This is a genomic window from Polaromonas vacuolata (genome assembly GCF_012584515.1).
Taxonomy (GTDB): domain Bacteria; phylum Pseudomonadota; class Gammaproteobacteria; order Burkholderiales; family Burkholderiaceae_C; genus Polaromonas; species Polaromonas vacuolata.
Genome location: NZ_CP051461.1, coordinates 113,904 through 170,463 on the forward strand (window position 1 = coordinate 113,904; position 56,560 = coordinate 170,463).

A 56,560-nucleotide genomic window follows, 5' to 3' on the forward strand; every position below is an offset into this window, starting at 1 on the left:
CAGCAGGCGAATGCTTGCGATTCTTGATACGAATCGCCATCTGCTTGACGGAGGCGAGAAGCAGACGCTTGAGCAATTCCGTCAACACATTGACGATCTGGAAGCTACCCATATTGAAGGAACGTGTGAAGACGCCTCTCGCTTCCCCGCAGGCTTAACCGAAATTCTGGAGGACTAACCAATGAGCGGTGACATGATCCAGTGGGTAGCGTCGAAGCTAAAGGAGAACGTCCGTCTTGATGTCGTTAGTCGAACCCCAGAGGGCTTCTTGGTTGTCAGGTCTAAAACTGGATATACGTTTTTGCTCGCCGTCATTAACATGTCCAATCTGATTGCACCGACAGATGTAAAGCACCTATTTTCTGGCGCAGTTAAGCCGCAGCTCGTAGTGAACGTGCCTTCAAAAACTCTGTGGAGCGGTGCAGCGATTCATCTCGTCCATATGACGTCCGCCGCGTTCGGAACTCTAGGCGACGTCGCGCGCGCTGCCGCTATTGAGAACGCCGGTTCTTTTAGAGACGAGGGCACGGAGTTCTTCATTAAGGCGATGAAACAGCACACGAATGTGTCGAACGTTTCATATGTGTATGACTCTGTCTTCAAGGTTGAACGCAAGTGCGGCCCAAACCTCATAGTTGCGGTTGTCGACGCTTACAACATGAGTGCCGAGGATGTTCGAAACGCCAGAGATCGCGTTGGCCACTTCGATGTTGTCGTGAAATCCTCCAACTACGGCTCGATTACTGCACCTGCGACAGCCGCGGCCATTGACATGGGAACACAGGCACTGGCATTCCGAGAGTTGATGCAGCGGTTAGGCAAGTGATTCGCCAGCGCGTAGTTTCAAGCCTCTGCGAACTCGCTATCTCCCTTGGATGCAAGGCCTATGGTACCGAGTGGCATCTATTCGGTAGTGTTGAGCGAGATGAGCCAGATGCGTCAGACATAGATTTGATGATCCTCTGCAAGAACGACGACCAAGCCGACGAACTTCGCCGAGTCATTGACCCGGATGCGTTAGCACTACCTTTGCACTTAGCTCTTCTAACCTTTCATGAAGCGACGGAGATTGACGCAGTCCAAGTACAACGTAGTCATGCCATTTTCCCGTAAGACGCTCGGTCTGAGTTGCGCAAGGCCTGACCAGCTCTGACAAGTGGATTAGCTTTGAGTCAACCGCTCCGCTGTGCAGCTCATCCTCAGTTCACGCCACTCGTTGGAAACTGTTTGCCGGCTATTGCATTTCCGTCGGCATCTGCTTGAATGGAATCAGGGAGTGAGACAAGCCCTCAACCCGGCGTTGCAGAGGGCGCTCAGCTTATCAGTGGCGCGTTCCTGAACTTTGAGGTTATTTGGCAGTTTGTGGATGTTCTAAGACACTCGAGTCATATTCATTAAATCGGGAGCCCCAACATGCCGCGTTGCCACATAGATCACATCACTGTTACCTCACCAACCCTAGAGGCGGGCGCAGAGTTCATATGGCAAACACTTGGGGTCAGGCCGCAGGCTGGCGGCGAACATCCGCGCATGGGCACTCACAATCTTCTTTTGCGCTTGGGCGACTCGCTGTTCCTTGAGGTCATTTCGCCCAACCCAAAAGCCCCCGCGCCCGAGCGGCCCCGCTGGTTCGGTCTCGACAGTTTGCGCCCGGACGCATTGCCGTCTCTTTCTACCTGGGTTGCTCGCACCAGCAACATTCATGCAACGGCTGACGCTTGCTCTGAGCCGCTGGGGATTATCGAACCCATGAGCCGTGGCGCACTCAACTGGCTAATCACTATTCCTGCCGATGGGTCTGTTCCTCTTGATGGCATCGCTCCTGCATTGATTGAGTGGCAGACTGATTTTCATCCTGCCGCAAAGCTGCAAGACCTTGGGCTTTGTCTCGTCAAACTTGAACTCTTTCACGCCGAGCCTGCACGCGTTTCTCGTATGCTGTCTTGCCTCGACCTTAATGACGTGCTGTCTGTGTCGCCACTTCCGAGCGGAGCGGCGCCGCGTCTAGTCGCCCACATCAACACGCCGCAGGGGCTTCGCAAACTATCGGCTGCCTCCAACCCGGCAGTCCACCCAACCTGAGCTAAAAGCTGCGCAGGTCGATGATTTTTATTTTGGGCTCTTAGCGATGCCTCTGAATCGCTGAAACTTTTGAAAGGAAAACAGTATGGCCAGTTACATTGAAGGCGCACTTATCAAGGACGAGAAACTGATTTACACCGGCAACACCAGCCTGTGGTCGCTAGCGCCTTTAATCGCTTTGGGGCTGGCTACGATCTGGATTTTTGGGCTGGGTTTAATTTTCTGGGCCATGGCCTTCATTCGATACAAGACAACTGAACTTGCCTTTACAAATAAGCGCGTCATTGCCAAGTTCGGTTTCATCAGCCGGCAAACCGTAGAACTCAACATCAACAAGGTGGAGAGCATTCAGGTAAATCAAAGCATCTTTGGCCGCATTTTCAACTTTGGAACTTTGGTTATTTCCGGTGCTGGCAACCCCCAAGCACCGATTCCAGGCATCTCCAATCCAATGTCATTCCGCCGGGCGTTTATGGAGTCTCAAGACAGTGCTGGTCAAGCAAACGCCTAACTTGGTGGTGCAGGGGCGCTGCGCGATGAGGTCGCGCAGCATCCGGTGAATTCAAAAACTAAAGGGAAATCACTTGAGTGTTCTGACAGCGCACTAACGCGGATATCTCGTGTATTTTTTGTATTTGCTTCTATTAGAAAAAATGCAGAGATGGCGACCAGTCAAGCATCGAACACCGTCGGGACATCGCCCCGCAGCATCGAGTCCGCCCATTAGGTTGATTGACCGTATCTCAAAAGAGATACATAATTGCAAAAATGGAGGATCTAACTATGGCACATTCCACAATGTTGCACGTCCGAGTGGACGACGAAATCAAAACGCAAGCCAGCGAGGCGCTGGCAACCATGGGACTGTCTTTGTCAGATGCGGTGCGCATTCTGCTCAAGCGAGTAGTAAACGATCAGGCCTTCCCGCTGGAACTGAAGGTGCCTAACGCTCAGACTCGCGCAGCTATGGAAGAAGCCCGTGCAATGGCAAAGTCTGGTGTCGCCCGTTTTGACTCAGCTGACGCCTTGATCGATGACCTCGAAAAAGTCCGCCAGCAGTAAGCGCGCTGCGCCGCCCAAGGCGTGCGACTACAGCAAGATTTTCCTCAAAGACTGGGAACGCTTATCGCGTTCAGGCCGATACGATCTGAAGCGGTTGAAGGAGGCGATGCTGCTGCTCATCGGCAACGATGCGCCGCTGGGCCCAGAGTGGTTGGACCACCCGCTCAAAGGCGATTGGGCCGACCACCGCGAGTGTCACATCGGTGGCGATTTTCTGTTGATTTACAGACAAGATGGCATCGCCATTATTTTTGTGCGGACAGGCACGCACTCTGAATTGTTCGAGGATTAGGCTACAGGCCAAGGAAAGTAGTCCGCCCTGCCAATGCGCGGTACAGCAGAGCTTGGCAAGGGACTTGAGGCCGTTATTAAACGCCAGCTTGGTTTGAAGCAAGGAGAAAACCGTACGTCCATCAGCGTTGGAATGCGCCAAGTTGGGTGCGTGTCAGGCCATGACGGATCAGGTAATCAAGTAGGCGGAAATCGCCCGTCGCCTATGGCGGAACATGCCGCAAGTTGATCGCCTGTTTGATTTGTGTCACGCATTCAAGCTGGATCAGATCGAGGTCGCCGCTAATGTGCTGGGCAAGCAGGTCTACGTTTAAGTGGCTTAATCTGAAAAAATCACTACGCTTAATGTGGATGTCCTTTTCTCTTTTTCTTTCCACTTGTACTGACGTCGCTAACAGGCTTGTCGGTTCGGTCAATTAGTACTCAGCTCAGCGTCCTATATTTGTCATCAGCGCTGGCTCAACAATCTCAATCCAGTAGCCATCCGGGTCTTTGATAAACGCCACATCTTTCATTTTTCCCTGCTCTGGGCGCTTGACGAAAACGACTTTGTTTTCATCGAACCAAGCCACCGCGGCCGCTAGATTTGGCACGGCAAAGCAGATGTGACCAAAGCCTTGTGGCTGGGCATTACCGTCATGGTATTTAAAGTCAGCGTCCTCTTCTGAGCCCCAGTTATGGGTAAGTTCTAGCACGCCGCGTTGCTTAAAAGTCCAGCTGGTTCGCTCGGCGACATCTTCGGGCGCAGGGTCATCGGCTTGCGGCTTGGCCAAAAAATAGAGTGAGAATTTCATCTCGGGGAAGTCGAGCTTGCGCAGCACCTGCATGCCCATGATGCGGCTGTAAAAGTCTAGCGATACCTTGGGGTCCTTCATGCGCAGCATGGTGTGGTTGAAGACAAAACCGTTTGACGCGGATGACGGCTGGGCGCAAACGCCGGGATAAGACTCGCTGGTAAAACGCATAAATGTGAAGTGTTTTGTGATGGGGTGAGAATATAAAATGACGGAGTGATTTGCTGATGAACGCCTTAAAGCGGTAGCTGTAGTGATTAGCGGCGCACAGCGCTCAGGATGGTGGCGTTGTGCTTTGGGGTAATCGCGGGGGTAGTGCGGGTAGCGCGGGTAGCGTTGATAGCGCTGGTCTTCGGGAGCAAAAAAGCCGTGCTACTTTCACCTTGTTCTTGTGGCTCATGTGGCTCATGAGCCTCTACCTTCTTTTCAAGCGCCAACATGCAGCGGCGCAAGTAGCGCATGCCGGTGACTCTTAAAAAGGAGGCAAAGTTAGGCACTTCGCCGCGGTGAATCAAGATTTCATCGTGAAACTTTGAGATCAAAGCGTTGGTGGTGCATTTTTCCTCCTCAGCCATTTCGGCCAAGATATCCCACACCATGTTCTCTAGCCGAATGCTGGTGAGCACCCCGCGTATGCGAACAGTGCGAGAGCGCTGCTCGTATTGAATCGGATCGGCTTTGACGAAATATTCGCACATGCTGTAGCTCCTGGTAAAAATCAGATGGCGCGCATGGTCATCTGCTGGGCAATGTAGTCGGCTTGGCGAATCGCCAAAGTAACGATGGTCAAAGTCGGATTTTCTGCGCCGCCGGTAGTGAACTGGCTGCCGTCGCTGACAAACAAATTATCAATGTCATGCGTCTGTCCCCACTTGTTGACTACGCCGTCGCTGGCTCTGGCGCTCATACGGCTGGTGCCCATATTGTGCGTTGACGGGTAGGGGGGCGTGCGGAAAGTGCGTATCGCGCCTGCTGCCTGATAGATGAGCTCGCCTTGGGTGAAGGCATGGTTGCGCATGGCGATATCGTTTTCATGGTCGTCAAAGTGCACATTCGGCACCGGGCTACCCCATTGGTCTTTGACATCGGTGTTGAGTGTCACGCGGTTGGTCTCACGCGGCATGTCTTCGCCGACTAGCCACATGCCGGCCAGATTGGTGTAGCGGTCCATCCACCAAGAAAAGTCTTCACCCCAGCCGCCTGGGTTTAGGAAGGCGGCCATGAAGGGAATCCCCAGAGACAGCGTTTCCAGCTCGTAGCCACCGACAAATCCACGTCGGGTGTCGTGCCGCGCTTCGTCGCGCACAATGCCGGCCATGGTGGTGCCGCGGTACATGTGAACCGGGTCCTTGAACGCGGCATAGACCGAACCTGTCATGTGGCGCATATAGTTGCGCCCAACTTGGCCGGATGAATTGGCCAGCCCGTCCTTATACATAGTCGAGGCGGATAGTAGCAGCAGGCGCGGCGTTTCTATCGAATTGCCCGCGACACACACAATCCGGGCTTTTTGCCGCTGCTCTTTGCCGGCCTTGTCAAAGTAAACCACGCCGTTGACCTTGCCCGCAGCGTTGTGCTCGATGCGCGTCACGTGCGATTCAGGGCGTAGATCTAAATTACCAGTGGCTTCCGCCTTGGGAATTTCTGTGTACAAGGTCGACCACTTGGCACCGCTCTTGCAGCCTTGGAAACAAAACCCCAGTTGCAGGCAGCGGCTACGGCCATCGCGCGGTTGGCTGTTAATGGCCATGTTGCCGGTATGCACTTCTTTGTAGCCAAGTTTGTGGGCGCCGGCATACATGACTTTAAAGTTGTTATTACCGGGCAGGCCGGGAATGCCGTTGGTACGGGTCACGCCCATTTTGTATTCGGCTTTGTCGTAATAGGGCTCAAGTTCGGCCAGTGTGATCGGCCAGTCGAGCAAGTTAGCGCCCTTTACTTCACCATAAACCGTGCGGGCGCGAAACTCATGCGACTGAAGGCGAAGTGAAGCACCCGCCCAGTGGGTGGTGGTGCCGCCCACGGTTTTACAAATCCAAGCGGGAAGACCAGCAAAGTCTTTGGCCACCCGCCAGGTGCCGGACGTGGTGCGCTTATCCAGCCAAGCCAGTTGGCTAAACGACTTCCATTCGTCGTTGATAAAAGTGGCGCTGGACTGCATGGCACCGGCTTCTAGCACCACTACCTTGATGCCTTTTTGGCACAGCTCGTTAGCCAATGTGCCGCCACCTGCACCGGAACCTATGATGACGACAACCGAGTCGTCGCTGTAATAAAACTTAGCCATTTATGTCTCCAGAACGTGTGTGTTTTACGGTTTTAGTTTTGCGCGTATCGGTCTCTGCATCAGTCCAAAACTAGCGTCGGGCTAGCCTCTTCTGACGGGGCTGGCAGCCATTTCAAATCCTGAAAACCACGCACCAAGTAGCCACCTTTTTCCCACGAAGCGCCGGGGTAGCCAAACACCGCATAAGCCATGTCGTTGTCGTAGATTGACGTCACGCACTGGCCACGAACAGTGGCAAAGAAAGCCTGGCCTTCTATGGACTTGACGATTTCCAGCTGACGCGCAGCACTTGCTTTGGAGAAATTGCCATTGGCCGCGGTGTTGAGCGCAGCGATTCCCGCTGCCAGCATGTCAGCCGCTGCGCCATCGCCGGCAGCTTTTTCGTCTAAGTCTTTGGCCAGCAGCGCATAGACTGCGTCGGGCAACTTTTCATGCGGAAACAGGATTCGTCCCATGGCCATAATGGTCTCGCCTTGCGCTTTACTCAGACGTTTGAGCTCTAAGGCCCAGACCGGCGAGGGTGCAAGACTGGCCAGCAGCGTGCCCGTGACTAGCGTGCCCATCAAGATACCTGAGCCTTTGAGAAAGCTGCGCCGCGCCAGCGGTAGGTTTTGTTTGGTGACTTCGCCTGTGCCTTCATCACAGGCGCTCTCGTTGGCCAACTCGGTAATTGCAATGGGAATGACTCGCACGGTTGTCTCCTTTTGTAGGTCTGGTTCGCCACATTTTTTGTGGATGCTTCAGTATGGCCGTGGTGTACACCTGCTGGGTGGTATTGCGCTACTTACAAGGTAAACACCTAGGCCGGCAGTGAGTGCCTGTTGCATACATCACGCTATGCCACTCAGCCCTAAACCGTTGATTGCGCCGTATTGGAACAATCTGTCTCACCTGGGTTTTCTTCAGGCGCAGAAGCAGTTGCAAAACGGAACAACGCCGGCGCAAAAAATAGCCGTATTGGTTTTAAACCCATGGTTTACCCTGACGGCCTAAGCCTTATTCAAGCTGGCACGCAGTCTGCAAGAGTAGTAAGGCGAGACACCGGCACTGCGCTAAGCAGTCTACGTCTTTGCCCTCACTATCAACCCTCAGGAGACAAGACATGTTGTATGCCAATCCCGGTTCTGCCGACGCCACGGTCAAGTTCAAAGACCACTATGACAACTTCATAGGCGGCAAGTTTGTAGCACCTGTTAAAGGTCAGTATTTCGACGTCATCACTCCGGTCAGCGGACAGCCCTACACCAAGGCGCCACGCTCTACCGCTGAAGACATCGAGTTGGCACTCGACGCCGCCCACGCTGCCGCTGACGCTTGGGGCCGCACACCGGCAGCTGAGCGGGCCAATATTCTGAACAAAATCGCCGACCGTATCGAAGCTAACTTAGAGATGCTGGCGTACGCTGAAACGGTGGATAACGGCAAGCCGATTCGGGAAACCCTGAATGCAGACCTGCCGTTGGCGGTCGACCACTTTCGCTATTTTGCTGGCTGCGTGCGGGCGCAAGAAGGCGGCTTGAGCGAGATAGACGGCGACACGGTGGCCTACCATTTCCAAGAGCCGCTAGGCGTAGTCGGCCAGATTATTCCGTGGAACTTCCCTATTTTGATGGCGGCTTGGAAACTCGCCCCAGCGCTGGGTGCGGGTAATTGCGTGGTGCTCAAACCGGCTGAATCCACGCCGATTGGCATCTTGTTGGTCGCAGAATTAATCGCCGATTTGTTGCCGCCCGGTGTGCTCAACATCGTCAATGGTTATGGCCGTGAAGCCGGTATGCCGCTGGCGACCAGCAAACGAATTGCCAAAATTGCCTTCACCGGCTCTACCTCAACTGGCCGTGTGATTGCCCAAGCCGCAGCGAATAACTTAATCCCTGCGACGCTAGAGTTAGGCGGCAAGTCACCCAATATTTTCTTTGCTGACATCATGGACAAAGACGATAGCTTTCTAGACAAAGCCATCGAAGGTTTGGTGTTGTTTGCGTTTAACCAAGGCGAGGTTTGCACCAGCCCATCGCGGGCATTGATACAAGAAAGCATTTACGACAAGTTCATGGAGCGCGTACTCAAACGCGTGGCCGCCATCGTCATGGGCAACCCGCTTGACACCGACACCATGATGGGCGCGCAAGCCTCTAAAGAGCAGCTGACCAAAATCATGTCCTACCTTGACCTAGGTCGGCAAGAAGGCGCTGAAGTGCTAATTGGCGGCGCGCAGGCCGAGCTAAAGGGTGACTTGGCAGGCGGTTACTACGTGCAGCCGACGCTGTTTAAAGGGCACAACAAAATGCGCATCTTCCAAGAAGAAATTTTTGGTCCGGTGCTGGCGGTGACGACTTTCAAAGACGAAGCCGAAGCGCTTGAAATCGCCAACGACACGCTCTACGGTTTGGGCGCTGGCGTGTGGAGCCGTAACGGCAATGTGGCCTACCGCATGGGCCGCGCGATTAAGGCTGGCCGGGTTTGGACTAACTGCTACCACGCCTACCCTGCACATGCTGCATTTGGCGGCTACAAAGAGTCTGGCTTAGGCCGTGAAAATCACAAGATGATGCTTGGCTACTACCAGCAGACTAAAAACCTTTTGGTCAGTTATAGCGAAAATAAACTCGGCTTTTTCTGATCGGTTTACGCTTGCGCCAACTCAAGCTGAGTGCGCATTAAAAAAATCATAGGAAAGGGCGCTCAGGCGCTCTTTTCTTTCAGGAGAATAGTTAATGGTCGACAAAGTAATAGCCACTCAGGCAGCACTCGATTTAGTCGCTTTCCTCAAGCAAAAGCACGGCATGTTGATGTTTCATCAGTCCGGTGGTTGCTGCGACAACAGCGCGGCTAACTGCTATTTACCCGGCGAGATCACCATGGGTGCAGGCGACGTGTTGCTCGGCGAGATTAGCGGTTGCAGTTTTTATATCGGCAAAGCGCAGTACCAGTATTGGCGTCATACCCAGCTCATCATTGACGTGATTGAGGGTCAAGGCGGAACCTTCTCACTAGAAGGCCCGGAAGGTAAGGCCTTTCACACCCGGTCCCGCGTTTTTAATGCCGCAGAAATGGCAGAACTAGAAGCTGAGGAAGCGGCTGCATTGGGCAAATAAATTGCACTAAAGCGCGCTTAAAAAAATGCCGTGATGCGCGCTTTAAGCCACTAAAAAAACGCCTTTAAGCGCAAGTTCAAATTCTGCGCAAAAACGGGTTTTGATTCTTGCGTCTGGTCAAGCTCAGGCCCAGATAACCGGACCTGGCAGCTTGTACCAGCCGTCGACTTTTTCCGCCACCACTGTTTCAGCCTTGGTGCGCTTGATTTTCATAGTCGGCGTCAAGCAGCCGTTGTCTATGGTCCAAGGCTCTGGCATGAGCACAATCATGCGAATTTTTTCATACTCGCTCAAACCTCGGTTCACCGTTCTGAGCAGTTCGGTAAATTCAGATTCCACCTGTGCTTTGACTTCGGGATCTTTAATCTTTGGCCGTAGCGTCTCGCTCAAAACTATCATGACGTAAGCCGCTTGCTGGCCCACGCCAGACACCAAAGACATCTCCACCATAGGGTGCTCGTTAAAGCGGTTTTCAATTGGCGCTGGCGCCACGTATTTGCCTTTGGCAGTTTTAAATAATTCCTTTTTTCGACCCGTCAGTTTGAGTTGGCCATCGGCACGTAATTGGCCCAAGTCACCGGTGCGGAAATAGCCGTCTTCGGTAAAACTCTCGGCATTGAGTTCTGGGTTTTTGTAGTAACCAATCATTTGCCCTGGCGACTTGATCAAGACTTCGCCGTCAGCATCAATTCGCACCTTCACGCCCGGTAGCGCCACGCCCACGTGGCCGGCCATGCTGAACTTTTTCGTGGAGGTGTTGGAGACCGCAAAGTCTTCCGTCATGCCGTAGCCTTCCATTAAATTCAGGCCCAACCGGCGGTACCAGTCGATTAGCGCTGCAGGTATCGGTGCAGAACCACTACCGGCTTGCACCACCTGATCTAAACCCAGACCCTTGAGGACTTTGCGCCCGACAATTTTGCTGAGTATCGGAATACTCAGCAGACGGTCTAGCTTTTTCGCAGGCATCTTGCCAAACACACCTTGCTGAAATTTCAGCCACAAGCGCGGCACAGAGATGAAAACCGTTGGCCGTGCGCGCTGCAAGTCAGCGACAAAGGTGTCTAGCGACTCGGCAAAATAGATGTGGCTTCGGCCTAAGACAAAGCCTGTGCATTCAATCCAAGCGCGCTCAAATACGTGGGCCAGCGGCAGATAAGACAGGGCGCGGTAATCAAAATCCAGACCCAGTTCTTCGGTTTGGTAGTTAACTATGCATTCGCTGGCGCGTGTGACGCGCTCAAAACTGTGCATCACGCCCTTAGGCTGACCGGTTGAGCCAGAGGTATACATCAGCATGGCTAATTCGTCGGGACCGCGGGATGGGCGTGCGCTCACTGGCTCGACGCGCGCCACGATGGCGTCCCAAGTTTGGACGTCGGTATTTGGCGCTAAGTTGGCTGCCAAGTTAGGGGCTAAGGGCAGCGAGATGCAGGGCAGACCGGCCGGCACGGCGCTGGCTTGTTGATCCCATGTGTCGAGCTTGCCGACAAACAGCAGGCTCGCACCGCTGTGTTTTAGTACATAGCCTATGGTGGCCGCAGATTCGGTGGGGAATATCGCCACTGTGGTGCCGCCAGCCATCCAAATCGCTAACTCTGCCATCATGAAGTGGGCGCTGTTTTTCGCCAGTATGGCAATCCGTGCACCCGCCTCAAAATTCAGGCTGATGAGGTGGGCGGCCATGCGGCGCGACTGATTCATGGTGTCGGCCCAGGTGTAGTCGATGGTCTTACCAGCACCCGTTGGCTGGGTCAGAAAGACTTGGGTCGCGTGCTCTACCTCGTGGTCGTACACATAGTCAAGAATCAATCGGGCCTGGGTCATTTTGTGTCCTTTATTGTGATTATTGAAACTGATTCGGAAATGCAGACTGACCGTGCAAAACGGCGCTTTTCACCATTGTGGTCAAAACGAAGCGATAGTCGGCAATTTATAAAAATTCATTCGATACATAGTGTAAAAAAAGTCAGCCTAGAGGCCTGCGCTAAGGGTTGACCCGTAGCAAATGAGTGTCTCCTTCAGGCGTTGCAGTGTCTTTCGCTTTGTCATGTGTCAGTCGCTCTGGTTTGTTATGCTGATTGGTTAACTTCTACACGTTTATTGCCGCCAAAGATTCCCCATGAAACTTACCGAACTTACGGACGATTCTGAAGACACTCAGCACACGCTCGCCGAGCGTGCTGCGGCCGCATCGCGCAGCACTTGGGTCAGTGTGTTGGTCAATCTGGTGCTCAGCGTGATTCAGATTGCGATCGGTGTTTTTGCCAAATCGTCGGCACTGATTGCTGACGGTGTGCATTCACTGTCAGATCTGGTTGCTGATTTTGTGGTGCTTTTTGCCAGTCATCACGGCAAAAAAGATGCGGACAAAGAGCACCCTTATGGCCATCAACGGTTTGAGACTGCTGCCTCTTTGGTGTTGGGTTTGATTTTGCTAGCTGTCGGCGCGGGCATGTTGTGGTCGGCCTTTCGCAAGCTCGAAGCACCCGAGACGGTGCAGCAAGTGCATGTGATTGCCTTGTGGGTAGCCGGCTTGGCGCTGGTCTCTAAAGAGCTGCTCTTTCGCTACATGTTGGGCGTAGCCAAACGGGTCAAATCCAGCATGTTGGTGGCCAATGCTTGGCATGCGCGCTCCGATGCGGCCTCCTCATTAGTGGTGGGTTTGGGCATACTCGGTAACCTCGGCGGTTATCCGATTTTTGATCCCATCGCCGCGCTTATCGTCGGCTTTATGGTCGCCCGCATGGGTTGGAGCTTTGGCTGGGATGCCCTGCATGACTTGATGGACCGCTCCGCCGATGAACAAGAAGTTCAAGCCATACGTCAGACCTTGAACGATACTCCCGGCATTTGCAACGTGCATGATTTGCGCACCCGCAAGATGGGCGACATGATTGTGGTCGATGCGCATATTGAGGTTGATGCAGACATCACTGTCGAACAAGGTCACGACATTGCAGTCAACGCCAGCCAACGCGTGCTGGCACGCCACCGAGTCATCAACCTCATGACCCATGTAGACCCTTGGCGCAGACCCGATAGAGATCATGTGACAGCGGCGCCGCTGGCTCAGCCTGGCGACGTCGTTAATTCCAAGGCCGTCAGCTAGGTTTAATTCAGCCTTTCATTACTGCCTAGGATTAGCGCATAGCGCGAGAAAACCAGTCAAGCGCTTTTTGTATACGATGAGTTGGTTATCAATTCCCCATCGGAGACAAAAAATGAACCGCTTTAAACCTTTAAATCGCTGGTGTTTGGTTTTACTTCTGGGCCTAACTAGCCTTGCGACTCAAGCCCAAGCAGCGCCTTATCCGGCACCTGTAGAGGGTGATTTTGTTCTAGAGAATTTTAAATTCCACACCGGCGAGGTGATGCCAGCGCTCAAGCTTCACTACACCACAGTGGGTAATCCTGCGGGTATGCCGGTGTTAATCTTGCATGGAACGGCCGGGTCTGGCACCGGCATGCTGGGTGCGGGTTTTGCGGGTGAACTTTTCGGTAAAGGGCAAGCGCTGGATGCTAGCCAATACTTCATCATCTTGCCCGACGCCTTGGGCGCCGGCGCTTCGAGTAAACCGTCAGATGGTCTGAAAGCGAAATTTCCCAACTACAACTATGCCGATATGGTCAGCGCCCAGTACCGGCTAGTGACAGAAAAATTCAAACTTAAACATTTGCGTTTGGTGTTGGGTAACTCTATGGGCGGCATGCAAACTTGGAATTGGGGCACTACCTATCCAGATTTTATGGACGCCTTAGTGCCCATGGCTGCAACGCCAATGCCGATGTCTGGCCGTAATTGGATGATGCGGCGTTTGATCATTGACTCGATTCGCACAGACCCGACTTGGCAGGGCGGCAACTACATTCAGCAGCCGGCTAGCTTGCAGTTTGCCTCGGTATTTTTTGGTATTGGAACCAGTGGGGGCAGTCAAGCTTTGCAGCGCCTGGCGCCGACCGCAGAGCGCGCCGACGCCTTGCTCGATGGGCGTTTAAGTGCTGCTTCTAAGGCCGATGCCAATGACAATCTGTACCAGTGGGAATCGTCTCGCGATTTTGACCCGGTCAGCGTTTTGAATCGCATCAAAGCGCCGCTGTTGGCGATTAATTCTGCCGATGATGAGCGCAATCCACCCGAGCTAGGTGTGATGGAAACCACGCTGGCACGCATTCCCGGTGCCAAGCTTTTCTTAATTCCAGCAAGTAGCCAAACCGCCGGTCACGGCACCACCATGCAGGCTAAATGGTGGCAGGGTGAGCTGAAAAAGCTACTGACCAGTGCACCAGTTTTAGCGCCAAGCCATTAAATTTAGATTTTTTGAAATAACGCTACGCACTTCAAGCTCAAGCTCAAAGCAATCAGCCCCTGCGGAAATCGAGAAATCTCGACACCCGCAGGGGCTGATTCTTTTGAGTGTCACAAGGCCTTGCCGAGCAAGATTACCTCATGACTTCAAGCCTTGGATTAAGAACCAAAGCGGCCCAAGTTCATGACCTTTGTCCACGCCGTGACGAAGTCATTGGTAAATACTTCTTGAGCATCGCTAGACGCGTAGTACTCGGCAATAGCGCGCAACTGAGCGTTTGAGCCGAACACCAAGTCAGCAACGGTGCCCGTCCACTTTGGCTTGCCTGTGACGACATCGTGGCCTTCAAGCACACCGACTGCCTCGGCCTTTTGCCACTTGGTGCCCATGTCCAGCAGGTTCACAAAGAAGTGGTTGTTCAACGTACCTGGATGCTGGGTGAGCACGCCGTGCTGGCTGTGTCCGTTATTCGTATCCATGGCACGCAGTCCACCGACCAAGACCGTCATTTCTGGTGCGGTCAGGGTCAACAGTTGTGCTTTGTCAATCAGCATCTCAGCGGTATAGCTCTCCAAGCCTTTACCGATGTAATTGCGGAAACCGTCGGCTTTTGGCTCAAGCGGCTCGAAAGAATGCGCATCTGTATTTTCTTGCGAAGCGTCCGTGCGTCCTGGTGTGAACGGCACTGTCACTACTTGACCGGCTTTTTTCGCTGCAGCTTCCACTGCGGCATTGCCAGCTAAAACGATCAAGTCGGCCAGAGAGATTTTCTTGCCACCCGATTGCGCCGCGTTAAACGTAGCTTGGATTTTCTCCAGCGCTGCCAACACTTTGGCCAACTGGGCTGGCTGATTCGCTTCCCAGTCTTTTTGTGGAGCCAAACGAATACGCGCACCGTTTGCGCCACCGCGCTTATCACCACCGCGGTAGGTCGAGGCAGAAGCCCAGGCCGTGCTGATCAGCTCTGCGTTGCTCAGACCGCTGGCCAAAACTGTGGCTTTGAGTGCTGTGACATCTTTGCCGTCGACCAAAACGTGGTCAACCGCAGGCACTGGATCTTGCCAGATCAGAATTTCTGCTGGCACCAGCGAGCCGAGGTAGCGTGAACGTGGACCCATGTCACGGTGCGTCAACTTGAACCAAGCACGGGCGAAAGCATCAGCCAGTTCTTCTGGATGGGCCAAGAAGCGGCGCGAGATTTTCTCGTAAGCCGGATCGACACGCATCGCCATGTCGGCGGTAGACATCATCGGTGCATGGCGCTTGCTTGGGTCATGTGCATCAGGCACGGTGCCGGCACCGGTGTCGCCGACTGGCTTCCACTGCTTAGCGCCGGCTGGGCTGGTTGTCAGTTCCCACTCGTAGCCAAACAGGGTTTCAAAGTAGCTGTTGTCCCAAGTCGTTGGTGTTGGGGTCCAAGCGCCTTCTAAGCCGCTGCTGATGGTGTCAACGCCTTTGCCGGTACGGAAACTGCTTTTCCAGCCAAAGCCTTGTTGCTCGATAGGAGCGGCTTCTGGTTCTGGTCCGACATGGGACACGTCACCTGCACCATGGCATTTGCCAAAGGTGTGGCCGCCGGCTGTCAGTGCGACGGTTTCAATGTCGTTCATGGCCATGCGGGCAAAAGTCTCGCGAATGTCGCGGGCTGAGCCGAGCGGGTCTGGCACGCCATCCGGGCCTTCTGGATTGACGTAAATCAGACCCATCTGCACGGCAGCCAATGGATTGGCCAATACACGGTCGCCGGAATAGCGTTCGTTACCCAAGAATTCTGTTTCTGGGCCCCAATTGATTTCTTCACCTGGTTCCCAGATGTCTTCGCGGCCGCCGGCAAAACCAAAGGTTTTGAAACCCATGGAGTTCATCGCGACGTCACCAGTCAGGGTAAACAAATCGGCCCATGACAGTTTGCGGCCATATTTTTGCTTGATAGGCCAGAGCAGGCGGCGTGCCTTGTCCAGATTGACGTTGTCTGGCCAGCTGTTGAGTGGTGCAAAGCGCTGCGCGCCATTGCCGTTACCACCGCGACCGTCGGCGATGCGGTAGGTGCCGGCTGAGTGCCATGCCATGCGGACAAAGAATGGGCCGTAGTGACCGTAGTCTGCTGGCCACCACTCTTGCGAGTCGGTCATCAAGGCGGTGAGGTCTGCAACGACAGCGTCTAAATCCAGGGTTTTGAATGCTTCAGCATAGTTAAACGCCGTGCCCATAGGGCTAACCATGGCGGGCTGCTGATGCAAGATTTTGAGGTTTAAATGGTCGGGCCACCAATTAGCTTTGGTCTGACTTCCGACTATGGTTTTTTTAGTGGCGGCGCCCGAAAATGGGCAGGTTGGTTCGCTTGACATTGTGGTTTCCTTTAATGATTTGCAATTGAGATCCAATAGTAATGGAGAACACCTTCGCAAACATGCCCGAGCAAAACTGTTATTGAATCGCCTTCATAGTCAGGCTCAATCAAGTAAATACTTTTCATTACTAGTTGTTGAAAAACTGGGATTTCAGATGACGGCTAGACGGCGTATTGCCTTACAACTCACTCTCTTTTTTCGATGTCGAAAGACGGATGAGTGGCGAGAGATTTCACCTTTCTTAAACGCCAACATTCCACCTATTTTTTCGCCAAAGACAGGGATAAAAGCAGTTTGCTTCGGTAGTGAATTGACTTGGAATCACAACGTTTCACCTTGACGTTCGCGCTCTGTTGTTTTGATTCAGCACAGAGCACAAAGTGCGCTTTTCATTTTCAGTGATTAACGGTTAGTGACTTGCAGCTTCGGTTGAGGCGGGCTTGAATGAAGCTAAGGCTAAGGCTAAGGCTAAGGCTAAGGCTAAGGCTAAGGCTAAGGCTAAGGCTAAGGCCAATTAGCGCTTAGCCGTCAGTACCGTTACTTCAAACAGCGTGAGCCTAAGGTTTCAGAACGCGGCGCTCACACGGTTTGATTGCATAACAACTAGCTTGAATCAAGCGAATGCAATTTAAAGCGTTTTCCCTTTAAGGTGAGTAATACGTAACGCATCCCACAGTGAGGGCAGCAAAATGAGCGAAACCGGCACCGCTGTGATGACAATAAAACTCTGTAATTTACCAACGCCGTCGGCGCCCAGCGAGACCAAAATGATGGCTGTCGCGCCCATGGCGACACCCCAGAATGCGCGCACTGCCGCGGATGGCTCGCTGCTCTTGGACATCGCCACTGAGATCACATAAGTCATTGAGTCGCCAGTGGTGGCGACGAAGGTAAAGGTCAGCACCATGAACAATATCGACACTAAAAAGCCGGCCGGCAGATTCTGCGTGATGGCGAGCAAAGCGGCCGGCAAGTTAAGGCCCTCGAATGCCTGCGAGATAGAGCCGGCCTGCGCCAGTTCCATCGAAATACCGGTACCGCCCACAATCGTGAACCAAAAGTTGGTCACCAGTGGCGCAACAATTGACAAAAGAATGACGATGGCTCGGATAGATCGGCCGCGGCTTACGCGTGCCACAAACACCGCCATTAACGGTCCATAGCCTAAGAACCAGCCCCAAAAGAAAACCGTCCACCAGCCCAGCCAGCCGGGTGCGCCAAACACGCCCGCTTCGCCGCGGTAAAGCGCCATAGGAAAGAAATTGGTGAGGTAAACGCCCATGCCTTTGAAGAAGCCTTCGAAGATAAAGCTGGTAGGTCCTACGACCAAGATGAAGATTATTAAAATGAAGGCCAGCCAAATATTGATCGCACTGGTTAACTGAATGCCGCGATTGATGCCGCTAAGGGCAGACAAGGTATAGATGCCCACCAATGCGCCGATAACGATGGCTTGTGTGGCAAATCCATTGGGTATGCCAAACAGTGTGTGCAGCCCGTAGGCCACTTGCAAACCGAGAAAACCAATCGGCCCGACCGTGCCGGCCACCACAGCGATGATGCAGACCGCATCAGTGAGGGTGCCGATAGGGCCTTTGATCGCGCGATCACCAAAAACCGGATACAGCAGGGTGCGCGGCGCTAGCGGCAAACCTTTGTCGTAGTGATAGTGCATCAGCATGATGGTGGTCAGCGAACCCAAAATAGCCCAGGCTAGAAAGCCCCAGTGCAGATACGACTGCGCCAGTGCTGGCCAAGCAGCAGCGGCCGATTTGGATTGCGCACCGAACAGCGGAGGCGACGACATAAAGTGCGCCATCGGCTCACCAGCGGCCCAAAACACGCCACCGCCAGCGAGCAGTGTGCAGATGATCATTGAACTCCACTGAAAGAGACTGAACTCTGGTTTGGCGACATTGCCCATCTTCGCTTTTGCCCCCGGCATAAAGAGAATCACCAGACTAATTAAAAATGTCGACAGCAGCAGCAATTGCCAATACAGACCGAAATAACGCGACGCAAAGGCAAAGCCCGTATCGACTGCGACTGAAAGGCTGTTTAAATCGATTAAGGCCCAAAGGCAAAACAGCGAAATAACACCGCCCGATAGCCCAAAAAGCGGAAGGTCGAGTCGGCGCGTGGGGAGTGGCGAAGCGTGGGAGTTTTTATTCATTTCGTTTTTTGTTAGCACTTAGCCTGCGCGGCCAAGCCTGCGGCGCAGCTAGGGCGAAGCAGGTGCTGAGTTTGTGTTGGGCACATGTTTTGTTTATGTGCATAGAGAAGGCCTGCGATGCAGGCTGCGCTCAGACTTCGAAATCGTAATCTATTGTCAATGGCGCGTGATCTGAAAACTTTTCTGTTTTGTAGATGTGAGCGGTGTGTGCGCCTTGGGCAAAGCTAGGGGTTGCCAAATGGTAGTCCAGTCGCCAGCCCACATTTTTGGCATACGCTTGGCCTCGGTTACTCCACCAGGTGTAGGCGTCTCCCGTGGTGCTTGGATGCAGTTTGCGATATACATCGACCATGCCGCCACCCGCGTTTTCTAGCGCTAACAACTGCGTCATCCAAGCGCGCTCTTCTGGCAGAAAACCGCTGTTTTTCTTATTGCCTTTAAAGTTTGTTAAATCGATTTCTTGATGTGCAATATTGATGTCGCCGCACAAAACAAATTCGCGCTCATTTTTAAGCGCCAGCATGTAAGGACAAAACTCGGCCAGAAAGCGGATCTTGGCGGCTTGGCGTTCTTCGCCCGATGAGCCGCTGGGGAAGTAGGCACTTATGACCGACAACTTGCGGCCTGCTCGGTCAAAGCGTGTTTCTAAGTAGCGGCCTTCCAAGTCGAATTCTGCCGAGCCATAGCCGACGATGACATCACTGGGCTCTTCTCGGCTGTAAACCGCAACGCCCGAATAGCCTTTTTTCTCTGCGAAATGAAAGTGGCCTTTTAAGCCGGCAAGCACCTCAAACCTATCCTTTATATCGGCGCCCTGAGCCTTTAGTTCTTGCACGCAAATACAATCCGGTTTTGACTGCAACAGCCAGTCTTCCAAGCCTTTGCTGGTGGCAGAACGTATGCCGTTGAGGTTGAGGCTGGTTAATTTAAACAAGGACATCTCCAATGAGCACCCCGACAGTCACGCCAGGGCAAGAAAAAAATAGTCAGTCACTCAGTCTTAAAGACGGTGTTGCTGCAGCACCAGACGCTTTGGCGCAGGAGTTTGTGCAGTTTGCCGTACAGGCAGGAGTACTGCGTTTTGGTGAATTCAAGACTAAGGCTGGGCGTTTGAGTCCCTACTTTTTCAATGCAGGGTTGTTTGATGATGGCGCCAAACTTGGCTTGTTAGCGCAATTTTATGCGCGTCAGCTGCTGCAATCCCAAAAGGATAGCGGGCTGGAGTTTGACATGATTTTTGGCCCAGCCTACAAGGGCATACCACTGGCTGCTGCTGTCTGCATAGAGCTGGCGCGGCTAGGTCATAACTACCCATTTGCCTATAACCGCAAGGAAGCCAAAGACCATGGCGAGGGCGGCACTTTAGTCGGTGCGCCACTGCGCGGACGGGTACTTATTATTGATGATGTGATGTCGGCCGGCACTGCTGCGCGCGAATCGATTGCGATTATCAAAGCCGCGGGTGCGACGCCGCATGCTGTGGTCATTGCGCTGGATAGGCAAGAAAAAGCCACGGAAAACGGCCAAGACGTGCCCTATAGCGCGGTTCAATTTGTGCGTAACCAATTAGGTCTGCAGGTATGTGCCATTGCACGTCTTGCCGATTTGTTGCAGTATTTGACCGTGCCTGCCGCATCCGATGCGGCGGCCGCGGCCGCTGATGTCGGCGTTCACTATCAAGCCGTTTTGGCTTACCGAGAACGTTACGGCGTGGATTAAAGTTAGATAAATTTGAGGTCGCAATTGCTTTCTAAAAAATTAGTTTGTGTTGTGTTGTCTGTAACTGTGGGCATTGCCACAAGTGCCATCACGGCTGTGGCAGTTTTTTTTCAATCTGCTGCAACAGCGCAAACTTTTTTTTCTTGCACGGATGAGCAGGGACGCCAAATAAGGTCTGACCGGCCAATTGCCGAGTGCGTAGACCGCAACCAAAACGAACTCAGTTCAACAGGTATGGTGCGCAAAATCAGGGGGCCTACGCTCACTGTTCATGAACGCAACGCATTGGACGAAAAGGAAAAAATTGCGGCGGATGTGAATGCTCGGGTCAACGAGGAAAAGCGCTTGAGTAGAGCTTTGCTGCTACGTTATCCGAGCCGTGCGGTTCACGACAAAGAGCGCGGCTTGGCCCTAACATCCTTAGCCGAGAAAAATCAGGCGCTACAGAAAATTATCTCAACGCTAAATGAGCAGCGTAAAAAGCTAGACAAAGAGTTTGAGTTTTATGCCCAAGATAAAAGCAAAGCACCGATTGCATTGAAGCACCAGTTAGAAAACGTGGAGAGCAGCTTGACGCTGCAAAAGCGTTATCTGAGCGAGCAAGAATTAGAGAGAACCCGCATCAATTCCCGCTTTGATTTAGAGCTGACAAAGCTGACGCCGCAGTGGTCAGTAGTTGCCCCCAACATCAGCCAGCAGAGCGAGAAAAAATAAGCTTGTCGGCCAAAGCGATTTGGGCTGGCTGCGCACATAAAAATACTCACATAAACGTATGCAATATGTATACATATGGTTAAAAATTTTTAGTAGTAACTACAAGAAATGTTATCAACATGAACGAGCAGCGTTTGCTTTGGGTGTAGATTTTATTTTTGTCCATGCATACGCCGCGTGGGTGCGTTACACGAATGAAAATATGAACGGTTTGATTCGTCAGTTTTTCCAAAGGCAGTGCGCTTCGTTTGCCTCATGAACGATGACATTGCTTTAGCGATGCATAGACGCAATCTTCATCTCAAAAAATGTTCGGGAGATTGAACGCCGCATAAGTCTTTTATGCGGTAGACACAAATCAATCATCCAACGCTTGCACGTCTAGATTAAATCTGCCGAACTATTTAGATTCACTCTTTCTATCGTATTGACCATCGTCGCTAACACCTGCATCAATTTTCGCGGTCGACAGAAACTGTCGTAATTGAAAGATAAGAGTAGCGCCAAAATCCTCTGGTATTTCTTTTGTCAAAACTTGCTGACTAATTTCTGCGATTTCAGCTTGAATAAAATCACGCGTCATATGTGGTCGAAAATTTTGGTAAAGAGAGAAGTATTGATCGCGTTGTGTTGCCAGTGCATAGATTGCCGAATCTCCAATATCGCCAAGAGTGGCTGAATTGGTAAAGACTGTTGGCCCATCTGTTAGCTCACCTGTTTGCTCATCTCTTTTGAATTCGCCTTTAAGCCAAGTCAGAATTTCTTTAAATTGAGTGGGAGTTGCTTGCCCGCCATTGAGGATAAGTCCTATCGCTTTCACCATGAAATCGCGTGAATTATTAGGTATTAACCGCAGCTTCAACAACTCATCAAGTGTTACTTGAGCGCTTAAAAATTCTCGAGAAGAATAAATAATTTCTAAGAGTTGCAGCTTTTCTGGTGCCGATAAATCTTGGCTCACGAGTACTGCGGATGTGTCGCCGCAAGCCGTATCAAACCCTAAGCGCATGTGATGTCTAAACATTGCCGGATCATTACCTTCAGCCATGTGCATGGCCATAACTTGATCGCACAGAACTAAGCGCTGTACAAGTGGGTATTGCCTGAGACCTATTCCACTCATCACGGCAGCCATAAACACAGTCATTTTTTGTGGTGAGATATTGGCTTGAACGATGCCGGCTAGTAACGTTAATCGCTCTAGCTCATGGTGGCTAACTAGTCCACCCCACTGACGAAGCGTAGCTATGATGTGGCGCATAGCAATAGCTGGCATGGCTGCATTCAATGCGTTCATCGCTTGGCGGGTTCTGTGAGGATTGCCCAAAATTTGCGTGAATAAAAAATATGTAGATTGTTGCTTAACAGCTGGCCGTTGAGTCGCGGCCCACAGCTGCGCAAGCAGTGGCTGCGCAATGGCCATGCTGGCGACTTCTGGTTCTCCCGCAGTTGTCGCTGCAATGATCAGGCCTTCACCCCCGGCCGCCGTCAAGGTGGCCCATAGTTCAGCTTTTCTGACGTTAGAGTTGGCAGTTAGGTGGGTCAACAACTCTAGGGCTTTATCGGCCACTGCGGGTTGTGCGGAGCTCGTTGCCGCGGTTAAGACAGCTGCGCGACCAACGTTCCCCAAGGTGTCCCAGAGTTCAGCTTTTCTGACGTCAGAGTTGGCCACTAGATTGGCCAACAAAAACAGGGCTTTATCGGCCACTGCGAGGTTCGTTGCCGCGGTTAAGACAGCTGCGCGACCAACGTTCCCCAAGGTGGCCCAGAGTTCAGTTTTTCTGACGTCAGAGTTGGCCACTAGATGGACCAACAAAAACAGGGCTCGCTCGGCCACTGCAGGTTGTTCTAGGTTCGTTGCCGCGGCAACGACAGCGGCACGCCCAGCGTACCCCAAGGTGGCCCAGATCTCAGTGTTTCTGTCGTCAGAGTTGGCCGCTAGATTGCCCAACAAAAACAGGGCTTCTTCGGCCACTGCAGGTTGTGCGGGGCTCGTTGCCGCGGTCAAGACAGCTGCGCGCCCAGTAGTCCCCAAGGTCGCCCATAGTTCAGCGGCTCTGACGTCAGAAATGGCAGCTAGGTTGCCGAGCAAAATCAGGGCTCGTACGGCCACTTCGGGTCGTGCGGGATTCGTTGCAGCGTTAACAACTTCAGACATTCGACCCTGAAGTTCGCTATACACCGCGGCGTTTTCTTCTTCATTGATACTCGAGCGATTGAGTAATCTTTCTAACTCTTCTGGATGAATCTGCACGCCTTGATGGGTTTCAACTAAAGGTGAGGAAGAGGAGAAACTAGCGCTGCTGATTATTCTGCTGGGACGGCTGGAGCTACTAGAACTACTCGCTTTAGCCTCAGTGCTATCTACAGTGACTGATGTGACTGATGTGACTGCGTAGCTCGATAAGCTTCTTGGAGAATCGGGACTGACTTGGTGTGTGGGTATCCGACTTGCAAGGCTGCTTTGAATAACTACTGGGCTTGGAGTCGTCGGTATTTTTCTTTCTGTATCTTGCCTTACAGAAGGATTGATGACCGCCGTTTTATTTAAGGGATTCATGTGTCGTTACCGGTTGAAGTGAATAACGTTGCGCAATATGAATAGAAGATATTTAAAAAATTGATTAAATTTATCGATTTTTGCTGGCGTTTATAGCGCTGATCGGTTACGCGTGCAAGCGTGAAAATACTAAAAAACTTGTTGTACGCATTGAGGATTGCATCAGTGAGATGGTATTTTTGTTAGCGTTAAGTTGCAAAAATTAAACCAAAAAAATTCGGGGATGGTGCGGTTTTGCGTTGGCATAAACGGCTAATCATTCATTGCGAAATAGCAATTTATGCGATTAATCTCGAATTCACTTTTGCTTGCCCCGGCGTTGTCAAATTGCCTTTAGCAATACGGCGTTAGTAGAGAAAGTCGCCGAGAAGGGGCGGGGCTCCACACGCTCTCTCAGTTTTTATAAGCTGTGCACGTGCACGTGCTTATCCATTCGGGAGCAGTTGTAGACGTTGAACTTTATCGCTGCTGTTGGGGGTGCAAGGATTTGTGCGCAGATGGCGTGGGTGATGTAGCTGGCGTTCTTTGTCTCTAAGGCTTTAGCCATGAAACTTGCCGTCGCTTCATCAGACGCTAAAACTTCGCCACTTTCAAAACTTAAAAACTTAAAAACTTAAAAAACTTTTGAAAATTTCCGAAAAGTTTTGTCGGCCTTATCTGAATCAGACACTGCTGCAGTTGACGAACTACGCACTCATCAAGCTGGGTTTAGTCGGCATGCGCTTTACTCACTGATTGCGCTACGCATGCATCGCCCCGCCGTAGTTGGCACGCGTGTGTTCGTATTTTCCGAAGTGATTTTGGCTGTCTATAAACGTATGCACTATGCATACATACGGTTATAGATTTTTAAGTTCAGCCTAATTTTTTCTTGAGCAATTCATTGACCTGCGCAGGATTGCCTTTTCCCTTGCTGGCTTTCATTGCCTGACCGACCAAAGCGTTAAAAGCTTTGGTGTTTCCAGCGCGCACTTCTTCTACGTTTTTCGGATTTGCAGCCAGTACTTCATCAATGATTTTTTCCAACTCGCCCGAGTCGCTCATTTGCTTGAGACCCTTGGCTTCGATGACCGCATCGACATCGCTGGCTTGACCTAACCAGAGCGCGTCAAAGACTTGCCGCGCCGCGTTGTTCGAGATGGTGCCGTCAGCAATTCGCGTGATCAAGCTGGCCAATTGGGTTTGGCTGACGCTGGATTCTTCAATTGATTTTTCGTCTGCATTGAGGCGCCGCGAGAGCTCGCCCATGACCCAGTTACCGGCGAGTTTTGGCTGGCCGCAGCTAGCGGTGACGGCTTCGAAATAACTGGCCGTGGCGCGGCTTTGTGTCAGCTGACCGGCGTCGTATTCAGACAAGCCGTAGTCGGCCTCAAAGCGCGCCGCCATCACGCGCGGCAGCTCTGTCATTGCTGCGCGGGTTTGCTCAACCCAGTCGCGGCCAATCATGAGTGGCGGTAAATCGGGGTCGGGAAAATAGCGGTAATCGGCCGCATCTTCTTTGGTGCGCATGGCGCGAGTTTCGCCGCTGTCGGGATCGAACAGTACAGTGGCTTGGCGAATCTCGTGACCGTCTTCAATTTGTTCAATTTGCCAACGCACTTCAAAGTCGATCGCTTGCTGCATGAATTTAAAACTGTTTAAGTTTTTAATTTCGCGGCGCGTGCCCAGTTCAGCGCCGGGTTTGCGCACCGAGACATTGGCGTCGCAGCGAAAGCTACCCTCTTGCATATTGCCATCGCAAATGCCAATCCAAGTGACGATTTTATGCAACTCTTTGGCATAGGCCACGGCCTCGCTGGAAGAGCGCATATCCGGTTGTGTGACTATCTCTAGCAATGGCGTGCCGGCTCGGTTCAGGTCTATACCGCTCATGCCTATGAAGTCTTCGTGCAGCGATTTGCCCGCATCTTCTTCCAGGTGGGCACGCTCTAGGCGCACGGTTTTTTTCTCGCCATCGACAAAAAATTCAACGCTGCCGCCTTGCACCACAGGGATCTCGAACTGGCTGATTTGATAGCCTTTAGGCAGGTCGGGATAAAAATAATTCTTGCGCGCAAACACACTGCTTTCGGCGATGTGGGCGTTGATCGCTAGACCGAATTCAATCGCTCGCTGAACCGCGCCCTTGTTCATCACCGGTAGTGCGCCGGGCAAGGCAAAGTCAACGGCTGATGCTTGGGTATTTGGCTCAGCACCAAACGCGGTGGAGGCGCGGCTAAAGATTTTTGAAGCGGTAGTTAACTGGGTATGGGTTTCAAAGCCAATCACGACTTCGTAGCCCTGCACCAACAGGGATTTTTTTTTCACGGTGTTCATAGCGTTTTGACTCATGCTTGCGGTGCTCGTTGATGCCAATCGGTTGCCAGTTGAAACTGATGCGCCGCGCCCAGTAGCTGGGCTTCTTTGAAATAGTTGCCTATCAGTTGCAGACCTACCGGCATGCCGTGCGCGCCAAAACCGGCGGGCACGCTCATGCCGGGGAGGCCGGCTAGGCTGGACGACAAAGTGTAGATATCGGCCAGATAGTTGGCCACTGGGTCGGCGGATTTCTCGCCCAGCTTCCACGCCACTGTGGGTGAGACTGGGCCGGCAATGATGTCGCACTTGGCAAAAGCACTTTGAAAGTCTTGGGCGATTAAGCGGCGAATCTTTTGTGCTTTGAGGTAGTAGGCATCGTAGTAGCCGGCGGACAGCACATACGCACCAATCATGATGCGGCGCTTGGCTTCGTTGCCAAAGCCTTCGGCTCGCGACTTTTTATACATCTCTGTCAGATCGCTGTACTGCGCGGCGCGGTGGCCGTAACGCACGCCGTCAAAGCGGCTCAGGTTGCTGCTGGCCTCGGCCGGTGCGATCACGTAGTAGACCGGTATTGACAACTCTGTCAGTGGTAGATCGATATCCACCAGCTTGGCGCCTAGCTTTTCATATTCGGCCAAGGCCGCATGCACGGCAGCTAACACATCAGGTGCGCAGCCAGCGCCAAAAAACTGCCTTGGCAGACCAATGCGCAAACCCTTGAGGCTGTTATTACCTATGCCGCTGGCGGATTGGACGAGTAGGTCAGCAGCGTAGTCAGTTGCCGGCATGTCTAGCGAGGTTGAGTCGCGATCCAGATCGGGTCCGGCCATGGCCGAGAGCATCAAGGCGCAGTCTAGTGCGCTGCGTGCCATCGGTCCGGCTTGGTCTAGGCTAGAGGCAAAAGCCACCATGCCGTAGCGCGAGCAGCGGCCATAAGTCGGCTTGATGCCAGTGATGCCGCACAGCGAAGCCGGCTGGCGAATCGAGCCACCGGTATCAGTACCCGTAGCGGCCGGTAGCAAGCGCGCCGCCACGGCCGCGGCTGAGCCACCCGAAGAGCCGCCCGGAATCCGGCTGTGGTCCCAAGGGTTTAGTGCCGGCTTATAAGCGCTGTTTTCATTACCCGAGCCCATGGCAAACTCATCGCAATTGAGCTTGCCCAAAGTGACCATGCCAGCGCCTTGGTCCACGCCTAAACGGTTGACCACAGTGGCGTCAAACGGGCTGCGATAGTTCTCCAGCATTTTTGAGCCAGCGGTGGTGGGAAAGTCACGCGTGACAAACACATCCTTGTGGGCCAATGGAATGCCTAGCAAGGGGCCGCGTTCGCCATTGGCCAAACGCTGGTCGGCGGCTTTGGCTTGGGCGCGCGAGACGTCGGCGTCTTGCGCTAAAAAGGCGCCCAGATTGTCATGCGCTGCGATGCGCGCTAAAAAATGATCCGTCAGCTCTAGGCTAGAGACTTCGCCGGCGGATAGCTTTACTGAGAGCTCGCTCAGGCCAAGGTCGTGTAATTCTGTGTTCGGGGTGTTGCTGTTCATTCGATGACCTTGGGCACTAAAAATAGGCCGCGTTCGACAGCCGGTGCGCTGACCTGGCTGGCTTCTCGTTGGTTGGGTTCGCTGGCGATATCATCGCGCAGCCTGAGGGCGACTTCGCCTAGCAGTGCAGCTGGGTGTGCCAGCGGTGCAACGCCGTTGGTGTCTATGGCATCGAGCTGGTCGACCAGCCTGAAAAATCCGTTGAGTTGATCCAAAATCGGCGCTATTTCGTCACTGCGCAATTCAAGTCTGGCCAGATTGGCCACGCGTTCTATGTCTTTAGATGTCAGTGCCATGGTTTTAAACTACTCAAAAAAATTGCTGATTTGCGCTAAGCGGGGGTAAAGACAAGGCTGCAAGGCTCTTTGCGCTTATTTCGCGGAAGGGGGATGCGTTATTATCCGCCTTGAAGCTAAAACACGGCCGGATGCATTCTTTACGCGTTTATCGGCTCGCAAACCCCAGATATAAAGACAGTTTTTCCAATCGCCTTTCTTTCCTTTGAACTTCTTACCGGCCCATTGCGTTGTATTTCATTTTGAATCCAACACAGTACCAAATGAAGAGCAAGGGCAAATCTAAGGCGGAACATAAGAAGAAAGCCGGGTTTTGCGCGACTTTGCGCGCTTTAGTCATTTATTCATAACCGTTTTTTTCACTGCGTAAATTTCCCTAAAAACAAACCCCCAGCGGCGATGGTGCAGCGAAGCTTAGCCCATGCCCTAACCGGACTTCTGAATATGTTTGAAGCATTTCGTCGGTACTTTTCCACCGACCTAGCCATAGACCTTGGCACAGCCAATACCTTGATTTACGTTCGCGATCGCGGCATTGTGCTGGACGAACCTTCGGTCGTAGCGATACGCCATGAAGGCGGCCCGCAAGGCAAAAAAACTATACAAGCTGTGGGCCGTGAGGCCAAGGCCATGCTGGGCAAAGTGCCTGGCAATATTGAAGCCATTCGTCCTATGAAGGATGGCGTGATTGCTGACTTCACGGTCACCGAGCAGATGCTCAAGCAATTTATCAAGATGGTGCATCCACGCAGTTTTTTTAAGCCTAGTCCGCGCATCATCATTTGCGTGCCTTGCGGCTCTACCCAAGTGGAGCGCCGCGCCATTCGCGAGAGCGCATTGGGTGCAGGCGCCAGCAATGTTTACCTGATTGAAGAGCCTATGGCCGCAGCGATTGGCGCTGGCTTGCCGGTCTCCGAGGCCAGCGGCTCCATGGTGGTGGATATCGGCGGCGGCACTACCGAAGTCGGCGTGATCTCACTTGGCGGCATGGTCTACAAAGGCAGTGTGCGCGTGGGTGGTGACCGTTTCGATGAGGCCATCATCAACTACATTCGCCGCAACTACGGCATGCTGATTGGTGAGCCGACGGCTGAAGCGATTAAGAAAAACATTGGTTCAGCTTTTCCTGGCTCTGAAGTCAAGGAAATGGAAGTCAAAGGCCGCAATCTTTCCGAAGGCGTGCCGCGCAGCTTCACGATTTCGAGCAACGAGATTTTGGAAGCCTTGACTGATCCGCTTAACAACATCGTCAGCGCCGTGAAAAACGCGCTTGAGCAGACACCTCCAGAGTTGGGCGCAGACATTGCCGATCGCGGCATGATGCTCACTGGTGGCGGTGCTTTGCTGCGCGACTTAGATCGCTTGCTGGCTGAGGAAACCGGCCTGCCGGTACTGGTCGCCGAAGAACCACTGACCTGCGTGGTACGCGGCTGCGGTATGGCGCTAGAACGCATGGACCGTATGGGTTCTATCTTCACCACGGAATAAACCTTAACCATTGAATTCGGTGCGGGTCGCCTGCGTCCCGCCTACTAGCGCATATGCCTCTCGCAACCTTGGACAGATCGACGCCTTCGTTTTTTAAACAAGGTCCGTCAGCGCTTTCTAAACTGATTTTTTTCAGCGCTTTGTCCCTATTCTTGATGGTCGCTGATGTGCGTTTTCACATCACTGAGTCGACACGCTCAGTGATGCTCACCGCACTGTTTCCGGTTCAATGGCTGGTTCAACAGCCAGCGCGTGCACTGCAAATTGGCAGTGAATATGTCAGCGGTTTGGATCAAGCCAATAGCAATAGCGCGGATGCCAGCCGAAAACTTGCTTTGCAATCACTACGCGCCGGTCAAGTCGAGCAGTTGTTGTTGGAGAACGATAGGCTGCGTAAGTTGTTGAACTTGCGCGAGCATCTGGCTACTTCCGTCATGGCCGCCGAAGTGCTTTATGACGCAGCCGACCCCTACACCCGTAAATTCATCATAGACAAGGGCTCGTTAAAGGGCGTGGATTTGGGCTCGCCAGTGTTAGATGAAACCGGCGTGCTCGGGCAAGTGACACGGGTTTATCCGCTGGTCAGTGAAGTCACGCTGGTGATAGACCGGGATCTGGCCATTCCCGTGCTCAATGTACGCACTGGCGCGCGCAGCGTAGCTTTTGGTGACGCTACTACTGCGGGTGGCGGGCTAGAGCTGCGTTTTATGGGCAGCAATTCCGATGTGCAGGTGGGCGACTTACTCACCAGCAGCGGCGTCGATGGTGTTTATCCAGCCGGTCTGCCGGTGGCCAAAATTAGCCGTATTGAGCGACGCGCTGAGTCCGCCTTTGCCAAGATTTACTGTACCCCACAGGCTTTGGTCAGTGGCGCTCGCCATGTGATGGTGGTCAAGCCGATTGGTGAGCAGATTCCCCCCCGGCCTGACACGGTGGCAGCTACACCCGCTGGTAAAGGAGTCGCCAAATGATCTTGTCTTCGTCTGGCCAGCAGCTGTTGTTACCCGTTAACCGAGGTTTTATTTGGGCTAGCTTGATCGCTGCGCTGCTATTGGACATGTTGCCGTTTGGCCGGGCGGTATGGATACCTGACTTTTTGGCACTGGTGCTGATGTTTTGGAGCATCCATCAGCCGCTGCGCGTGGGCATAGGCATGGCCTTTATGTTTGGTCTGATCATCGATGTGCATCAGACCTCGATGTTGGGCCAACACGCGCTGGCCTATACCGTGCTGTGCTTTTTGGCAACCTTGATTAGTCGCCGGCTGCTGTGGTTTTCCGTGCCCTCGCAGGCGCTGCAGGTGCTGCCTTTGTTTGCACTCTCGCATGGCCTTGAGCTGTTGATTCGGATGCTAGCGGGCGGTATTTTTCCGGGTTGGTATATTTTGCTCGCCCCTTTGATTGAAGCCTTGCTTTGGCCGCTGGTGAGCGTGTTGCTGTTGATACCGCAGCGACGTGCGCCCGATCCAGACCAGAACCGTCCCTTATGAGCTTGCGCTTTCCCGGATTGCTATGACAGAGCTGAGAAATGTTGACGCCGACTTATCGCGTTTTCGCACCCGTATCGTGGTCGCCATTTTGGTTGTACTGTTTGCTTTTGGATTGGTCACTGCGCGCCTGATTTATCTACAGGTTTATCGCCACGCTGACTTAGCTGAGCAAGCCGAAAGCAACCGCACAGCGGTTGTGCCCATAGTGCCTAATCGCGGGCTGATACTGGACCGCAACGGCATAGTGCTGGCGAGTAATTACTCCGCCTACACGCTCGAACTCACGCCATCCAAGATCGCCAACCTCGACGAGACCATTGCCGAGCTAGCGACTATTGTTGCGATTGAGCCGCGCGATAAACGCCGGTTTAAACGTCTACGAGAAGAGTCGAGAAACTTCGAGTCGCTGCCCATACGCACCAAATTGACAGACGAAGAAGTCGCACGTTTTGCGGCTCAACGCTTTCGTTTTCCGGGTGTAGATATCAAAGCGCGGCTGTTTCGCAACTACCCTTACGGAGAGTTGGCAAGCCATGTGATCGGCTATATAGGCCGGATCAATCAAAATGAGAAAGAAGCGCTAGCCGGCAGCGAAGAGGAGGGTAACTACCGCGGAACCGACTACATCGGCAAGCTCGGGGTAGAGCAAAGTTTTGAAAAGCAGCTACATGGCACGACTGGGGTTGACCAAGTCGAGACCTCTGCCGGTGGCCGCGCCGTGCGCAAGCTTTCAACCAACCCAGCCACGCCGGGCGACACCGTGATGTTGTCGATAGACATACGGCTACAAAAATTAGTCGAAGATATGTTTGGCGAGCGCCGCGGCGCGCTAGTGGCCCTTGATCCCAAGACCGGCGATGTACTGGCTTTCGTGAGCAAGCCCACGTTTGACCCCAACTTGTTTGTCGACGGCATTGATGTCGAGAGTTGGCAGGCGCTAAACGAATCAATTGACAAGCCGCTGCTCAACCGCGCGCTGCGCGGCACTTACCCGCCGGGTTCAACCTACAAGCCGTTTATGGCCATGGCGGCTTTGCAAACCGGCAAACGCTCGGCCAGCTTTGTGGTCAACGATAACGCTTCTTGGACTTTTGGTGGCCACACTTTTCGCAGCCACGGCGACATCGCCTTGGGTACGGTCGACATGTATAAAGCCATCGTCAAGTCCAGCAACGTCTATTTTTATTCGCTGGCTAACGAGCTCGGTGTAGACGCCATTCATGACTTCATGGTGCCGCTGGGCTTGGGGCAAATCACCGGCATAGACATTAATGGCGAAGTCAGGGGTGTATTGCCCAGCCAAGAATGGAAGCGCAACCGTTATAAAAATGCGGCGCAGCAACGCTGGTATCCCGGTGAAACCATCTCGCTAGGTATTGGTCAGGGCTACAACGCTTTTACTATGCTGCAAATGGCCCAGGCCACCGCCATACTGGCCAACAATGGCATCAAGCACACACCGCGTCTGGTGATGGGAACGCAAGATCCTGTGAGCCGAGCGATCCATTTGCTGCCACTGACGGCGGCGGTGGACTTGGGCTATAAGCCTGAAAACGTAGACATCATTAGGCGTGCGCTGGTTGGCGTGACGCAAGAAGGTACATCGGCGCGGGTGTTCGCCGGCGCGGGCTATCTTTCTGGTGGCAAGACCGGCACGGCGCAGGCGGTGACGATTGGTCAGAAAGAAAAATACAACAGCGCCAAACTCGATGAACACCAGCGTGATCACGCGGTCTATATGGCTTTTGCACCGGCTAATGATCCAAAAATAGCTTTGGCCGTGATTGTCGAGAATGCCGGTTGGGGCGCTGGCGTGGCCGCGCCGATTGCGCGCCGGGTTTTTGACTACATGCTGCTCGGTCAGTACCCCAGCGAGGAAGACATGGCTGCGGTGCAAAAAGGTTTGGCTGCCGCACCCATTGGTACGCCGCGTACCGCGGCAGAAGTCACTGCACTGCTTGACGGCCGAGGCAAGGCTGCGGCTGGATCAAGCGCTGCGATTGGCCGGGCTGCGGCTAAGTCGCTGGCGATTGCACAGGCCCTTGCCAAACTCAAGCCGCCGGTGACGGCGCAAGACGCTAATCCAGATTAATCGTACGGCTTGCAAAGCCATTTTGCAGGGACGAAAAAAAACGCTGGGGTTACCAGCGTTTTGGCAAAAAACATCTTTTGAATGGCCTTTTGCAGATGCGATTATTGTTGCTTGAATGTCTCCTCGGCTCCCCGCTTTGCGAGCAGCTAGGCTCGTCGGCAAGACCTCAACTATAAGCCGTTGTACCCCAGCGAGTCATTGGGGCTTTCCCTCATCAAACGGATTTTATTTTTACGCTGAGTAGATTTTTTTAATAAGCATACTTACTAATGCCTTTAAAACTTAGATGCCAGCTTGTATCCACTTAGCCGCTTTTTCCGCAATCATGAGTGTTGGCGAGTTGGTGTTGCCGCTGGTGATTAGCGGCATCACGCCAGCATCGACGACACGCAGACCTTTGATGCCGCGCACTTTGAGATGCGAGTCAACCACTGCCATGACGTCGTCGTCGCGGCCCATTTTTGTTGTCCCAACTGGGTGGAATATGGTGGTGGCGATGTCGCCGGCTAGCCGTGCAAGATCTTCGTCGCTCTGGAATTGCACGCCCGGCTTGAACTCTTGCGGTTGGTATTTTGCCAGTGCACTTTGACCGACGATTTTGCGCGTCACGCGCAGCGAGTCGGCGGCCACCTGCCGGTCTTCTGGCGTACTGAGGTAATTAGGCGCAATCGCTGGCGCGTCCTCAAAGCGCGCACTTTTGATGTTGACGCTGCCGCGGCTGCTTGGGTTGAGGTTGCAAACGCTGGCGGTAAAGGCGTTGAAGTTGTGCAGCGGCTCGCCAAAAGCGTCTAGTGAGAGTGGTTGCACGTGGTACTCGAGATTCGGGTAGAGCTGATCCGGCGAGCTGCGCGTGAAAGCGCCTAGCTGCGATGGCGCCATGCTCATGGGGCCGGTTTGGCGCAGCGCGTATTCCAGCCCGATACGGGCTTTGCCCAGTAGCGTGTTGGCCATGGTGTTGAGCGACAAGCCCCAGGCTTTCTCACCTGGCAGACTTTGCACTTTGTAGACCGAGCGGATCTGCAAATGGTCTTGCAAGTTCGCGCCCACGCCGGGCAGGTCTTGAATCACTGGAATGCCGTGCTGCTGTAATAGTGCGGCTGGGCCAATGCCCGAGAGTTGCAAAATTTGCGGCGAGCCGATGGCGCCGGCGCAAAGTATGACTTCGCCCATGTGACCAGAATCGCGGGTTGACAGGGCGGTGACGCGCTCATCGCCCACCCAGACCTCGACGCCGGTACAGCGCTGGCTGCCATCGGCCTGCGGCGTGATCACCAGCTTGCAGACTTGGGCGCTGCTCCAGAGCTCAAAGTTGGGCCTGCCGTAGCACTTGGGTCGCAAAAAGGCTTTGGCGGTGTTCCAGCGCCAGCCGCTTTTTTGGTTTACCTCAAAGTAGCCTACGCCCTCATTGTTGCCACGGTTAAAGTCATCGGTGGCGGGTATGCCGGCTTCTACCGCAGCTTCGGCAAAAGCGTCGAGTAAATTCCAGCGCAAGCGCTGCTTTTCAACCCGCCATTCACCGCCTGAGTTGTGGTGACGTAGTTGCTGCTGGTAGCCATCGGCCTTGTTTTTCATCAACTCTGGCGCCGTGCCGCGCGCGCCATGCATGGCGTCTGCGCCTTTGTAGTGGTCTTCGTGCATTTTGAAAAAGGGCAGGGCGCTGTCCCAGTTCCAGCTCATATCGCCGGTTAGTTGCGCCCATTGATCGTAGTCACGCGCTTGGCCACGCATGTAAATCATGCCGTTAATACTGGAGCTGCCGCCCAATGTTTTGCCGCGTGGGTAACGCAAAGAGCGGCCGTTTAGACCCGCATCTGGCTCGGTGCTGTAGAGCCAGTCGGTGCGCGGATTGCCTATGCAGTAAAGGTAGCCGACGGGTATGTGTATCCAGTGATAGTCGTCTTTGCGGCCCGCTTCTATGAGTAGCACACGCTTGGATGCGTCGGCGCTTAGGCGGTTGGCCAGCAGGCAGCCAGCAGTGCCGGCGCCAATGATGATGTAGTCAAAGACCTGATCGTTTTCTTGCATGGGTAGCTTGTCTCTTGTGATGTGGTTTGCACCGGAACTGGCGGTTATCGATTTTTCTCGATATTGCCTGAGCCGGCTTGTCGCCGGGCTGACGCTGGTTTTTGTATGGCGTACACGTCGCTATTGTGGCAAAAACTGCGCGGCTTTAATGCAGGACAGTTATGTTCCTGCAACGCTGTCGGATAGCGGCGGCAAGTTTGCCATTAACCGGGGTTGTCAGAGCGATGTTGGGCTGTGAGCCGGCGTAGCAGTTAACATCTAAATTAGCTTGACTTCACTACCCGGCATGGACCCCAATACCCCGCGCATTCAAATTCAGGACACGCCGCAAGGCCAGTCGCTGCAGGTGCTGGGCGCGTGGACGGCGGCTGAACTTAGCCGGGCCTCGGTCTGGACTGCGCTGACGGCGCAGCTCGCCAGTCTTGAGTCGGCGAGTCAAGAGGCGCCGTGGAGTCTTGCCAGCATTGAAAAACTCGACTACCTCGGCGCCCAAGTTTTGTTTCGCCACTGGGGCCACCGAATTCCACCGCAACTCGAGCTACAAACGTCACAGCGTGAATTGCTGGAGACGGTGGCTAAATTTACTGTCAGCCCACCGCCGCGCATGCGTTTGACTCTAAGTGATTTGCTCGCCATGGCCGGTTCGCGCCTGTTCACGCTGCTCGACCACGCGAGCGGCTTGTTGCGCCTAGTAGGCCAGTTGCTACTCGATTTAATACGGCTGTTACGCCGGCCCAAACAAGGGCCGTGGCGCGATTTGTCGGGTCATCTTTATCAAATCGGCGCGACCGCGCTGCCGATCACTGCACTGGTAGGTTTTCTGATCGGCGTGGTGCTGGCTTATTTGATTTCGCAGCAGCTCAAGCAGTTTGGTGCTGACTCTTTTATCGTCAATATTTTGGGTATCTCGTTGGTGCGTGAGCTTGGGCCGGTGCTGGCTGCGATTTTGATTGCTGGACGTTCCGGCTCAGCGATCACGGCGCAGATCGGTGTGATGCGTGTCACTGAAGAGTTGGACGCCATGCGCGTGATGGGCATTGCCCACGGCTTTCGTTTGGTCTTGCCGCGCGCTTTAGCGTTGGCCGTGGTGATGCCGCTCATTAGCGTCTGGACGACGTTGGCTGCGCTGGCTGGCGGTATGTTGGCAGCTAGTGCCAGTATGGGCATTACACCGGGATTTTTCATTGAATCTTTACCCGCTGCAGTAGAGGTCAGCAACTTGGTGTTGGCCACGGCCAAGTCCGTGGTTTTCGGTTTGCTGATCGCGCTGGTGGGTTGCCATTTCGGTCTGCGCGTCGAGCCCAATACTGAGAGCCTTGGCAAGGGCACGACGGCATCGGTAGTGACTTCCATCACCGTAGTGATATTGGTTGATGCGCTGTTTGCAGTGCTTTTTAAAGGCATAGGCATATGAGCGCATTGGTCGTTGAAATCAACAAACTCTGGACAGTTTTTCCGAATGGCGAAAAAGAGTTTGTGGTGCACAAGGATTTAAATTTAAGCGTGCAGCGCGGCGAGGTGTTGTCTTTAGTCGGCGGCTCAGGCACCGGTAAAACCGTGCTGCTGCGTCAGATTTTAGGGCTTGAAATGCCAACCCGCGGCGAGATCACCGTGCTGGGCAGACCCGCGGCTGAAATCGGTCGGCGCGGCGCGGCCAGTCGGGTCGGCATGTTGTTTCAGCAAGGCGCATTGTTTTCAGCCTTTTCGGTGCTGGAGAACATTGCTTTTCCGCTGCGCGAATTAAACACGTTGCCGGCCGCCCTGATACGTGAGGCGGCCATGGTTAAATTACAAATGGTTGGCCTAGGGCCAGACGCAGCTGACAAAATGCCTAGCGATCTTTCAGGTGGTATGGTCAAACGCGTGGCGCTGGCCAGAGCCCTGATCATGGATCCGCCGCTATTGCTGCTCGACGAGCCGACCGCCGGACTAGACCCAGAAAGCTCAGACAGTTTTTGCACCTTGCTGCGCTCACTGCACCGCGACATGGGATTGACCGTGGTGATGGTCACGCATGATTTGGACACGCTGTTTGAGCTCAGCACGCGTATCGCGGTGCTGGCAGAGCAAAAAGTGATTGTGAATGCCGCGCCCAAGGATGTGGTGGCCTTTCCCCATCCCTTTATCCACCAGTTTTTTCTCGGTGAAAGAGGTCAGCGCGCCATGGAATTGCTGCGCGAATATCCTTTTACTGTGTAGAGACTGACGAACAAAAAGACGATAGGAATAAACATGGAAAACAAAGCCCATGCCATGCTGGCGGGCACATTTGTGCTGCTGGTCTCGGCTCTGCTGGCGCTGCTGGCTTTGTGGCTAACGCGTGACGTGACACAGCGCGATATCTACGAGATGAGCACCAGCGAGACGCTGACCGGTTTGCAACCGCAGGCCAGTGTCAATTACCGCGGCGTGCCGGTTGGCAAAGTCGAGGCGATTGGTTTTGACAGCAAGGTCAAGGGCAATGTGCTGCTGCGCGTGTCGATTGACCGCGCCGCTCCCATGACTGCGTCAACCTTTGCCAGCGTGGTCTCGCAAGGCGTAACGGGTTTGAGCTTTATTCAGCTGGACGACAACGGCGAGTCCACCGAACGTTTGCAGCCCGACTCTAACAACCCGCCGCGGATTCGATTAGAAGTCGGTGGTATCAATAAGTTGGTCAAAAAAACCGAAGACATTCTCACCCAACTCGAAGAAGCCAGCATGCGTGCCAACACACTGCTGTCAGGCCAGAACCAACAAGCTATCACGGCGGCGATTACCCAGATCGGTAACGCCGCGGGCAGCATAGACGCGCTGGCCAAGTCGTTGGCACCCACGGTGGCGAGCTTGCCTAAAGTATCGCGTGAGGCGCAGGCAACACTGCTCTCTGTGCGTACTGCAAGCGATGAATTAGCCGTTACCGCGAGTCGACTCAACGAAAAAGATGGACCTTTGGATAAGCTCTCGCAGAGCGCTACCGCACTGGCTTCTGGTGTGGAGACTTTCAGCGCTTCCACCCTACCCAAGTTGGGTAATGTTGCGGATGACACCGGCCGCGCCATGCGCCAGCTCAGGCGCACCATAGACAACGTGGGCGATAACCCGCAAGCACTGATTTTTGGTAATGGTCCGGCGCTGGCAGGCCCGGGTGAGCCGGGCTTTTCTGCTAATTCGCCAGCGAATCAATGAAGCAGCCGCAGCCCGGCAGAACGGATCTATTGATGCAAACACCTCATCGTCGTAAACGGTTTTTAAGCTTGTTATGTGGGGCAGCGGTCGTTTTTCTCAGCGCTTGCTCGGCGCTGCCGGATAAGCCGATGCGTTCGCTAATGTATGACTTCGGTCCCGGTTTGGTGTCTGTCCCGGCAGCAACGCAAACACAACTGCCAGCGATTGCGCTGGAGGAGCTCTCAACCGTAGGCGGTGCTATTGACAACCAGAGCTTGCTTTATCGTCTGGCTTATACCGATGCGCAGCAACTGCGGCCCTACTCTCAAGCGCGCTGGACTATGGCGCCGGCGCAGCTGGTGCAGCAGCGTCTGCGCGAGACCTTGAGTCAGCGCCGCGCCGTGTTCAACGCAGGCGAAGGCGTGGCCTTAAACCGCAGCCAAAACGCAGTTTTGCCGCTAATACTCAAACTACAGTTGCAAGAGTTCAGCCAATTGTTCAGCACACCCGACGCCAGCGTTGGCTTAATACGCCTGCAGGCTACCTTGGTCGAGTTAACACCGGCAGGCGAAAAACTACTGTTCCAGCGCCTGCTGGTAGTGCAGCGCCCAGCACCGACACAGGATGCGGCTGGCGGCGCGAGCGCATTGGTTCAGGCCACTGATGCGGCGATTGCCCAGCTCGATGACTGGTTGCAAACGGCCAGAAGTCAGCCATGACAAGCCGCTTGCAGCAACAGTTGCAAGAAGCCGGGCTAACAGTTTTTAGCTGTTGTGAAAGCTTGGATTACTACGGCGCCGACTTGCTCAAGGTCGCCCCCTTGTTGCAAGACATGACCGCTGCTGAGGCTGACATTCTGGGCGCGGCCATGCTGCTAGTGCGCGCCCCAGCGGGTCAAGTGCTGATCCGCGAAGGTGACACCGGCGAGTGGATGATGTTGCTGCTCAAGGGCACGGTTGACATAACCAAGCGTATGGATGGTCAGCACAATAGCTTGGCAAAGCCTGCACTGGGCAACAGCCAAGAGCTGACTCAAGCGCAAAATCCAGATGGCGACCAAGATCAGCAAGCCGCCTTCTCGCGCATAGCTGTGATTCAGCGTGGCGCAGCGTTTGGTGAAATGTCCATGTTGGACAGCAACCCACGCTATGCCAGTTGCACCGTCATAGAGGCTGCAGAAGTCGGCGTGCTCGGCCACCACGAGATCGCCTTGCTGATTCGTGACCATCCCGCCGTGGGCGCCAAGTTGCTGGTCAAAATCACCCAGTTGATGGCGCAGCGCCTGCGCAATACCAGCAACCAGTTGGTGCAATTGCTGCGGGAGAAAAAGTCCAAGCGGCGAACCCAAGACAACACGGGTGAGGCGGCTTAATCAGGCCTTAGGCTTCAGGCCTCAAACATTTGTAACGCAGTGGCGGCGAAGCTGTTTTTTTTAGCTCTTGAGAATCGGGAACAGTTTGCCCAGTCCGTCCGCCATCACTTCGACGGCTAGCGCGGCGAGTATCAAACCCATGAGCCGCGTCATCACATTGATGCCGGTTTTCCCCAGCACGCGTGCAATCGGTTTAGCCAGCGAAAAGCAAATCGCCGTAGCCAAACCAATCACCACGCCGTAGCCCACCAGCATGCTGAGTTGAAACGCAGTACTGGCTTTGTTGGCGTAAATCACCACGGTAGAAATAGTCGCTGGGCCGGTCAGCAGCGGAATCGTGAGCGGCACCACAGCAATGCTGGCACCGCGTGCGGCTTTGGCTGCACCGTCTTCCATTTCATGCGTGTTGGGCTTGGCCTCGGCTGGCTGCGCGTTGAGCATATTCATAGAACTGGTGAGCAACAACATGCCGCCACCGACTTGAAAGCTGGCCAGTGAAATACTGAAAAATTCCAAAATCTTCAGGCCTAACAAGGCGCTGATGGCGATCACCACAAAGGCACTGAAAGCAGCAGTTATTACTGTGCTGCGGCGCTGCTCTTCTGAGAAGTCTTGCGTGTAGTGAATAAAAAACGGAACAATCGCCAGCGGGTTAACAATTGCCAGCAGCGTCACCAGTGGTTTGAAGTCCATTTAACGGCCTCCGGACACGTCGAGTAATGTGCCGGTGACGTAGCTGGACTTTTCATCCATTAGCCAGACGATGGACTCGGCTACTTCCTCGGCTGAGCCGGGGCGCTGCATAGGTACTTGAAAAGCCAAGTCTGTGGCGCGGTTGGGTAGGCCACCAGAAGCATGAATCTCAGTACTGATCAGCCCCGGTCGCACGGCGTTCACGCGTATGCCTTCACCAGCGACTTCGCGCGACAAGCCAATCGTGAAGCTGTCTATCGCGCCCTTGGCCGCGGCGTAGTCAACATATTGGCCGGGCGCACCCAGTCTTGCCGCCGCGCTAGAGACATTGACTATCGTGCCGCCCGCACCGCCGTAGCGAGTGCTCATGCGTTTGACGGCTTCGCGGGCACACAAGAAAGAGCCAAACACATTGATCTCAAACATTCTCTGCAAGCGCTCTAAGGTGATGGCATCGACGCGGGTGGTTTGGTCCACCACGCCAGCGTTGTTCACTAGCGCATGCAGGCGACCGAGTTTGGCGTCGACTTTTTCAAACATTGCCAGCACCTGCGCTTCTTTGGCGACATCGGCCTGCACCGTGATGGCTTGGCCGCCGCCAGCGCGTATTGAGCGCACGACCTCGTCGGCGGCTAGTGAATTGGCGGTGTAATTGACAGCCACCGCATAGCCTTGGGCGGCAGCAAGAAGGGCGGTGGCTGCGCCGATTCCGCGTGAGCCTCCGGTGATCAGAACTACTTTTGTCAAAACCTGTCTCCTGCAGATGTGGTCAAACCCGTGTAAAACGTGTCTGGCGTTAAAACGTCAAAGTATGCGCCTACTTGGCACATCGCAGACCTTGTTCTGCAATCTTGAGCGCGCCACCAGTGGTAGGCCAGCCACCATAAAAACGAGGAGACAAAATGATCACATCAATTGACTACTACTTCACGCCCCAAAGTCCTTGGGCTTATTTTGGCCATGCGCGGTTTACAAAAATGGCGCAGGCATCCAAGGCTAGTTTGCGTGTGCGGCCAGTCGATTTCGGTCGTGTCTTTCCCATCTCTGGTGGCCTGCCTTTGGGCAAACGCGCACCGCAGCGCCAAGCCTATCGACTGCTAGAGATGCAACGCTTTTCTGAGCAGCTCGCTGTGCCTATGAATTTGCAACCGGACTTTTTCCCGGTTCAAAGCGATGCCGCTGCGCGCTTGATTATTGCCGTTGATTTGCATGACGGCGCGTCAGCGGCGATGCAAATTAGCGCGGCTTTGTTTTCTGCCGTTTGGGTTCAGCAGCGCAATATTGCCGATGCAATAGTTCTGGCTGAATTGTTAGCCGATGTCCAAGCGCAATACGACGCCAATACCGACGCGGCTATCGCCGCCGGTGTGTTTGGTGCACCCAGTTATGTGCTCGATGGTGAGCTGTTCTGGGGTCAAGACAGGCTTGATTTTGTTGCCCGGCGTTTGAATGCGGGCGACTAATTTTTTTGGTTTTTTGGTTTTTTAATTTTTTTCAACAGGAGATTTTTTCATGGGTAATTTTGTAGAACTCAAGTCCGCAGACGGTTTCGTTTTTCCGGCTTATGTGGCTCAAGCAGCAGGCGCATCAAAAGGCGCAGTCGTGGTGCTGCAAGAAATTTTTGGTGTCAATTCACACATCCAACAAGTCAGCGATCGCTTGGCTGCACAGGGCTACTTGGTTGTAGCGCCGGCGACTTTTGAACGCGTTAAACCCGGCGTTGATCTGGGCTACACCGAAGCCGACATGCATGCCGGTATTGCACTGAAATCTGCTGTGGAGTCATTGCCAGCAAAAGGCGTGATGCCGGACATCCAAGCCGCCATTGATTACGCGGCTAAAACCAGCGGCGGCAAAGTCGCCATCATGGGTTTTTGCTGGGGCGGTTTGCTTACCTGGCGTTCGGCTTGCACCTTGACCGGTCTATCCGCTGCCGTGCCTTATTACGGCGGCGGCATGGTGGCACCGGCTGAAATTGCATTGCAACCAAAGTGCGCGGTGTTAGCGCATTTCAGCGACCGTGATCACTCGGTACCGATGGAAGGTGTGGAGGCTTTCAAAGCTGCGCAACCGCAGGTTCAAAGCTTTGTCTACAGCGCTGACCACGGTTTTAATTGTGATCACCGCGGTGCTTACGACGAGGCGGCGGCAACTGCGGCGCAGCAGCGCACATTGGCTTTCTTGGCTGAAAAACTGGCCTAATTTTTTAGTCTATTAGATGCTGGACCAGTCTGGTCCCGCATTAATGCCTTGGCCTAACGCTGGGCTTTTGCTAAGTATTGATTGCGCACAAATAGCAGCAATACAACCAAAACGATGAGCACCATTGCGGTAAACGTAACCCAAAAGCCTGCGGACGAATGGATCACTGGCATGAACTCAAAGTTCATACCGAAAAAACCGGTGATCAAATTGAGGGGTAAAAAAATGGCTGTTACCGCTGTGAGAGTTCGCATGATGTCGTTGGTGCGGTGGCTTTGCGCGCTAAAGTGCATTTGCACGGCGGTCTCTGCACTTTGCTCCATACGCCGCACATGGTGAACCACGCGTTCTATGTGTTCGAGCACATCGCGGGAGCGCACTTTTAGTAATTCGCGTTCGCGCCGACTGACTGGCGTATCGATGTCAGGCCATGTCTCGACTGAATCTATCCAGTCTTGCACTGCTGCACGTTGGTCTTCGCAGATCTCGTCGAGCTGGTGCAGCGCTAAGCGCGCATCCATGATGGCGTTCCAGTTGTTAAAGCGCGTGTTCGGGTTGAGCAGCTCGCTTTGCCAATGGTCCATCTGACGTGTGAGTTCGCGGCGTAATTCCAAGTAACCGTCGACCATTTGATTGACCACACGAAGCATTAAATCCGCCGGACTGCTGGGCAGCTTAACGCCGCTGGCGCGCGACTCGGCGCTGCTCGCATTGAGCAGGCGCAGCGCATAGGCATCGCGCACGCTGCATTCTGTGGGGTGGACGGTTAGCAGCAGATTGTCGAAGACGGCAAAGCCAACCGGGCTGGTGTCTATGCGCTTGAGCACCGGCGGGCCACCGCGTTTGCTGCGGGTATGCAGGGGCTGGCCGGGGCTGGCCATGTCGGCTTCAGATTGGCCGGCTGCGAGGCGACGAAACACCAGTACATCGTATTGCGAGGTGTAGTCGTAATGTGAAGGCAACTGGTTGTTGAGCAGGTCTGCGACATGCAAATCAAAGAGTTGCGTGCCGCATAGATTTTGCAGACAGGTTTGCATCTGCGACTGCAAAACCTCGAACTCCCGGCGTGCACAGGCAATCCAGACAAAGCCTTGCGGTGGGAGTTGCAGCGGCAACATATTAGTCTCGCTAATGAGATGACTATTGGCTGTGATGTGAAAAACGCGCATGTGTTTTTTGCTTTAGGCTTGGCGCAGTTTTCGTGCCGCGTCGATGGCGAAATAAGTCAGCACACCATCGGCACCGGCGCGTTTAAAAGCCAGCAAACTCTCCATCATCACTGCATCGTGGTCTAACCAGCCGTTGATGGCGGCGGCCTTTAGCATGGCGTATTCGCCGCTGACTTGGTAGGCAAAGGTGGGAATGCCGAATTCGTCTTTCACGCGCCGCACCACGTCGAGGTAAGGCATGCCGGGCTTGACCATCACCATGTCCGCGCCTTCGGCAATGTCCATCGCCACTTCGCGTAGTGCTTCGTCTGAGTTACCCGGATCCATTTGGTAGGCTTTTTTGTCGGCTTTTCCCAGTGTGGCGGCAGAGCCCACTGCATCTCTAAAAGGGCCGTAAAAGGCACTGGCGTATTTGGCGCTGTAGGCCATGATTCGGGTGTGTATGAATTTATTTTCTTCCAATGCGCGGCGAATCGCTGCGATGCGGCCATCCATCATGTCGCTGGGCGCGATGATGTCTACGCCGGCCTCGGCTTGGCACAGCGCTTGGCGTGTCAGCATGGCAACGGTTTCTTCGTTAAGGATGTAACCGTTTTCATCCGGTAGACCGTCTTGGCCGTGGGTGGTGAAGGGGTCTAGGGCGACGTCTGTCATCACGCCGAGTTCGGGAAATTGCTTTTTAAGCTCGCGCACAACCCGCGGTATTAAGCCGTCGGGATTGGTCGCTTCAACGCCGTCATACGTTTTGAGTGAAGCATCAATAACCGGAAATAAAGCCAGCACAGGAATGCCGAGTTCCACGCATTCGCGAGCCACTGGTAGCAACAAGTCCAAGCTCAGGCGTTCGACGCCGGGCATGGAGGCCACCGCTGCGCGCTGGTTTTGACCGTCGGTGACAAATACCGGGTAAATCAGGTCGTGTGCGCTGAGCGCATTTTCTCTAACCAAGTTGCGGGTGAAGCTGTCGCGGCGCAGGCGACGCGGACGGCCCATGGGGAAAGAAGCGAAGTTTGATGCATGTATGGTCATTCCTAAATTGTGACAAGCTTTGAAGTCAGCAGAAATTATTCGTGTGCATGGCCTTTTTGGTTTGGTTAATGGCTTTCAGCGACAGGCTCAACTTGATATAAAACCAAAGGCTTCACAATCTCGCGGCGCTGAATTTGAAAAATGCCAATACTTGATGATTTCAGTCAAATCAATTGCCAAGCTTTAAGCGCTATGGAAGAATTCGTTCGTGCATCGGTCTACGGCTTTTGCATCCCGCTTTTCCTCCCTGAGCGGGGCCTTTGCGTGTGACAGCAAAAAGGCTTACAAGCCCGGCTGACTTCGCGTTAGCCGGGCATTTTTTTGCTTATCTTCCAACTGCGTAGCAGTCCTCTACACTCGAGCAATGCTCTGGGTTAAATCACTTCACATCGTTTTTATTGCCAGCTGGTTTGCTGGTCTTCTTTACCTGCCTCGTATTTTTGTGAACCTAGCCATGGTCTCGCCAAGCAGCGTGGCTGAGCGTGACCGTTTGCTCTTAATGGCGCGTAAACTGCTGCGCTTTACTACCTTGTTGGCCTATCCTGCGCTGGCTTTCGGCCTTTGGCTTTGGCTTGGTTACGGTATCGGTCGTGGACCGGGTAATGGTTGGATGCACGCCAAGTTGGCGGCTGTGCTACTGGCGCTGGCCTACCATTTTTATTGCGCGCAATTGCTCAAAGACTTCATCGCCAACCGTAATCAGCGCGGTCATGTCTGGTTTCGCTGGTTTAACGAGGCGCCGGTGGTGTTGCTGCTAATCATTGTGGTGTTGGTGGTCGTTAAGCCCTTTTAGCTTGGGCTAGGACGGTGGCTAGATTGTCAGACGAAAACATTTCTACTCCGCTCGCCCCCGTATCGGCTCATTCGGCCGAGCAGGGAAGTACGGCTTTTTTGTTGGCGCTGTTTTGTATTGGCGTGATTGTTTATGCCAGTCTTTATCCGTTCAACGAGTGGCGTGACCAAGGCATTTCTCCGCTGCATTTTTTGTTCGCTGCGCTGCCCAAATACTGGACTGGCTTTGATGTGGGGATCAACATCTTGGGCTATGCGCCGCTGGGCTTTTTGTTAGCGCTTTTTTTCATGCGCCGCTTTGCTTGGCCAGTCAGCTTGGCGTTGCTCACGGGCGGTTTGCTCTCGCTTTGCATGGAGTCATTGCAAAGTTATTTGCCGTCACGCGTTCCCTCAAATGTGGACTTAATGCTCAATACGCTAGGCGCTTGGTTGGGCGGCTGCTGTGCTTGGCTGCTGCAAAAAACCGGTGTGCTCGATCAATTGAAGCGTTTTCGTGCGCGCTGGTTTTCGTTTGATGCGCGTGGCGCTTTGGTGCTGCTTGTGCTCTGGCCGGTGGCTTTGCTGTTTCCCGCACCCGTGCCGCTGGGTTTAGGTCAGGTTTTTGAACGCCTTGAAGTTGCCGTCGCTGAATTTTTAGAAGACACACCTTTTTTAGTTTGGATGCCCATGCGCAACCTTGATCTGCGGCCGTTAGTGCCTGGTGTTGAGTTGTTGTGTGTGGCCTTGGGTGCCCTGATTCCCTGCTTGCTGGCCTACAGCGTCATCACCACGGTTCGTCAACGTGCGGCTTTTGCGTTGTTGATGTTGTGTGCCGGTCTAGCGGCGTCCGGCCTGTCCGCCGCGCTGAGTTTCGGTCCGACGCACGCTTGGGCTTGGTTGGATTTACCGGTTCAAATTGGGTTCGGTTTGTCGCTGTTGCTGGCGTTGTTGGCTTTGCGCTTGTCTCGGCGAATGGCCGTAGCAATTGCACTGCTGGCGCTGGTGACGCATTTGGCCTTGCTGAATCAGGCACCCGCCAGCGCCTACTTCGCACAAACACTGCAAACTTGGGAGCAAGGCCGTTTCATACGCTTTAACGGATTGGCGCAGTGGCTGGGTTGGGCCTGGCCTTTTCTTGCCTTACTCTATCTGTTGGCGCGGCTCTCGCGGCGCGGTAGTGCGCGTTGACTTGGGTTTATCAACGCGCAAATTGATGTGTGTATGTTGTGCGCCGCGCCGATTGACTCGGCCTTCACCGCGGCTTTACAAGCGTCAGTAAAATCAAGCCATGACTTTAATCAGCGCCACTAGCGTTCCAACCAACATTTCAAGTACGCCCGCGAACGAGCCGACCTCGTATTACGAGCGACATATTTTCTTCTGTCTGAACCAGCGCAAACCCGGCGAAGAATGCTGCTCTGGCCAAGCTGCGCAGCAGGCTTTTGACCGCTGCAAGCAGCAGGTCAAACTCGCTGGCTTGTCAGGCCCAGGCCAAGTCAGGGTTAATAAAGCCGGCTGCCTTGACCGCTGCGCCGCTGGACCGGTGGCGGTGGTTTATCCCGAGGCGGTTTGGTATAGCTATGTGGACGAGGCCGACATCGATGAGATCGTCGAGTCGCATTTGAAAAATGGTCAGGTCGTCGAACGCTTGCTCACACCGCCGCATCTTGGTCGTTAACCAAGCCTAATGGCTTAGTAGCGCAATAGCGCTCAAGCTTGCGCTGTTTTTCGGCTTTTTAGCGTCGCTTCAACGTGGCTTCAACGTGCTTTAACGCACGCAGTTTTAAATTTGCGACATTCACACTCACTTGCCTAAAGGTCTACTTTTGAACGCTCAGACCCAAAAACTTGTCATTCCCGGCGCTGCTGGCGCGATAGAAGCGGCACTCGATTTACCGCCTGCAGGCCAGATTAATCGCGGCGTGGCGGTGATTGCCCATCCGCACCCTCTTTTTAGCGGCAGCATGGACAACAAGGTGGTGCAGACGCTGGCACGCGCTTTTGCCCAATCCGGCTGGACCGCTGTGCGCTTTAATTTTCGCGGTGTAGGTGGCTCTGCTGGTGAGCATGACGAGGGCCGCGGCGAATGCGAAGACCTGCTGGCAGTCGTTAATCATGTCGCTCCTGCAGGCGCTCTGTGTCTGGCTGGTTTTTCGTTCGGCGCTTTTGTAACCACACATGCATTTGCAAGCCTGCTCGCTGTGCGTGAGATTGAAAAACTGGTACTGGTTGGCACCAGCGTTAGCCGCGCGCCAGCCGCTGCAATTGATGCTGCTGCACACCTCAAAACTTTGGTGTTGCATGGCGAGCAAGATGATGTCGTGGCCTTGTCTGCTGTGCTCGATTGGGCTAGGCCACAGGCACTTCCTGTTACGGTTGTACCCGGTTGTGGACACTTCTTTCATGGACAATTGCCCTTGCTGAAGAATTTGGTGCTGCGCCACTTGGCCGTGCCTTCTGCGACCTCTTAGTTTTCGTTCTGGTTTTTGTTTTATTTCCTTTTTTGAGTCACTGGACACCCCCTCCATGCATCGCTTTTCCAAGACTGTTGTCAGCCTTTTTATTATTTCCTTTTCCGCTTTGTCGCCCAGCGCTTTCGCGCAAGCACCGCAACCGCCTGAGATCGCTGCCAAGTCTTATCTGCTGATAGACGTGACCGCCAACCAGATACTGGCCGCTAAAGACATCGATTCTCAAATGGAGCCAGCATCGCTGACTAAACTCATGACGGAGTATTTGGTGTTTGATGCCCTCAGGTCTAAGAAAATTGATCTGAAGCAAACGCTGCCAGTGAGCGAGCGAGCCTGGAAAATGCCTGGCTCGCGGATGTTTATAGACCCCAAAATGCAGGTGCCGGTTGAAGACCTGATCAAGGGCATGGTGGTGCAGTCGGGTAACGATGCGACCATGGCACTGGCCGAGGGCGTAGGCGGCACTGAAGCGCGTTTTGTGGAAATGATGAATGAGCAGGCCAAACGCTTGGGCATGAATTCAACCGCGTATAAAAATCCCGAGGGTTTGACCGAAACCGGCCACTCCACGACGGCACGCGACCTGAGCGTTTTGTCAATTCACTTGATGCAGGATTTCCCTGATTACATCGGTTACTCGGCGATTAAAAAATACCGCTATCCCGGCACGCCTGCGGCCAATGACACGAATCGCAATACTTTGTTATTTCGTGACCCGACAGTGGACGGCCTTAAAACCGGTCACACAGAAGCTGCTGGCTATTGCATGATCGCTACCGCCAAGCGCGATTTTCCTAATTTGGGTGCTGCTGGCGCACCCGGTGGCCGCCGCTTGTTGGCCATCGTGCTGGGCACGACTAGCGACGTAGCGCGCGCCAATGAGACGCAAAAGCTGCTCAACTGGGGTTACACCGCGTTTGAGGCGGTTAAGTTGTTTGATGCAAATCAGGCCGTGGTAACACCTAAAGTTTGGAAGGGCAGTAGCAGTACCGTCAAGCTCGGACAAACGCGCGCAATTGTGGTGGCTGTGCCGTCAGGTACCGCCTCTAAGCTGCGCACTCAAGTCGCCAGGCCAGAGCCATTGGTTGCGCCCTTTAAGCTGGGTCAGGCAGTGGGTAGCCTGAAGATCATGGCTGGAGACGGCGATGCAGTGCTGGCTGAAGTGCCGCTGCAAGTGCTGGAATCTGTCAGCGAAGCTGGCATTTTCGGCCGAGCTTGGGATGCAGTCAGGTTGTGGATTAAATAACCGCACCGGTTCTGAACGGCCTGTAAAGCCCGTACTTTGACCTGCACTGTGGTCGGATGTACGGGCTTTTTTATGCAGCTGATTTGTCAAAAGTCATGTACTGCTACACTAGAAGGCTTTTCTGTAATCTGAAGAAAAGTTTTTCACGTTTATTCTTATAGATCCCAAACGTTTAGGGACGTTTATACATGCCAACCATTAATCAGCTAGTTCGTCAGGGACGAGAAGTCGAAAACATTAAGTCCAAAAGCCCGGCAATGGAGAACTCTCCACAACGCCGCGGTGTTTGCACCCGTGTCTACACTACCACCCCAAAGAAGCCCAATTCCGCTCTGCGTAAAGTTGCCAAAGTGCGCTTGACCAACGGTTTTGAAATCATCTCCTACATCGGCGGCGAAGGCCACAACCTGCAGGAACACAGCGTAGTGCTGGTTCGCGGCGGTCGTGTCAAAGACTTGCCAGGTGTGCGCTACCACATCGTTCGTGGATCGCTTGACTTGCAAGGCGTGAAAGATCGCAAGCAGTCGCGCTCCAAGTACGGTGCTAAAAAGCCAAAAGCCAAATAAGCTCTGTCGGTTCGGATTTAAACTCCGCGCCAGAAAATGCCAGGCAAATAGTTGTCATAGCAAATTCAAAAAAAGGTGTTTGATGCATCAGGCAGATGCGCCAAACGAAGTGACCTAAGTGCAAATAGTTGTGCCGGTCGAGTAAGTGAGTGTTTAACTAACGCTCGCGGTGTTGTAAAAAACAATGCCAACTGAAGCAAAGAGGTGAAAAAATGCCACGTCGTCGCGAAGTCCCTAAACGTGAAATTCTTCCAGATCCTAAATTTGGTGATGTAGATCTTGCCAAATTCATGAACGTGATCATGCAAGGCGGCAAAAAAGCCGTCGCAGAGCGCATCATTTATGGCGCGCTCGAGTTTATTGAGAAAAAGAACCCAGGCAAAGACCCGCTCGAGGCTTTCCACATGGCTATTGGCAACATCAAGCCAATGGTTGAAGTGAAGTCCCGCCGCGTTGGTGGTGCAAACTACCAAGTTCCAGTCGAAGTTCGCCCTGTCCGTCGTATGGCTTTGGCCATGCGTTGGTTGAAAGAAGCAGCTAAAAAACGTGGTGAAAAATCCATGTCGCTGCGTCTTGCTAACGAGTTGATGGAAGCTACTGAAGGCCGAGGCGGCGCCATGAAAAAGCGTGATGAAGTTCACCGCATGGCCGAAGCTAACAAGGCTTTCAGCCACTTCCGCTTCTAATTCAAGAGATAGTCATATCACTACGCTACATTGATGGCTTGCCGGGCGTGGTCAGGAACTTTTTAAGCTCTTGACTCCTGCCGGTTCAACCCCAAATTCTGCCGGGTGTGCTGTTAAAAGCACAACCGGCAGACGCGTAGTAAAAACCGAAGGACGCACTGCCGTCCTTCCACGAGTCTTTGTTCGCAATCCCGAACTGAAAGTAATTTATGTCCCGCGCTACCCCCATTGAAAACTATCGCAACATCGGCATTTCTGCGCACATTGATGCCGGCAAGACCACGACCACCGAGCGCGTCCTTTTTTACACCGGCGTGAACCACAAGATTGGTGAAGTTCACGACGGCGCGGCCACCATGGACTGGATGGAGCAGGAACAAGAGCGTGGCATCACGATCACCTCTGCTGCGACCACCTGTTTCTGGAAAGGCATGGACAAGTCCTTGCCTGAGCACCGCATCAACATCATCGACACCCCAGGCCACGTTGACTTCACGATTGAAGTCGAGCGCTCAATGCGCGTGCTTGACGGCGCTTGCATGGTTTACTGTGCAGTCGGCGGCGTCCAGCCACAGTCCGAGACCGTCTGGCGTCAGGCCAACAAGTACAAAGTGCCACGTCTGGCATTCGTCAACAAGATGGACCGCACTGGCGCGAACTTCTTCAAAGTTGTTGAACAGATGAAACTGCGCTTAAAAGCCAGCCCTGTTCCAATGGTCATACCAATCGGTGCCGAAGAAAACTTCACCGGCGTGGTCGACTTGATCAAGATGAAAGCCATCATCTGGGACGAAGCTTCGCAAGGCATGAAGTTCGACTACCGTGACATCCCGGCCGAACTCGTCGAGCAAGCCAAAGAGTGGCGTGAGAAGATGGTTGAAGCTGCGGCTGAAGCCAACGAAGAACTCATGACCAAGTACCTCGAAGAGGGCGAGCTGACGGAAGAAGAAATCAAGTTCGGTATTCGTACCCGTACTATCGCCAGCGAAATCCAGCCAATGTATTGCGGTTCGGCTTTCAAGAACAAAGGCGTTCAGCGCATGCTTGACGCGGTGATCGAATTCATGCCGTCGCCAGTGGATATTCCACCGGTTAAAGGCATGGACGACGACGAACTGCCAGTTACCCGCAAGGCTGACGACTCAGAAAAATTCGCCGCTTTGGCATTCAAACTGATGACCGACCCATTCGTGGGTCAGTTGACTTTTGTGCGCGTTTACTCCGGTGTGCTGAAAAAGGGCGACACCGTCTACAACCCAATCAAGGGCAAGAAAGAGCGTATCGGCCGTATCGTGCAAATGCACGCCAACAACCGTGAAGAAGTTAGCGAAATCCGCGCCGGCGACATCGCCGCTTGCGTGGGACTGAAAGACGTGACCACGGGCGAGACCCTGTGCGATCCAGACGCTATCGTCATGCTCGAGCGCATGATTTTCCCAGAGCCAGTGATTGCCCAGGCAGTTGAGCCAAAGACAAAAGCTGACCAGGAAAAAATGGGTATCGCTTTGTCCCGTCTGGCACAGGAAGATCCTTCTTTCCGCGTCAAGACCGACGAAGAGTCAGGTCAGACCATCATCGCCGGTATGGGCGAGCTGCACTTGGAGATCATCGTTGACCGCATGAAGCGCGAATTCGGTGTTGAAGCCAACGTTGGTAAGCCGCAAGTGGCGTACCGCGAAACTATCCGCAAGACGATTGAAGATGCTGAAGGCAAATTCGTTCGTCAGTCCGGTGGTAAAGGTCAATACGGTCACGTTGTGCTCAAGATCGAGCCAAATGAAACCGGCAAAGGTATTGAGTTCGTTGACGCGATCAAGGGCGGTGTGGTTCCACGCGAATACATCCCTGCGGTTGAAAAAGGTATTCACGAAGCAGTCACCACCGGTGTGCTCGCTGGCTACCCAGTGGTTGACGTTAAAGTCACGCTGCATTTCGGCTCATACCATGATGTTGACTCCAACGAAATGGCTTTCAAAATGGCTGCTATCTTTGGTTTCAAAGAAGGCTGCCGTAAAGCTAGCCCAGTGATTTTGGAGCCAATGATGGCTGTTGAAGTTGAGACCCCAGAAGACTACGCCGGCAACGTGATGGGCGACTTGTCCTCACGCCGCGGTATGGTCCAGGGCATGGAAGACATGGTTGGTGGCGGCAAAGCCATCAAGGCAGAAGTGCCACTGTCAGAAATGTTTGGCTACTCCACGACACTGCGTTCAATGTCGCAAGGCCGCGCTACTTACTCGATGGAATTCAAGCACTACGCTGAAGCCCCACGCAATGTGGCTGAAGCAATTGTTGCTGCCCGCGCTAAGTAAACCAATTTGTTAGGAGGCAGTTCAGAAGTGATGCATAAGCAAATCTTCGGTTCCTCTTTCTGACTAATTAACAGTGTGAATTGATCTTAGAGTCAATTCACAAAAATTCCCAAGTCTGCGATTGAGTGCCACTTTGTACCCGTGCGAAGTGAATCAGCAACCCAGTGCAGACGTTAAACCGCACACGGGCATGTTCTTTATATCTGGAGAGAAAAATGGCAAAAGGTAAATTCGAGCGGACTAAACCGCACGTCAACGTAGGCACCATCGGTCACGTTGACCATGGCAAAACTACACTGACAGCTGCAATCACCACGGTGCTCGCAGCCAAGTTCGGCGGCGAAGCCAAAGGCTACGACCAAATTGACGCGGCACCGGAAGAAAAAGCACGCGGCATTACCATCAACACAGCCCACGTTGAGTACGAAACGGAAAACCGTCACTACGCACACGTTGACTGCCCAGGTCACGCTGACTACGTTAAAAACATGATTACCGGCGCGGCCCAGATGGACGGCGCTATTTTGGTTTGCTCCGCAGCTGACGGTCCAATGCCACAGACTCGCGAGCACATCTTGCTGGCCCGCCAAGTTGGCGTTCCCTACATCATCGTGTTCCTGAACAAGTGCGACATGGTTGACGATGCTGAATTGTTAGAGCTCGTCGAAATGGAAGTGCGCGAGTTGCTCGACAAGTACGATTTCCCAGGTGACGACACCCCAATCATCCACGGTTCAGCCAAGCTGGCCATGGAAGGCGACAAGGGTCCTTTGGGCGAAGAAGCCATCATGAAGTTGGCCGATGCACTCGACAACTACATCCCAATGCCACAGCGCGCAGTTGACGGCGCATTCTTGCTGCCAGTAGAAGACGTGTTCTCGATCTCAGGTCGCGGCACTGTTGTGACTGGCCGTATCGAGCGCGGTATTGTCAAAGTCGGCGAAGAGATCGAAATCGTCGGTATCGCAGACACACAAAAAACCATTTGCACCGGCGTGGAAATGTTCCGCAAACTGCTTGACCAAGGTCAAGCCGGTGACAACGTCGGCATCTTGCTGCGCGGCACCAAGCGTGAAGATGTGCAGCGCGGCCAAGTGCTGTGCAAGCCAAACTCGATCAAGCCACACACCCACTTCACTGGCGAGATCTATGTCTTGTCTAAAGATGAGGGCGGCCGTCACACACCATTCTTCAACAACTACCGTCCACAGTTTTACTTCCGTACCACGGACGTGACCGGTGCGATCGAGTTGCCAGAAGGCAAAGAAATGGTCATGCCAGGCGATAACGTGTCTATCACCGTCAAGCTGATCAACCCGATCGCCATGGAAGAAGGCTTGCGCTTTGCTATCCGTGAAGGTGGCCGTACCGTTGGTGCTGGCGTTGTTGCCAAGATCATCGCGTAATCAAAGGATTTCTCATGGCAACCAAGCAAAAAATCCGTATCCGCCTCAAAGCGTTTGATTACAAACTGATCGACCAGTCCGCTGCCGAAATCGTTGACACCGCCAAGCGTACCGGCGCGATTGTCAAAGGCCCAGTGCCTTTGCCAACCCGCATGAAGCGTTTCGACATTCTGCGTTCACCCCACGTCAACAAGACGAGTCGTGACCAGCTTGAAATCCGCACGCACCAGCGCCTGATGGACATCGTTGACCCAACAGATAAAACTGTTGATGCGTTGATGAAGCTCGATCTGCCCGCTGGCGTCGACGTAGAAATCAAACTGCAGTAAGTCGTTTGCAGCTACTACGCAGGGGTTAAACCTGTTGTGTAGTAGTTGAAAAACTTGATGTATTAGCCTAGGCTGTTCTTTGTGGACACTCTAGGCTATACTCTTGGGCTGCCCTCTAATTGCGCGAAAAAATTCAAGTAATTAGAGAGGACAGTTTTATTAACAGTCTCCTACGCAAAAACGTTCGCTGCCAATTGAAGTAGCGACGGTAGGAGTTACGAAAGAAAATCATGAGTCTGAGCAACTCCCTCGGGTTGCTGGGCCGCAAGGTTGGCATGATGCGTCTGTTTACTGATGATGGGGACACAGTTCCTGTCACAGTAGTGGATGTGTCGAACAACCGCGTGACCCAGGTTAAAACCGAAGCAAATGACGGCTACAGTGCCCTCCAAGTGGCATTCGGTTCGCGCAAAGCATCGCGCGTGACCAAGCCGGCCGCCGGCCACCTTGCTAAAGCAGGTGTTGAGGCTGGTGAAATCCTGAAAGAATTCCGCGTGACGGCTGACGTCGCAGGCAAGTACGCTGCAGGCACTGTTGTGCCCGCCGCTGACGTGTTTGTGGTTGGCCAGATGGTTGACGTTCAGGGTACCTCGATTGGTAAAGGCTTTGCCGGCACCATCAAGCGCCACAAGATGAGTTCGCAGCGCGCGTCGCACGGTAACAGCCGTTCGCACAATGTGCCCGGCTCTATTGGTATGGCACAGGATCCTGGTCGCGTGTTTCCTGGTAAACGCATGACGGGTCACCTTGGTGATGTCACCAAAACCACACAAAACCTAGATATCGTTCGCATTGACGAAGCCCGTCAATTGTTGATGATCCGTGGCGCTGTGCCTGGTTCCAAAGGCGGTTTTGTCACGGTTCGTGCCGCGATTAAAGCCAAGCCAGTTGCAGACAAAGGAGCGAATTGATGCAGGTCGAACTCCTGAATGACCAAGGTTTGGTTGCGTCCACTGTTGACGTGCCTGATACCGTGTTTGGTCGCGAATACAACGAAAGCCTGATTCACCAAGTCGTCGTAGCCTTCCAGGCTAACGCTCGCCAAGGTACCCGGGCTCAGAAAGACCGTGAGCAGGTCCGTCACTCGACTAAAAAGCCTTTTAAACAAAAAGGTACTGGTCGTGCACGTGCTGGTATGACGTCTTCGCCACTGTGGCGCGGCGGCGGTCGTATCTTCCCGAACATGCCTGATGAAAACTTCACGCAAAAAATCAACAAGAAGATGTACCGTGCCGGTATGGCATCGATCTTCTCGCAGCTAGCGCGCGAAGGCCGTTTGGCTATTGTTGATTCACTGGCCGTTGACTCACCTAAGACCAAAGTCTTGGCTGACAAATTCAAGGCCATGAACCTCAACTCGGTGCTGGTCATCGCTGATGTGGTTGATGAAAACCTGTACTTGGCTTCGCGCAATCTGGTGAACATCCTGGTGGTTGAACCCCGTTACGCCGATCCGGTGTCACTGGTTCACTACAAAAAGGTGTTGGTCACCAAGGCCGCCATGGACCAACTCAAGGAGATGTTCGCATGAGAGCCATTACTGCGAAAACAAAATTCGACGAAGGCCGCTTGATGCAGGTTTTAGTCGCGCCAATCGTGTCTGAAAAGGCCACGATGATCGCTGACAAAACCAATTCAATCACTTTCAAGGTACTGCAGGACGCTACCAAATTTGAAATTAAAGCTGCTGTGCAGTTGATGTTCAAAGTTGAAGTCCAAGCAGTTGCCGTGCTCAATATCAAGGGCAAGACCAAGCGCTTTGGCAAATCAGTGGGTCGTCGGGATAATCTCCGCAAAGCCTACGTGACGCTCAAGCCAGGTCAAGAGATCAACATTGGCGGGGAGGCTGCGTAATCATGGCTGTCATTAAAATGAAACCCACATCACCCGGCATGCGCGGGATGGTGAAGATTTCGCGTGACCACCTGCACAAGGGTGAGCCTTACGCACCACTGCTGGAGCCACAATTCCAGAAGTCTGGCCGTAACAACAACGGTCACATCACGGTTCGCCATAAAGGCGGCGGTCATAAGCACCACTACCGTGTAGTTGACTTCAAGCGCATTAAAGACGCTATTCCGGCTAAAGTCGAACGCATTGAGTACGACCCTAACCGTACGGCTCACATTGCACTTCTTTGCTACGCTGACGGCGAGCGCACCTACATCATCGCCCCGCGCGATCTTGAAGTTGGCGCCACGCTGGTAAGCGGTCCAGAAGCACCGATTCGCATTGGTAACACACTGCCTATCCGTAACATCCCAGTTGGTTCAACCATCCATTGCATCGAGATGCAAATTGGTAAGGGCGCGCAAATTGCACGCTCGGCCGGTACCTCTGCGACGCTGCTGGCACGTGAAGGCACTTACGCTCAGGTTCGTATGCGCTCCGGTGAAGTTCGTAAGATCCACATCGAATGCCGTGCAACCATTGGCGCTGTAGCCAACGAAGAGCATAGCCTGCGCCGTCTCGGCAAGGCTGGCGTGAA

The 56,560-nt window shown here is 53.6% G+C and carries 59 protein-coding genes (2 of these 59 only partly in view); 41 read left to right on the top strand and 18 right to left on the bottom strand.

The window, feature by feature from the left end; all coding sequences use genetic code 11:
• From HC248_RS00525 to HC248_RS00555, 7 genes are all read left to right on the top strand, one after another.
• Positions 1-178, top strand: the 3' portion of a protein-coding gene (locus HC248_RS00525; protein ID WP_168920779.1) for a hypothetical protein. 518 nt of this gene lie to the left of the window's left edge; the window shows 178 of its 696 coding nt (coding positions 519-696); its start codon lies beyond the left edge, outside the window; the stop codon is at positions 176-178.
• A gap of 3 nt (positions 179-181) precedes the next feature.
• Positions 182-826: a hypothetical protein gene (locus HC248_RS00530; protein WP_168920780.1), complete on the top strand. Its 645-nt coding sequence runs from the start codon at positions 182-184 to the stop codon at positions 824-826.
• Complete coding sequence (locus HC248_RS17915; RefSeq protein WP_168920781.1) at positions 823-1,113, top strand: nucleotidyltransferase domain-containing protein; 291 nt, start codon at positions 823-825, stop codon at positions 1,111-1,113. Before HC248_RS00530 ends, HC248_RS17915 begins: the two co-directional genes overlap by 4 nt.
• A 300-nt stretch (positions 1,114-1,413) precedes the next feature.
• Positions 1,414-2,082 (top strand): VOC family protein, encoded by a 669-nt coding sequence (locus HC248_RS00540; RefSeq protein WP_168920782.1) that lies wholly within the window; start codon positions 1,414-1,416, stop codon positions 2,080-2,082.
• An 85-nt stretch (positions 2,083-2,167) separates the two neighbouring features.
• A complete protein-coding gene (locus tag HC248_RS00545) occupies positions 2,168-2,593 on the top strand; it encodes a PH domain-containing protein (RefSeq protein WP_168920783.1) in 426 nt (141 codons plus the stop codon).
• 272 nt (positions 2,594-2,865) lie between these two features.
• On the top strand, positions 2,866-3,144 hold the full coding sequence (locus HC248_RS00550) for a type II toxin-antitoxin system RelB/DinJ family antitoxin (RefSeq protein ID WP_168920784.1): 279 nt from the start codon (positions 2,866-2,868) through the stop codon (positions 3,142-3,144).
• Positions 3,116-3,436: a type II toxin-antitoxin system YafQ family toxin gene (locus HC248_RS00555; RefSeq protein WP_168920785.1), complete on the top strand. Its 321-nt coding sequence runs from the start codon at positions 3,116-3,118 to the stop codon at positions 3,434-3,436. The genes HC248_RS00550 and HC248_RS00555 overlap by 29 nt, the downstream gene beginning before the upstream one ends.
• Positions 3,437-3,863: 427 nt before the next feature.
• Here the strand turns inward: HC248_RS00555 and gloA are convergent, their stop codons facing one another.
• From gloA to HC248_RS00575, 4 genes are all read right to left on the bottom strand, one after another.
• Positions 3,864-4,400, bottom strand: a complete 537-nt coding sequence (gloA, locus tag HC248_RS00560; RefSeq protein WP_168920786.1) for a lactoylglutathione lyase — start codon at positions 4,398-4,400, stop codon at positions 3,864-3,866.
• Positions 4,401-4,486: 86 nt separating this feature from the next.
• The gene (locus tag HC248_RS18050) at positions 4,487-4,927 is read right to left on the bottom strand and encodes a ribbon-helix-helix domain-containing protein (RefSeq protein ID WP_168920787.1); all 441 of its coding nucleotides are present in this window, start codon (positions 4,925-4,927) and stop codon (positions 4,487-4,489) included.
• A 20-nt stretch (positions 4,928-4,947) separates the two neighbouring features.
• Positions 4,948-6,516 carry a GMC family oxidoreductase gene (locus HC248_RS00570; protein WP_168920788.1) on the bottom strand — a complete coding sequence of 523 codons (1,569 nt, stop codon included), beginning with the start codon at positions 6,514-6,516 and terminating at the stop codon, positions 4,948-4,950.
• A 59-nt stretch (positions 6,517-6,575) separates the two neighbouring features.
• Positions 6,576-7,208, bottom strand: a complete 633-nt coding sequence (locus HC248_RS00575) for a twin-arginine translocation signal domain-containing protein (RefSeq protein ID WP_168920789.1) — start codon at positions 7,206-7,208, stop codon at positions 6,576-6,578.
• A 145-nt stretch (positions 7,209-7,353) separates the two neighbouring features.
• On the opposite strand from HC248_RS00575, the gene HC248_RS00580 reads away from it, so the two are divergent.
• The 3 genes from HC248_RS00580 to HC248_RS00590 all read left to right on the top strand — a co-directional run bounded on the left by HC248_RS00580 (position 7,354) and on the right by HC248_RS00590 (position 9,614).
• Complete coding sequence (locus HC248_RS00580; RefSeq protein WP_168920790.1) at positions 7,354-7,509, top strand: hypothetical protein; 156 nt, start codon at positions 7,354-7,356, stop codon at positions 7,507-7,509.
• 109 nt (positions 7,510-7,618) lie between these two features.
• On the top strand, positions 7,619-9,139 hold the full coding sequence (exaC, locus tag HC248_RS00585) for an acetaldehyde dehydrogenase ExaC (RefSeq protein ID WP_168920791.1): 1,521 nt from the start codon (positions 7,619-7,621) through the stop codon (positions 9,137-9,139).
• A gap of 94 nt (positions 9,140-9,233) precedes the next feature.
• Positions 9,234-9,614, top strand: a complete 381-nt coding sequence (locus HC248_RS00590; protein WP_168920792.1) for a DUF779 domain-containing protein — start codon at positions 9,234-9,236, stop codon at positions 9,612-9,614.
• Positions 9,615-9,737: 123 nt separating this feature from the next.
• Here HC248_RS00590 and HC248_RS00595 read toward each other — a convergent pair whose 3' ends face one another.
• Positions 9,738-11,441: an AMP-binding protein gene (locus HC248_RS00595; RefSeq protein ID WP_168920793.1), complete on the bottom strand. Its 1,704-nt coding sequence runs from the start codon at positions 11,439-11,441 to the stop codon at positions 9,738-9,740.
• A 295-nt stretch (positions 11,442-11,736) separates the two neighbouring features.
• On the opposite strand from HC248_RS00595, the gene HC248_RS00600 reads away from it, so the two are divergent.
• Positions 11,737-12,726: a cation diffusion facilitator family transporter gene (locus HC248_RS00600; protein WP_168920794.1), complete on the top strand. Its 990-nt coding sequence runs from the start codon at positions 11,737-11,739 to the stop codon at positions 12,724-12,726.
• Between the two features lie 112 nt (positions 12,727-12,838).
• The gene (locus tag HC248_RS00605; protein ID WP_168920795.1) at positions 12,839-13,924 is read left to right on the top strand and encodes an alpha/beta fold hydrolase; all 1,086 of its coding nucleotides are present in this window, start codon (positions 12,839-12,841) and stop codon (positions 13,922-13,924) included.
• A 158-nt stretch (positions 13,925-14,082) separates the two neighbouring features.
• On the opposite strand, the gene katG is transcribed toward HC248_RS00605, so the two are convergent.
• The 3 genes from katG to HC248_RS00620 form a co-directional block, all read right to left on the bottom strand.
• Positions 14,083-16,272 carry a catalase/peroxidase HPI gene (katG, locus tag HC248_RS00610; RefSeq protein ID WP_168920796.1) on the bottom strand — a complete coding sequence of 730 codons (2,190 nt, stop codon included), beginning with the start codon at positions 16,270-16,272 and terminating at the stop codon, positions 14,083-14,085.
• Between the two features lie 631 nt (positions 16,273-16,903).
• The gene (locus tag HC248_RS00615; protein ID WP_168920797.1) at positions 16,904-18,448 is read right to left on the bottom strand and encodes a BCCT family transporter; all 1,545 of its coding nucleotides are present in this window, start codon (positions 18,446-18,448) and stop codon (positions 16,904-16,906) included.
• 130 nt (positions 18,449-18,578) lie between these two features.
• Positions 18,579-19,382 carry an exodeoxyribonuclease III gene (locus HC248_RS00620; protein WP_168920798.1) on the bottom strand — a complete coding sequence of 268 codons (804 nt, stop codon included), beginning with the start codon at positions 19,380-19,382 and terminating at the stop codon, positions 18,579-18,581.
• An 11-nt stretch (positions 19,383-19,393) separates the two neighbouring features.
• Between HC248_RS00620 and pyrE the strand changes: the two genes are divergently transcribed.
• Complete coding sequence (gene pyrE / locus HC248_RS00625; RefSeq protein WP_168920799.1) at positions 19,394-20,167, top strand: orotate phosphoribosyltransferase; 774 nt, start codon at positions 19,394-19,396, stop codon at positions 20,165-20,167.
• Positions 20,168-20,218: 51 nt separating this feature from the next.
• The gene (locus HC248_RS00630) at positions 20,219-20,881 is read left to right on the top strand and encodes a DUF4124 domain-containing protein (RefSeq protein ID WP_238342678.1); all 663 of its coding nucleotides are present in this window, start codon (positions 20,219-20,221) and stop codon (positions 20,879-20,881) included.
• Between the two features lie 400 nt (positions 20,882-21,281).
• Here HC248_RS00630 and HC248_RS00635 read toward each other — a convergent pair whose 3' ends face one another.
• From HC248_RS00635 to gatC, 5 genes are all read right to left on the bottom strand, one after another.
• Positions 21,282-23,441 carry a hypothetical protein gene (locus tag HC248_RS00635; RefSeq protein ID WP_168920800.1) on the bottom strand — a complete coding sequence of 720 codons (2,160 nt, stop codon included), beginning with the start codon at positions 23,439-23,441 and terminating at the stop codon, positions 21,282-21,284.
• 400 nt (positions 23,442-23,841) lie between these two features.
• The gene (locus HC248_RS00640) at positions 23,842-23,988 is read right to left on the bottom strand and encodes a hypothetical protein (RefSeq protein WP_168920801.1); all 147 of its coding nucleotides are present in this window, start codon (positions 23,986-23,988) and stop codon (positions 23,842-23,844) included.
• Between the two features lie 308 nt (positions 23,989-24,296).
• Positions 24,297-25,772 (bottom strand): Asp-tRNA(Asn)/Glu-tRNA(Gln) amidotransferase subunit GatB, encoded by a 1,476-nt coding sequence (gene gatB / locus HC248_RS00645; RefSeq protein ID WP_238342679.1) that lies wholly within the window; start codon positions 25,770-25,772, stop codon positions 24,297-24,299.
• Complete coding sequence (gene gatA / locus HC248_RS00650) at positions 25,769-27,283, bottom strand: Asp-tRNA(Asn)/Glu-tRNA(Gln) amidotransferase subunit GatA (RefSeq protein ID WP_168920802.1); 1,515 nt, start codon at positions 27,281-27,283, stop codon at positions 25,769-25,771. Before gatA ends, gatB begins: the two co-directional genes overlap by 4 nt.
• Positions 27,280-27,579 (bottom strand): Asp-tRNA(Asn)/Glu-tRNA(Gln) amidotransferase subunit GatC, encoded by a 300-nt coding sequence (gene gatC / locus HC248_RS00655; RefSeq protein ID WP_168920803.1) that lies wholly within the window; start codon positions 27,577-27,579, stop codon positions 27,280-27,282. The genes gatA and gatC overlap by 4 nt, the downstream gene beginning before the upstream one ends.
• Positions 27,580-28,023: 444 nt before the next feature.
• On the opposite strand from gatC, the gene HC248_RS00660 reads away from it, so the two are divergent.
• From HC248_RS00660 to mrdA, 4 genes are read left to right on the top strand one after another with little or no spacing between them, the layout of a single operon-like run.
• Complete coding sequence (locus HC248_RS00660) at positions 28,024-29,067, top strand: rod shape-determining protein (RefSeq protein WP_168920804.1); 1,044 nt, start codon at positions 28,024-28,026, stop codon at positions 29,065-29,067.
• Positions 29,068-29,120: 53 nt separating this feature from the next.
• Entirely contained in the window at positions 29,121-30,038 is a 918-nt protein-coding gene (gene mreC / locus HC248_RS00665; protein WP_168920805.1) for a rod shape-determining protein MreC, read from the top strand.
• Positions 30,035-30,556: a rod shape-determining protein MreD gene (mreD, locus tag HC248_RS00670; RefSeq protein WP_420371994.1), complete on the top strand. Its 522-nt coding sequence runs from the start codon at positions 30,035-30,037 to the stop codon at positions 30,554-30,556. Before mreC ends, mreD begins: the two co-directional genes overlap by 4 nt.
• A gap of 22 nt (positions 30,557-30,578) precedes the next feature.
• The gene (gene mrdA, locus HC248_RS00675; protein ID WP_168920806.1) at positions 30,579-32,648 is read left to right on the top strand and encodes a penicillin-binding protein 2; all 2,070 of its coding nucleotides are present in this window, start codon (positions 30,579-30,581) and stop codon (positions 32,646-32,648) included.
• Between the two features lie 282 nt (positions 32,649-32,930).
• On the opposite strand, the gene HC248_RS00680 is transcribed toward mrdA, so the two are convergent.
• Positions 32,931-34,673 (bottom strand): GMC family oxidoreductase, encoded by a 1,743-nt coding sequence (locus HC248_RS00680; RefSeq protein ID WP_168920807.1) that lies wholly within the window; start codon positions 34,671-34,673, stop codon positions 32,931-32,933.
• On the opposite strand from HC248_RS00680, the gene HC248_RS00685 reads away from it, so the two are divergent.
• Genes HC248_RS00685 through HC248_RS00710 form a run of 6 tightly spaced genes read left to right on the top strand, consistent with a single transcriptional unit; the run spans position 34,672 to position 39,192 of the window.
• Positions 34,672-34,911: a hypothetical protein gene (locus tag HC248_RS00685; protein ID WP_168920808.1), complete on the top strand. Its 240-nt coding sequence runs from the start codon at positions 34,672-34,674 to the stop codon at positions 34,909-34,911. The two genes, HC248_RS00680 and HC248_RS00685, sit on opposite strands and share 2 nt — an antisense overlap.
• A 48-nt stretch (positions 34,912-34,959) precedes the next feature.
• Positions 34,960-36,087 (top strand): MlaE family ABC transporter permease, encoded by a 1,128-nt coding sequence (locus HC248_RS00690; RefSeq protein ID WP_168923600.1) that lies wholly within the window; start codon positions 34,960-34,962, stop codon positions 36,085-36,087.
• A complete protein-coding gene (locus tag HC248_RS00695) occupies positions 36,084-36,872 on the top strand; it encodes an ABC transporter ATP-binding protein (protein ID WP_168920809.1) in 789 nt (262 codons plus the stop codon). The genes HC248_RS00690 and HC248_RS00695 overlap by 4 nt, the downstream gene beginning before the upstream one ends.
• Positions 36,873-36,905: 33 nt before the next feature.
• Positions 36,906-37,841 carry an MlaD family protein gene (locus HC248_RS00700; protein WP_168920810.1) on the top strand — a complete coding sequence of 312 codons (936 nt, stop codon included), beginning with the start codon at positions 36,906-36,908 and terminating at the stop codon, positions 37,839-37,841.
• Between the two features lie 32 nt (positions 37,842-37,873).
• Positions 37,874-38,539 (top strand): ABC-type transport auxiliary lipoprotein family protein, encoded by a 666-nt coding sequence (locus tag HC248_RS00705; RefSeq protein ID WP_168920811.1) that lies wholly within the window; start codon positions 37,874-37,876, stop codon positions 38,537-38,539.
• Positions 38,536-39,192, top strand: coding sequence for a Crp/Fnr family transcriptional regulator (locus HC248_RS00710; protein WP_168920812.1), 657 nt, complete (start codon positions 38,536-38,538; stop codon positions 39,190-39,192). The genes HC248_RS00705 and HC248_RS00710 overlap by 4 nt, the downstream gene beginning before the upstream one ends.
• Positions 39,193-39,252: 60 nt before the next feature.
• On the opposite strand, the gene HC248_RS00715 is transcribed toward HC248_RS00710, so the two are convergent.
• A complete protein-coding gene (locus HC248_RS00715; protein ID WP_168920813.1) occupies positions 39,253-39,885 on the bottom strand; it encodes a MarC family protein in 633 nt (210 codons plus the stop codon).
• Positions 39,886-40,632, bottom strand: coding sequence for an SDR family oxidoreductase (locus HC248_RS00720; protein ID WP_168920814.1), 747 nt, complete (start codon positions 40,630-40,632; stop codon positions 39,886-39,888).
• A 155-nt stretch (positions 40,633-40,787) separates the two neighbouring features.
• Here HC248_RS00720 and HC248_RS00725 point away from each other — a divergent pair, with 155 nt between their 5' ends.
• Together HC248_RS00725 and HC248_RS00730 are read left to right on the top strand one after the other, a co-directional pair.
• Positions 40,788-41,348, top strand: coding sequence for a 2-hydroxychromene-2-carboxylate isomerase (locus HC248_RS00725; protein ID WP_168920815.1), 561 nt, complete (start codon positions 40,788-40,790; stop codon positions 41,346-41,348).
• A 49-nt stretch (positions 41,349-41,397) separates the two neighbouring features.
• Positions 41,398-42,087 (top strand): dienelactone hydrolase family protein, encoded by a 690-nt coding sequence (locus tag HC248_RS00730; protein ID WP_168920816.1) that lies wholly within the window; start codon positions 41,398-41,400, stop codon positions 42,085-42,087.
• A 53-nt stretch (positions 42,088-42,140) separates the two neighbouring features.
• On the opposite strand, the gene HC248_RS00735 is transcribed toward HC248_RS00730, so the two are convergent.
• Both HC248_RS00735 and hemB read right to left on the bottom strand, forming a co-directional pair.
• Positions 42,141-43,256 (bottom strand): magnesium transporter CorA family protein, encoded by a 1,116-nt coding sequence (locus tag HC248_RS00735; RefSeq protein ID WP_168920817.1) that lies wholly within the window; start codon positions 43,254-43,256, stop codon positions 42,141-42,143.
• A gap of 12 nt (positions 43,257-43,268) precedes the next feature.
• Positions 43,269-44,285: a porphobilinogen synthase gene (gene hemB / locus HC248_RS00740; protein ID WP_168920818.1), complete on the bottom strand. Its 1,017-nt coding sequence runs from the start codon at positions 44,283-44,285 to the stop codon at positions 43,269-43,271.
• Positions 44,286-44,304: 19 nt separating this feature from the next.
• Between hemB and HC248_RS00745 the strand changes: the two genes are divergently transcribed.
• From HC248_RS00745 to rplB, 15 genes are all read left to right on the top strand, one after another.
• A complete protein-coding gene (locus HC248_RS00745) occupies positions 44,305-44,472 on the top strand; it encodes a hypothetical protein (RefSeq protein ID WP_168920819.1) in 168 nt (55 codons plus the stop codon).
• Positions 44,473-44,649: 177 nt separating this feature from the next.
• Positions 44,650-45,078 (top strand): CopD family protein, encoded by a 429-nt coding sequence (locus HC248_RS00750; protein WP_168920820.1) that lies wholly within the window; start codon positions 44,650-44,652, stop codon positions 45,076-45,078.
• A gap of 38 nt (positions 45,079-45,116) precedes the next feature.
• The gene (locus tag HC248_RS00755) at positions 45,117-46,244 is read left to right on the top strand and encodes a VanZ family protein (protein ID WP_202882443.1); all 1,128 of its coding nucleotides are present in this window, start codon (positions 45,117-45,119) and stop codon (positions 46,242-46,244) included.
• A gap of 100 nt (positions 46,245-46,344) precedes the next feature.
• The gene (locus HC248_RS00760; protein ID WP_168920821.1) at positions 46,345-46,734 is read left to right on the top strand and encodes a (2Fe-2S) ferredoxin domain-containing protein; all 390 of its coding nucleotides are present in this window, start codon (positions 46,345-46,347) and stop codon (positions 46,732-46,734) included.
• 148 nt (positions 46,735-46,882) lie between these two features.
• On the top strand, positions 46,883-47,527 hold the full coding sequence (locus HC248_RS00765; protein ID WP_168920822.1) for an alpha/beta hydrolase: 645 nt from the start codon (positions 46,883-46,885) through the stop codon (positions 47,525-47,527).
• Between the two features lie 55 nt (positions 47,528-47,582).
• Positions 47,583-48,773, top strand: coding sequence for a D-alanyl-D-alanine carboxypeptidase family protein (locus HC248_RS00770; RefSeq protein ID WP_168920823.1), 1,191 nt, complete (start codon positions 47,583-47,585; stop codon positions 48,771-48,773).
• 188 nt (positions 48,774-48,961) lie between these two features.
• On the top strand, positions 48,962-49,339 hold the full coding sequence (gene rpsL / locus HC248_RS00775; protein WP_168920824.1) for a 30S ribosomal protein S12: 378 nt from the start codon (positions 48,962-48,964) through the stop codon (positions 49,337-49,339).
• A gap of 212 nt (positions 49,340-49,551) precedes the next feature.
• Positions 49,552-50,025 carry a 30S ribosomal protein S7 gene (gene rpsG, locus HC248_RS00780; protein ID WP_168920825.1) on the top strand — a complete coding sequence of 158 codons (474 nt, stop codon included), beginning with the start codon at positions 49,552-49,554 and terminating at the stop codon, positions 50,023-50,025.
• A 209-nt stretch (positions 50,026-50,234) separates the two neighbouring features.
• The gene (gene fusA, locus HC248_RS00785; protein WP_168920826.1) at positions 50,235-52,337 is read left to right on the top strand and encodes an elongation factor G; all 2,103 of its coding nucleotides are present in this window, start codon (positions 50,235-50,237) and stop codon (positions 52,335-52,337) included.
• A gap of 215 nt (positions 52,338-52,552) precedes the next feature.
• Positions 52,553-53,743: an elongation factor Tu gene (gene tuf, locus HC248_RS00790; RefSeq protein ID WP_168920827.1), complete on the top strand. Its 1,191-nt coding sequence runs from the start codon at positions 52,553-52,555 to the stop codon at positions 53,741-53,743.
• Positions 53,744-53,757: 14 nt separating this feature from the next.
• Positions 53,758-54,072, top strand: a complete 315-nt coding sequence (rpsJ, locus tag HC248_RS00795; protein ID WP_007838118.1) for a 30S ribosomal protein S10 — start codon at positions 53,758-53,760, stop codon at positions 54,070-54,072.
• 230 nt (positions 54,073-54,302) lie between these two features.
• On the top strand, positions 54,303-54,983 hold the full coding sequence (gene rplC / locus HC248_RS00800) for a 50S ribosomal protein L3 (RefSeq protein WP_168920828.1): 681 nt from the start codon (positions 54,303-54,305) through the stop codon (positions 54,981-54,983).
• Complete coding sequence (gene rplD / locus HC248_RS00805) at positions 54,983-55,603, top strand: 50S ribosomal protein L4 (protein WP_168920829.1); 621 nt, start codon at positions 54,983-54,985, stop codon at positions 55,601-55,603. Before rplC ends, rplD begins: the two co-directional genes overlap by 1 nt.
• A complete protein-coding gene (gene rplW / locus HC248_RS00810) occupies positions 55,600-55,926 on the top strand; it encodes a 50S ribosomal protein L23 (RefSeq protein ID WP_168920830.1) in 327 nt (108 codons plus the stop codon). Before rplD ends, rplW begins: the two co-directional genes overlap by 4 nt.
• Positions 55,927-55,928: 2 nt before the next feature.
• Positions 55,929-56,560, top strand: the 5' portion of a protein-coding gene (gene rplB, locus HC248_RS00815; protein ID WP_168920831.1) for a 50S ribosomal protein L2. The gene runs 193 nt beyond the window's last position; only the first 632 of its 825 coding nucleotides appear in the window; it begins with the start codon at positions 55,929-55,931; its stop codon lies off the right edge, out of view.

Coding starts and splice junctions, on each gene's coding strand:
- HC248_RS00530 (WP_168920780.1), top strand. CDS start 182: ATGAGCGGTGACATGATCCAGTGGGTAGCGTCGAAGCTAAAGGAGAAC.
- HC248_RS00540 (WP_168920782.1), top strand. CDS start 1,414: ATGCCGCGTTGCCACATAGATCACATCACTGTTACCTCACCAACCCTA.
- HC248_RS00545 (WP_168920783.1), top strand. CDS start 2,168: ATGGCCAGTTACATTGAAGGCGCACTTATCAAGGACGAGAAACTGATT.
- HC248_RS00550 (WP_168920784.1), top strand. CDS start 2,866: ATGGCACATTCCACAATGTTGCACGTCCGAGTGGACGACGAAATCAAA.
- HC248_RS00555 (WP_168920785.1), top strand. CDS start 3,116: ATGACCTCGAAAAAGTCCGCCAGCAGTAAGCGCGCTGCGCCGCCCAAG.
- gloA (WP_168920786.1), bottom strand. CDS start 4,400: ATGCGTTTTACCAGCGAGTCTTATCCCGGCGTTTGCGCCCAGCCGTCA.
- HC248_RS18050 (WP_168920787.1), bottom strand. CDS start 4,927: ATGTGCGAATATTTCGTCAAAGCCGATCCGATTCAATACGAGCAGCGC.
- HC248_RS00570 (WP_168920788.1), bottom strand. CDS start 6,516: ATGGCTAAGTTTTATTACAGCGACGACTCGGTTGTCGTCATCATAGGT.
- HC248_RS00580 (WP_168920790.1), top strand. CDS start 7,354: ATGCCACTCAGCCCTAAACCGTTGATTGCGCCGTATTGGAACAATCTG.
- exaC (WP_168920791.1), top strand. CDS start 7,619: ATGTTGTATGCCAATCCCGGTTCTGCCGACGCCACGGTCAAGTTCAAA.
- HC248_RS00590 (WP_168920792.1), top strand. CDS start 9,234: ATGGTCGACAAAGTAATAGCCACTCAGGCAGCACTCGATTTAGTCGCT.
- HC248_RS00595 (WP_168920793.1), bottom strand. CDS start 11,441: ATGACCCAGGCCCGATTGATTCTTGACTATGTGTACGACCACGAGGTA.
- HC248_RS00600 (WP_168920794.1), top strand. CDS start 11,737: ATGAAACTTACCGAACTTACGGACGATTCTGAAGACACTCAGCACACG.
- HC248_RS00605 (WP_168920795.1), top strand. CDS start 12,839: ATGAACCGCTTTAAACCTTTAAATCGCTGGTGTTTGGTTTTACTTCTG.
- katG (WP_168920796.1), bottom strand. CDS start 16,272: ATGTCAAGCGAACCAACCTGCCCATTTTCGGGCGCCGCCACTAAAAAA.
- HC248_RS00615 (WP_168920797.1), bottom strand. CDS start 18,448: ATGAATAAAAACTCCCACGCTTCGCCACTCCCCACGCGCCGACTCGAC.
- pyrE (WP_168920799.1), top strand. CDS start 19,394: ATGAGCACCCCGACAGTCACGCCAGGGCAAGAAAAAAATAGTCAGTCA.
- HC248_RS00635 (WP_168920800.1), bottom strand. CDS start 23,441: ATGAATCCCTTAAATAAAACGGCGGTCATCAATCCTTCTGTAAGGCAA.
- HC248_RS00640 (WP_168920801.1), bottom strand. CDS start 23,988: ATGGCTAAAGCCTTAGAGACAAAGAACGCCAGCTACATCACCCACGCC.
- gatB (WP_238342679.1), bottom strand. CDS start 25,772: ATGAGTCAAAACGCTATGAACACCGTGAAAAAAAAATCCCTGTTGGTG.
- gatA (WP_168920802.1), bottom strand. CDS start 27,283: ATGAACAGCAACACCCCGAACACAGAATTACACGACCTTGGCCTGAGC.
- gatC (WP_168920803.1), bottom strand. CDS start 27,579: ATGGCACTGACATCTAAAGACATAGAACGCGTGGCCAATCTGGCCAGA.
- HC248_RS00660 (WP_168920804.1), top strand. CDS start 28,024: ATGTTTGAAGCATTTCGTCGGTACTTTTCCACCGACCTAGCCATAGAC.
- mreC (WP_168920805.1), top strand. CDS start 29,121: ATGCCTCTCGCAACCTTGGACAGATCGACGCCTTCGTTTTTTAAACAA.
- mreD (WP_420371994.1), top strand. CDS start 30,035: ATGATCTTGTCTTCGTCTGGCCAGCAGCTGTTGTTACCCGTTAACCGA.
- mrdA (WP_168920806.1), top strand. CDS start 30,579: ATGACAGAGCTGAGAAATGTTGACGCCGACTTATCGCGTTTTCGCACC.
- HC248_RS00685 (WP_168920808.1), top strand. CDS start 34,672: ATGGGTAGCTTGTCTCTTGTGATGTGGTTTGCACCGGAACTGGCGGTT.
- HC248_RS00680 (WP_168920807.1), bottom strand. CDS start 34,673: ATGCAAGAAAACGATCAGGTCTTTGACTACATCATCATTGGCGCCGGC.
- HC248_RS00690 (WP_168923600.1), top strand. CDS start 34,960: ATGGACCCCAATACCCCGCGCATTCAAATTCAGGACACGCCGCAAGGC.
- HC248_RS00695 (WP_168920809.1), top strand. CDS start 36,084: ATGAGCGCATTGGTCGTTGAAATCAACAAACTCTGGACAGTTTTTCCG.
- HC248_RS00700 (WP_168920810.1), top strand. CDS start 36,906: ATGGAAAACAAAGCCCATGCCATGCTGGCGGGCACATTTGTGCTGCTG.
- HC248_RS00705 (WP_168920811.1), top strand. CDS start 37,874: ATGCAAACACCTCATCGTCGTAAACGGTTTTTAAGCTTGTTATGTGGG.
- HC248_RS00710 (WP_168920812.1), top strand. CDS start 38,536: ATGACAAGCCGCTTGCAGCAACAGTTGCAAGAAGCCGGGCTAACAGTT.
- HC248_RS00715 (WP_168920813.1), bottom strand. CDS start 39,885: ATGGACTTCAAACCACTGGTGACGCTGCTGGCAATTGTTAACCCGCTG.
- HC248_RS00725 (WP_168920815.1), top strand. CDS start 40,788: ATGATCACATCAATTGACTACTACTTCACGCCCCAAAGTCCTTGGGCT.
- HC248_RS00730 (WP_168920816.1), top strand. CDS start 41,398: ATGGGTAATTTTGTAGAACTCAAGTCCGCAGACGGTTTCGTTTTTCCG.
- HC248_RS00735 (WP_168920817.1), bottom strand. CDS start 43,256: ATGCGCGTTTTTCACATCACAGCCAATAGTCATCTCATTAGCGAGACT.
- hemB (WP_168920818.1), bottom strand. CDS start 44,285: ATGACCATACATGCATCAAACTTCGCTTCTTTCCCCATGGGCCGTCCG.
- HC248_RS00750 (WP_168920820.1), top strand. CDS start 44,650: ATGCTCTGGGTTAAATCACTTCACATCGTTTTTATTGCCAGCTGGTTT.
- HC248_RS00760 (WP_168920821.1), top strand. CDS start 46,345: ATGACTTTAATCAGCGCCACTAGCGTTCCAACCAACATTTCAAGTACG.
- HC248_RS00770 (WP_168920823.1), top strand. CDS start 47,583: ATGCATCGCTTTTCCAAGACTGTTGTCAGCCTTTTTATTATTTCCTTT.
- rpsL (WP_168920824.1), top strand. CDS start 48,962: ATGCCAACCATTAATCAGCTAGTTCGTCAGGGACGAGAAGTCGAAAAC.
- rpsG (WP_168920825.1), top strand. CDS start 49,552: ATGCCACGTCGTCGCGAAGTCCCTAAACGTGAAATTCTTCCAGATCCT.
- fusA (WP_168920826.1), top strand. CDS start 50,235: ATGTCCCGCGCTACCCCCATTGAAAACTATCGCAACATCGGCATTTCT.
- tuf (WP_168920827.1), top strand. CDS start 52,553: ATGGCAAAAGGTAAATTCGAGCGGACTAAACCGCACGTCAACGTAGGC.
- rpsJ (WP_007838118.1), top strand. CDS start 53,758: ATGGCAACCAAGCAAAAAATCCGTATCCGCCTCAAAGCGTTTGATTAC.
- rplC (WP_168920828.1), top strand. CDS start 54,303: ATGAGTCTGAGCAACTCCCTCGGGTTGCTGGGCCGCAAGGTTGGCATG.
- rplD (WP_168920829.1), top strand. CDS start 54,983: ATGCAGGTCGAACTCCTGAATGACCAAGGTTTGGTTGCGTCCACTGTT.
- rplW (WP_168920830.1), top strand. CDS start 55,600: ATGAGAGCCATTACTGCGAAAACAAAATTCGACGAAGGCCGCTTGATG.